The 57,671-nt window shown below is 36.8% G+C and carries 53 protein-coding genes and 1 other annotated feature (2 of these 54 running past the window's edge); of the genes, 11 read left to right on the forward strand and 42 right to left on the reverse strand.

The features are described from left to right. From RK01_RS04920 to fabT, 11 genes are all read right to left on the reverse strand, one after another. Nucleotides 1-642 carry the 5' portion of an acetyl-CoA carboxylase carboxyl transferase subunit alpha gene (locus RK01_RS04920; protein ID WP_016172177.1) on the reverse strand. 141 nt of this gene lie to the left of the window's left edge, so only the first 642 of its 783 coding nucleotides appear in the window; its start codon is at nt 640-642; its stop codon lies off the left edge, out of view. Beyond that, on the reverse strand, nt 639-1,505 hold the full coding sequence (gene accD, locus RK01_RS04925; RefSeq protein WP_016172178.1) for an acetyl-CoA carboxylase, carboxyltransferase subunit beta: 867 nt from the start codon (nt 1,503-1,505) through the stop codon (nt 639-641). The genes RK01_RS04920 and accD overlap by 4 nt, the downstream gene beginning before the upstream one ends. Before the next feature lie 11 nt (nt 1,506-1,516). Further along, nucleotides 1,517-2,881, reverse strand: a complete 1,365-nt coding sequence (locus tag RK01_RS04930) for an acetyl-CoA carboxylase biotin carboxylase subunit (RefSeq protein ID WP_016172179.1) — start codon at nt 2,879-2,881, stop codon at nt 1,517-1,519. Between the two features lie 8 nt (nt 2,882-2,889). Next, nucleotides 2,890-3,309: a 3-hydroxyacyl-ACP dehydratase FabZ gene (gene fabZ / locus RK01_RS04935; RefSeq protein WP_195517032.1), complete on the reverse strand. Its 420-nt coding sequence runs from the start codon at nt 3,307-3,309 to the stop codon at nt 2,890-2,892. Between the two features lie 12 nt (nt 3,310-3,321). Then, a complete protein-coding gene (accB, locus tag RK01_RS04940; RefSeq protein ID WP_016172181.1) occupies nt 3,322-3,810 on the reverse strand; it encodes an acetyl-CoA carboxylase biotin carboxyl carrier protein in 489 nt (162 codons plus the stop codon). A 4-nt stretch (nt 3,811-3,814) separates the two neighbouring features. Further along, on the reverse strand, nt 3,815-5,050 hold the full coding sequence (gene fabF, locus RK01_RS04945; protein WP_016172182.1) for a beta-ketoacyl-ACP synthase II: 1,236 nt from the start codon (nt 5,048-5,050) through the stop codon (nt 3,815-3,817). A gap of 34 nt (nt 5,051-5,084) precedes the next feature. Then, the gene (fabG, locus tag RK01_RS04950; RefSeq protein WP_016172183.1) at nt 5,085-5,822 is read right to left on the reverse strand and encodes a 3-oxoacyl-[acyl-carrier-protein] reductase; all 738 of its coding nucleotides are present in this window, start codon (nt 5,820-5,822) and stop codon (nt 5,085-5,087) included. Nucleotides 5,823-5,842: 20 nt separating this feature from the next. After that, the gene (gene fabD / locus RK01_RS04955; protein WP_016172184.1) at nt 5,843-6,778 is read right to left on the reverse strand and encodes an ACP S-malonyltransferase; all 936 of its coding nucleotides are present in this window, start codon (nt 6,776-6,778) and stop codon (nt 5,843-5,845) included. 153 nt (nt 6,779-6,931) lie between these two features. After that, nucleotides 6,932-7,159 (reverse strand): acyl carrier protein, encoded by a 228-nt coding sequence (locus RK01_RS04960; RefSeq protein WP_016172185.1) that lies wholly within the window; start codon nt 7,157-7,159, stop codon nt 6,932-6,934. A gap of 54 nt (nt 7,160-7,213) precedes the next feature. After that, nucleotides 7,214-8,182, reverse strand: coding sequence for a beta-ketoacyl-ACP synthase III (locus RK01_RS04965; protein ID WP_016172186.1), 969 nt, complete (start codon nt 8,180-8,182; stop codon nt 7,214-7,216). Between the two features lie 8 nt (nt 8,183-8,190). Then, nucleotides 8,191-8,631, reverse strand: coding sequence for a fatty acid biosynthesis transcriptional regulator FabT (fabT, locus tag RK01_RS04970; protein WP_016172187.1), 441 nt, complete (start codon nt 8,629-8,631; stop codon nt 8,191-8,193). 229 nt (nt 8,632-8,860) lie between these two features. Between fabT and RK01_RS04975 the strand changes: the two genes are divergently transcribed. Beyond that, the gene (locus RK01_RS04975) at nt 8,861-9,919 is read left to right on the forward strand and encodes an NAD(P)H-dependent flavin oxidoreductase (RefSeq protein WP_016172188.1); all 1,059 of its coding nucleotides are present in this window, start codon (nt 8,861-8,863) and stop codon (nt 9,917-9,919) included. 40 nt (nt 9,920-9,959) lie between these two features. Here the strand turns inward: RK01_RS04975 and RK01_RS04980 are convergent, their stop codons facing one another. The 5 genes from RK01_RS04980 to RK01_RS05000 all read right to left on the reverse strand — a co-directional run bounded on the left by RK01_RS04980 (nt 9,960) and on the right by RK01_RS05000 (nt 14,977). Then, nucleotides 9,960-10,190 (reverse strand): YkuJ family protein, encoded by a 231-nt coding sequence (locus tag RK01_RS04980; RefSeq protein ID WP_016172189.1) that lies wholly within the window; start codon nt 10,188-10,190, stop codon nt 9,960-9,962. A gap of 100 nt (nt 10,191-10,290) precedes the next feature. Next, nucleotides 10,291-11,154, reverse strand: coding sequence for an NAD(P)-dependent oxidoreductase (locus tag RK01_RS04985; protein WP_016172190.1), 864 nt, complete (start codon nt 11,152-11,154; stop codon nt 10,291-10,293). A gap of 88 nt (nt 11,155-11,242) precedes the next feature. Further along, nucleotides 11,243-12,475, reverse strand: a complete 1,233-nt coding sequence (locus RK01_RS04990; RefSeq protein ID WP_016172191.1) for a glycosyltransferase family 4 protein — start codon at nt 12,473-12,475, stop codon at nt 11,243-11,245. A gap of 508 nt (nt 12,476-12,983) precedes the next feature. After that, the gene (ptsP, locus tag RK01_RS04995) at nt 12,984-14,711 is read right to left on the reverse strand and encodes a phosphoenolpyruvate--protein phosphotransferase (RefSeq protein ID WP_016172192.1); all 1,728 of its coding nucleotides are present in this window, start codon (nt 14,709-14,711) and stop codon (nt 12,984-12,986) included. Beyond that, nucleotides 14,711-14,977: a phosphocarrier protein HPr gene (locus RK01_RS05000; RefSeq protein ID WP_016172193.1), complete on the reverse strand. Its 267-nt coding sequence runs from the start codon at nt 14,975-14,977 to the stop codon at nt 14,711-14,713. Before RK01_RS05000 ends, ptsP begins: the two co-directional genes overlap by 1 nt. Nucleotides 14,978-15,461: 484 nt before the next feature. Here RK01_RS05000 and RK01_RS05005 point away from each other — a divergent pair, with 484 nt between their 5' ends. Beyond that, nucleotides 15,462-17,708, forward strand: coding sequence for an ATP-dependent Clp protease ATP-binding subunit (locus tag RK01_RS05005; RefSeq protein ID WP_034864832.1), 2,247 nt, complete (start codon nt 15,462-15,464; stop codon nt 17,706-17,708). 201 nt (nt 17,709-17,909) lie between these two features. Further along, nucleotides 17,910-18,227 carry a DUF1827 family protein gene (locus RK01_RS05010; RefSeq protein ID WP_016172195.1) on the forward strand — a complete coding sequence of 106 codons (318 nt, stop codon included), beginning with the start codon at nt 17,910-17,912 and terminating at the stop codon, nt 18,225-18,227. A gap of 39 nt (nt 18,228-18,266) precedes the next feature. Here the strand turns inward: RK01_RS05010 and RK01_RS05015 are convergent, their stop codons facing one another. Next, the gene (locus RK01_RS05015) at nt 18,267-19,718 is read right to left on the reverse strand and encodes a helix-turn-helix domain-containing protein (RefSeq protein ID WP_016172196.1); all 1,452 of its coding nucleotides are present in this window, start codon (nt 19,716-19,718) and stop codon (nt 18,267-18,269) included. A gap of 839 nt (nt 19,719-20,557) precedes the next feature. Here RK01_RS05015 and RK01_RS05020 point away from each other — a divergent pair. From RK01_RS05020 to RK01_RS05030, 3 genes are read left to right on the forward strand one after another with little or no spacing between them, the layout of a single operon-like run. Next, nucleotides 20,558-21,310, forward strand: coding sequence for a polyphosphate polymerase domain-containing protein (locus RK01_RS05020; RefSeq protein WP_016172197.1), 753 nt, complete (start codon nt 20,558-20,560; stop codon nt 21,308-21,310). Then, the gene (locus tag RK01_RS05025) at nt 21,300-21,980 is read left to right on the forward strand and encodes a DUF4956 domain-containing protein (RefSeq protein WP_016172198.1); all 681 of its coding nucleotides are present in this window, start codon (nt 21,300-21,302) and stop codon (nt 21,978-21,980) included. The genes RK01_RS05020 and RK01_RS05025 overlap by 11 nt, the downstream gene beginning before the upstream one ends. Nucleotides 21,981-21,991: 11 nt before the next feature. Continuing rightward, nucleotides 21,992-23,863 (forward strand): carbohydrate-binding domain-containing protein, encoded by a 1,872-nt coding sequence (locus RK01_RS05030; RefSeq protein ID WP_016172199.1) that lies wholly within the window; start codon nt 21,992-21,994, stop codon nt 23,861-23,863. Nucleotide 23,864: 1 nt separating this feature from the next. Here RK01_RS05030 and RK01_RS13905 read toward each other — a convergent pair whose 3' ends face one another. The 4 genes from RK01_RS13905 to RK01_RS05050 form a co-directional block, all read right to left on the reverse strand. Then, nucleotides 23,865-24,053, reverse strand: coding sequence for a hypothetical protein (locus tag RK01_RS13905; RefSeq protein ID WP_034864496.1), 189 nt, complete (start codon nt 24,051-24,053; stop codon nt 23,865-23,867). A gap of 122 nt (nt 24,054-24,175) precedes the next feature. Then, a complete protein-coding gene (locus tag RK01_RS05040; protein ID WP_016172200.1) occupies nt 24,176-25,756 on the reverse strand; it encodes a peptide chain release factor 3 in 1,581 nt (526 codons plus the stop codon). A gap of 163 nt (nt 25,757-25,919) precedes the next feature. Further along, a complete protein-coding gene (locus RK01_RS05045; RefSeq protein ID WP_016172201.1) occupies nt 25,920-27,293 on the reverse strand; it encodes a hemolysin family protein in 1,374 nt (457 codons plus the stop codon). Between the two features lie 106 nt (nt 27,294-27,399). After that, nucleotides 27,400-28,533 (reverse strand): AI-2E family transporter, encoded by a 1,134-nt coding sequence (locus RK01_RS05050; protein WP_016172202.1) that lies wholly within the window; start codon nt 28,531-28,533, stop codon nt 27,400-27,402. A gap of 166 nt (nt 28,534-28,699) precedes the next feature. On the opposite strand from RK01_RS05050, the gene RK01_RS05055 reads away from it, so the two are divergent. Next, on the forward strand, nt 28,700-29,140 hold the full coding sequence (locus RK01_RS05055) for a GNAT family N-acetyltransferase (RefSeq protein ID WP_016172203.1): 441 nt from the start codon (nt 28,700-28,702) through the stop codon (nt 29,138-29,140). A 70-nt stretch (nt 29,141-29,210) separates the two neighbouring features. Here the strand turns inward: RK01_RS05055 and RK01_RS05060 are convergent, their stop codons facing one another. From RK01_RS05060 to recX, 4 genes are all read right to left on the reverse strand, one after another. Next, nucleotides 29,211-30,188, reverse strand: coding sequence for an N-acetylmuramoyl-L-alanine amidase (locus RK01_RS05060; RefSeq protein ID WP_016172204.1), 978 nt, complete (start codon nt 30,186-30,188; stop codon nt 29,211-29,213). 100 nt (nt 30,189-30,288) lie between these two features. Continuing rightward, complete coding sequence (gene ntdP / locus RK01_RS05065; RefSeq protein WP_016172205.1) at nt 30,289-30,822, reverse strand: nucleoside tri-diphosphate phosphatase; 534 nt, start codon at nt 30,820-30,822, stop codon at nt 30,289-30,291. A 104-nt stretch (nt 30,823-30,926) separates the two neighbouring features. Then, entirely contained in the window at nt 30,927-32,072 is a 1,146-nt protein-coding gene (gene mutY / locus RK01_RS05070; protein ID WP_016172206.1) for an A/G-specific adenine glycosylase, read from the reverse strand. Further along, nucleotides 32,056-32,844: a recombination regulator RecX gene (recX, locus tag RK01_RS05075; RefSeq protein ID WP_016172207.1), complete on the reverse strand. Its 789-nt coding sequence runs from the start codon at nt 32,842-32,844 to the stop codon at nt 32,056-32,058. The genes mutY and recX overlap by 17 nt, the downstream gene beginning before the upstream one ends. A 202-nt stretch (nt 32,845-33,046) precedes the next feature. Here recX and rlmD point away from each other — a divergent pair, with 202 nt between their 5' ends. Continuing rightward, on the forward strand, nt 33,047-34,420 hold the full coding sequence (gene rlmD, locus RK01_RS05080) for a 23S rRNA (uracil(1939)-C(5))-methyltransferase RlmD (RefSeq protein WP_016172208.1): 1,374 nt from the start codon (nt 33,047-33,049) through the stop codon (nt 34,418-34,420). Between the two features lie 206 nt (nt 34,421-34,626). On the opposite strand, the gene lacD is transcribed toward rlmD, so the two are convergent. From lacD to rpsB, 14 genes are all read right to left on the reverse strand, one after another. Further along, entirely contained in the window at nt 34,627-35,598 is a 972-nt protein-coding gene (gene lacD, locus RK01_RS05085; protein WP_016172209.1) for a tagatose-bisphosphate aldolase, read from the reverse strand. A gap of 24 nt (nt 35,599-35,622) precedes the next feature. Further along, nucleotides 35,623-36,555, reverse strand: a complete 933-nt coding sequence (gene lacC, locus RK01_RS05090; RefSeq protein ID WP_016172210.1) for a tagatose-6-phosphate kinase — start codon at nt 36,553-36,555, stop codon at nt 35,623-35,625. A gap of 39 nt (nt 36,556-36,594) precedes the next feature. Further along, nucleotides 36,595-37,110, reverse strand: coding sequence for a galactose-6-phosphate isomerase subunit LacB (lacB, locus tag RK01_RS05095; protein WP_016172211.1), 516 nt, complete (start codon nt 37,108-37,110; stop codon nt 36,595-36,597). A gap of 18 nt (nt 37,111-37,128) precedes the next feature. Further along, entirely contained in the window at nt 37,129-37,554 is a 426-nt protein-coding gene (gene lacA / locus RK01_RS05100; RefSeq protein ID WP_016172212.1) for a galactose-6-phosphate isomerase subunit LacA, read from the reverse strand. A gap of 11 nt (nt 37,555-37,565) precedes the next feature. Next, nucleotides 37,566-38,324: a DeoR/GlpR family DNA-binding transcription regulator gene (locus tag RK01_RS05105; protein WP_016172213.1), complete on the reverse strand. Its 759-nt coding sequence runs from the start codon at nt 38,322-38,324 to the stop codon at nt 37,566-37,568. Between the two features lie 172 nt (nt 38,325-38,496). Continuing rightward, complete coding sequence (locus RK01_RS05110; RefSeq protein WP_016172214.1) at nt 38,497-39,249, reverse strand: DeoR/GlpR family DNA-binding transcription regulator; 753 nt, start codon at nt 39,247-39,249, stop codon at nt 38,497-38,499. Between the two features lie 108 nt (nt 39,250-39,357). Further along, entirely contained in the window at nt 39,358-43,707 is a 4,350-nt protein-coding gene (locus tag RK01_RS05115; RefSeq protein WP_016172215.1) for a PolC-type DNA polymerase III, read from the reverse strand. Nucleotides 43,708-43,947: 240 nt separating this feature from the next. Continuing rightward, nucleotides 43,948-45,216, reverse strand: coding sequence for an RIP metalloprotease RseP (rseP, locus tag RK01_RS05120; RefSeq protein WP_016172216.1), 1,269 nt, complete (start codon nt 45,214-45,216; stop codon nt 43,948-43,950). Nucleotides 45,217-45,449: 233 nt separating this feature from the next. After that, entirely contained in the window at nt 45,450-46,250 is an 801-nt protein-coding gene (locus tag RK01_RS05125) for a phosphatidate cytidylyltransferase (protein ID WP_016172217.1), read from the reverse strand. 30 nt (nt 46,251-46,280) lie between these two features. Further along, on the reverse strand, nt 46,281-47,066 hold the full coding sequence (locus tag RK01_RS05130) for an isoprenyl transferase (protein ID WP_016172218.1): 786 nt from the start codon (nt 47,064-47,066) through the stop codon (nt 46,281-46,283). A 282-nt stretch (nt 47,067-47,348) separates the two neighbouring features. Beyond that, nucleotides 47,349-47,906, reverse strand: a complete 558-nt coding sequence (frr, locus tag RK01_RS05135; protein ID WP_016172219.1) for a ribosome recycling factor — start codon at nt 47,904-47,906, stop codon at nt 47,349-47,351. Between the two features lies 1 nt (nt 47,907). Continuing rightward, on the reverse strand, nt 47,908-48,630 hold the full coding sequence (pyrH, locus tag RK01_RS05140) for a UMP kinase (RefSeq protein WP_016172220.1): 723 nt from the start codon (nt 48,628-48,630) through the stop codon (nt 47,908-47,910). 148 nt (nt 48,631-48,778) lie between these two features. Further along, nucleotides 48,779-49,660 (reverse strand): translation elongation factor Ts, encoded by an 882-nt coding sequence (gene tsf, locus RK01_RS05145; protein ID WP_016172221.1) that lies wholly within the window; start codon nt 49,658-49,660, stop codon nt 48,779-48,781. 127 nt (nt 49,661-49,787) lie between these two features. Beyond that, nucleotides 49,788-50,573 carry a 30S ribosomal protein S2 gene (gene rpsB, locus RK01_RS05150; protein ID WP_016172222.1) on the reverse strand — a complete coding sequence of 262 codons (786 nt, stop codon included), beginning with the start codon at nt 50,571-50,573 and terminating at the stop codon, nt 49,788-49,790. A gap of 451 nt (nt 50,574-51,024) precedes the next feature. Here rpsB and RK01_RS05155 point away from each other — a divergent pair, with 451 nt between their 5' ends. The 3 genes from RK01_RS05155 to RK01_RS13620 all read left to right on the forward strand — a co-directional run bounded on the left by RK01_RS05155 (nt 51,025) and on the right by RK01_RS13620 (nt 53,213). Beyond that, nucleotides 51,025-51,495: an arginine repressor gene (locus tag RK01_RS05155; RefSeq protein ID WP_016172223.1), complete on the forward strand. Its 471-nt coding sequence runs from the start codon at nt 51,025-51,027 to the stop codon at nt 51,493-51,495. 150 nt (nt 51,496-51,645) lie between these two features. Beyond that, entirely contained in the window at nt 51,646-52,953 is a 1,308-nt protein-coding gene (gene lysS / locus RK01_RS05160) for a lysine--tRNA ligase (protein WP_016172224.1), read from the forward strand. Then, nucleotides 52,932-53,213 (forward strand): hypothetical protein, encoded by a 282-nt coding sequence (locus RK01_RS13620; protein ID WP_143139805.1) that lies wholly within the window; start codon nt 52,932-52,934, stop codon nt 53,211-53,213. The genes lysS and RK01_RS13620 overlap by 22 nt, the downstream gene beginning before the upstream one ends. A gap of 442 nt (nt 53,214-53,655) precedes the next feature. On the opposite strand, the gene argS is transcribed toward RK01_RS13620, so the two are convergent. The 3 genes from argS to argF form a co-directional block, all read right to left on the reverse strand. After that, complete coding sequence (gene argS / locus RK01_RS05175) at nt 53,656-55,347, reverse strand: arginine--tRNA ligase (RefSeq protein ID WP_016172226.1); 1,692 nt, start codon at nt 55,345-55,347, stop codon at nt 53,656-53,658. Between the two features lie 137 nt (nt 55,348-55,484). Next, nucleotides 55,485-55,684: a binding site (T-box leader), on the reverse strand. 195 nt (nt 55,685-55,879) lie between these two features. After that, the gene (gene arcC / locus RK01_RS05180) at nt 55,880-56,824 is read right to left on the reverse strand and encodes a carbamate kinase (RefSeq protein WP_016172227.1); all 945 of its coding nucleotides are present in this window, start codon (nt 56,822-56,824) and stop codon (nt 55,880-55,882) included. A 128-nt stretch (nt 56,825-56,952) separates the two neighbouring features. Beyond that, nucleotides 56,953-57,671: the 3' portion of an ornithine carbamoyltransferase gene (gene argF, locus RK01_RS05185; protein WP_016172228.1), read on the reverse strand. 301 nt of this gene lie beyond the right edge of the window; the window shows 719 of its 1,020 coding nt (coding positions 302-1,020); the start codon falls outside the window, past its right edge; the stop codon is at nt 56,953-56,955.

Consider the following 57,671-nt stretch of genomic DNA (forward strand, 5'->3'; position numbering starts at 1 on the left):
TTCGGCAATTACTTTTTCAATGATATTCAAATCATACAATTCTTGGGCTGTAATTTTCATTAATTCTGCTGCTTCATGGGCACGGCTACCGTCTTTCCATAAAATAGAAGCAAAACCCTCTGGCGATAAAATGGCATAAATGGAATGTTCCATCATCCACACTTCATCCCCTACTGCTAACGCTAATGCACCACCGCTACCACCTTCACCAATAATTATCGCAATAATCGGTACTTTTAAATCAGACATTTCCAACAAGTTTTTAGCAATCGCTTCTCCTTCGCCGCGTTCTTCTGCGCCAATACCACAATAAGCACCTGCTGTATTGATAAAAGTAATCACAGGCCGCTTAAACTTTTCAGCTTGTTTCATTAAACGCAGAGCTTTTCTATAGCCTTCGGGATGAGGAGAACCAAAATTTGTTTTTAAATTTTCTTTTAGATCGCGCCCTTTTTGAATCCCAATTACAGTGACAGGTTTATTATCTAAAGTTGCAACCCCACCGACTATTGCCTCATCATCGGCAAATAAACGATCCCCGTGTAGATTTTCATAGTCTTCAAAAATTAACGCAAAAAAATCTAAAGCACTTAACCGTTCTTTACTACGAGCTAACTGAACTATCTCATGAGCCGCGGTCATGTAGTCAACCACCCTTCTACTGTGTGTAAACGCAATAAATGTTCAATTCGTTTTTTTAATTCAGTTCGGGGCACAATTTGATCGACAAAACCGTGTTCTAATAAAAACTCTGCTTTTTGAAAATCTTCTGGTAATTCTTGTTTAATTGTTTGTTCGATTACTCGTCGGCCCGCAAAGCCAATTAAACTTTGTGGTTCAGCTAAAATAATATCGCCTTCCATGGCAAAACTTGCAGTAACACCACCGGTTGTCGGATCTGTTAATACCGTCAAGTAAAATAATCCAGCATTGCTGTGCTGCTTTACTGCAGCCGAAATTTTTGCCATTTGCATCAAAGAAAAAATTCCTTCTTGCATTCTGGCACCACCAGAAGCAGTGAAAATGACAACTGGCAAACCTTTTTGAGTTGCTTTTTCAAATAATCGGGTAATTTTTTCCCCAACTACTGTCCCCATGCTTCCCATGATAAAATGCGAATCCATAATTCCCAGTGCAAATGACAACCCATTAATGGTGGCCTCACCAGTCAACACGGCTTCATGCAGCCCTGTTTTAGCTTGTGTTTGTTTTACTTTTTCTATATAGTCCGGAAAATTCAAAGGATCTTTGCTAAAAACGTCAACGTCCCATTCGTCAAAGCTTTTTTCATCAATTGTAATTGCGATCCGTTCCCATGCACTAATTCGAAAATTATACCCACAATAAGGACAAATTTTTTCTATGCCGATATCTTTAGTATAAAGCATATGTTTACAATTAGGGCATTTTGCCCATAAATTATCCGGAACCTGCGGCTTTTGAATTGCTGTCTGAGTGCGGTTGGGATTAATCCGGATATATTTTTTCTTTTTAAATAAAGCCAAATAAATCCCTCCTAAGCTTCAGGTGTCCAATTTGGTAAAAAGATACTTTGTAAAAAGGCGGTATCATAATCACCAGCAATTACATTAGGATGCGAAATCAAATCCATTTGAAATTCTGCATTGGTCGTGACCCCATCTGTAACCAACTCGCCTAACGCTCGTTGCATCTTCATTAATGCTTCAAAACGCGTCTCACCATGAACAATAACTTTCGCGATCATGGAATCATAATAAGGCGGAATAGTGTACCCAGAATACATGCCGCTTTCCACCCGCAAACCTAGTCCTCCACTTGGTAAAAACAAATTATTAATTTTGCCAGGAGCCGGAGCAAAATTGAAGGCTGGATTTTCTGCATTAATTCGGCATTCAATCGCATGACCGCTGATTTTAATATCGCTTTGTTTGAGGGTCAATGCTTCACCTGCAGCAATTTCAAGCTGTTTTTTAACTAAATCTACGCCAGTAATCATTTCGGTAATAGGATGCTCGACTTGAATCCGAGTATTCATTTCCATAAAATAAAAAGATCCCGTTTCATCCATTAGAAATTCAATTGTACCGGCATTGCAATAATTCACTGCTTTTGCTGCACGAACGGCCGCAGACCCTAACTCTTCTCGTTTTTGTTCTGAAATTATCACAGAGGGTGCTTCTTCTAACACTTTTTGATTATTACGTTGCAATGAGCAATCCCGTTCACCTAAATGAATGACATTACCATACTCATCCCCTAAGATTTGAACTTCAATATGTCGTGCAGGATAAACTATTTTTTCGAGATACATAGCATCATTCCCAAAGGCTGCTTTGGCTTCTTGTTGCGCTGATTTAAAATGTTGTGGTAATTCTTCTTTGGTCATGACCTTGCGAATACCTTTACCACCTCCGCCAGCTGCAGCTTTTAGCATCACCGGATAACCAATTTCATTAGCTAAGCGCAATGCTTCTTCTACGTCTTCTAAAGCATCTTCACTACCGGGAATAACAGGAACATTCGCTTTTATCATCAACTGACGTGCGTTAATTTTATTTCCCATTGCATCAATCGTTTCGCTTTTTGGCCCGATGAACGTAATATTACATTCTTCACACATAGCAGCAAAACGGCTATTTTCAGATAAGAAACCAAATCCCGGGTGAATCGCTTCTGCTTTGGTAACAATTGCTGCACTTAGTATCTGTTGCACATTCAAATAGGAATCGCTCGCTTTAGCAGGGCCAATGCAGATTGCCTCATCCGCCATTTCAGCATGAAGAGCATTTTTATCTGCTTCAGAATAAACCGCAACTGTTTGAATACCTAATTCGCGACAAGCACGAATAACACGTACTGCGATTTCACCACGATTTGCAATTAAAACTTTTGAAAACATACATTCACCTATCCAATCATAAAGGTTAATTCTGCTTCAGCAGCTTTTTTACCATCAACATAGGCAATTCCTTTGCCAATTCCAGCTGAAGCTTTAACTTTTAAGATTTCGACTTCCAATATTAATGTGTCCCCAGGAACAACTTTACGACGAAATTTGGCTTTGTCAATTCCGCCAAAATAGGCTGTTTTCCCCTTAAAATCGGGTAATGAAAGTAACGCAACTGCACCAGCTTGAGCCAACGCTTCGATAATTAATACACCTGGCATCACAGGTTCTTGTGGGAAATGCCCTTGAAAAAAAGGCTCATTTACAGTCACGTTCTTTTTGGCAACGACCTTTTTACCTTCTTCTAATTCTTCTATACGATCAATTAACAAAAAGGGATACCGATGAGGAATAATCTTTTTAATTTCTTCAATTGTCATAACTGCCATAATTTATCCTTCTTTCACAACAAAAAGCGGCTGATTAAATTCCACCACTTGTTCATTTTCCACTAAAATTTGAATAAGTTCACCTGCTACATCACTAACGATTTCATTCATAACTTTCATCGCTTCAATAATACAAAGAGCTTCGCCTTTTTCAATGCGATCGCCAACTTTTTTAAATACAGGCTGATCTGGACCACTCTTCAAGTAACACACACCAACTAAAGGAGAAACAATTTCCGTACCTTCCATTTTAAGGTCTTCCTCTTCTGCCAGTGCAGGAGGAGTAACAGAGGAAACATCTAAAGATTTGTCTAAACAAAAACTTGGCGTTTCTGGCTGTTGGGATACTGTTTCAGTCATAGTACCGTTTTGACCACGGACTTGCTGATTTTTGTTAAAATACAATTCAAATTGATTGTCTTTTAAATCAAATTCAGTCAAAGTCGACTGATCAAATTGTGCTAATAAATCTTTAATTTCATTAATGTTCACTAGCTTAGGCCTCCCAACGTTTTAGACAGATCACAGCATTATGACCGCCAAAACCTAAAGAGTTGCTCATGACGTATTCTAAATCTGCCTCTTTTGCTTTGTTTGTTACAACATTTAAATCAATTTCTGGATCTTGTTTTGTGACATTAATAGTCGGTGGGACAAATTGATATTGTAAAGCCAATAAGGAGGCAATTGCTTCCACTCCTCCGGCCGCGCCTAATAAGTGTCCAGTCATAGATTTTGTACTGCTGACATAAGTTTCTTTATAGGTTTGTCCTAAACCATATTGAATCGCCTTTGCTTCAGCCACATCATTTGCAGGTGTACTTGTTCCGTGAGCATTAATATAACCCACTTCACTAGGTGTAATACCGGCTTCTTGCATCGCTAACTTCATCGCTTTACCTGCACCCGAACCATCAGGATTGGGCGCTGTCATATGATATGCATCACAGTTTGCACCGTAACCGACGATTTCAGCCAAAATATTCGACCCGCGAGCGTTTGCATGTTCTAAAGATTCCACCACAACGACACCGCCGCCTTCGCCCATGACAAACCCACTACGATTTTCATCAAAAGGAACAGAAGCTTTATTTGGATCCGTTTCATTTGTTAAAGCAGTTAAAGCAGCAAAACCAGAAATTCCAATTTCATTAATTGAAGCTTCGGCTCCCCCAGCTAAAATAACATCAGCATAACCATGTTTAATATTACGAAAGGCTTCTCCGATAGAATGCGTTCCAGAAGCACACGCTGTAACTGTACTCGTACAAATCCCTTTAGCTCCCACTTTCAATGCAATGTTCCCAGCTACCATGTTTACAATAGACATTGGTACAAACATAGGTGAAACCCGTTTTGGTCCTTTATCATGCATGCGAATAACTTGATCTTGAATGGTTTGTAAACCACCAATTCCTGAACTTACCATCACACCAAACCGATCAACATCCATTTTTGTGGTATCTAAACCTGACATTGCCATCGCTTCTAAAGCAGCATAAATACCAAACAATGAAAATTTATCCATTCTTTTTGCATCTTTTTTTATGAAATATTTATCAAAGGGAAATTCCTTCACTTCTGCTGCAACCGTAATGCCTGTTTCGCTTGCATCAAACTGAGTAATTTCACCAATGCCATTTGTTCCTTCTTTTAAACTATTTAAAAATGTTTCAGCATCATTTCCAATGGGTGATGCTACACCATAACCTGTAATTACTACGCGATTCATATTATCCTCCTTGTTAAAAGCAGATTTTTAATAGTTAACCATGCATTACTAAACCGCCATCAACATTAATCACTTGCCCTGTAATATATGGACTTTTAGCAAGAAATACTGCCGTTTGCGCAATATCAGCAACTGTACCAAACTTTTGTAACGGAATATTTTTACTTACTTGTTCTTTCACTTTATCAGAGAGAACTTCTGTCATATCAGTTGCAATGAAGCCGGGTGCAATAGCATTACACGTAATGCCACGTGGGGCTACTTCTCGGGCAACAGATTTTGTGAACCCTACCATACCAGCTTTACTAGCAGCATAATTTGCTTGTCCAGCATTCCCGACTAAACCTGAGACAGAAGACATGTTAATAATTGTACCGCAGCGGTTTTTCAACATTTTTTTCATAACTAATTGTGTCATATTAAAAGTGCCGCTTAAGTTAATTTTCATGACGCTCTCGAAATCTTCGGCAGTCATACGTAACAATAGCTTATCGTTGGTAATACCAGCATTATTAACTAAAATATCGATATTCCCTATTTTTTCTTCAACTTCTGCTAATATTTTTTTTGCTGTTTCGTAATCACTGATATCACCAGTTACGCCGATACAGGACACGCCATAACTTTCAATTGCCTCAATTTGCTCTGGGGACACTGGGCGCCTTCCATTTAAAATGATATTGGCACCTTCTTTGGCAAAAGCTTCTGCAATGCCTTTACCAATCCCTCTTGTACTACCAGTAATTAAGGCATTTTTTCCTTTAAGTTCCATCTTTTCCTCCCAAAACACGACTAATTGTTAGCTAAAAATGTAATTGTTTCATTAAATGTTTTGCTGTCTTCTATTCTTGTAGTCGTAATTGTTTTGTCTATTTTTTTTACGAATCCAGTTAAGACTTTACCTGGTCCAATTTCGACCACTTGACTAATTCCCATTTCTTTTAAAGTGGCGATACTTTCATAAAAATGAACAGAAGACATTACTTGTCGCTCTAGCAATGATTTTATTTCATCTTGAGGCATTACTTTAGCTATTGTATTACTAATAACCGGTATCGTCATAGGTTTAAAATCAATTTTTCCCAGCTCTGCTTGCAATTGCTCAGCTGCTGGTTGCAATAAAGCAGTATGGAAAGGACCACTAACATTTAATGGAATCAGCCGTTTTACACCTGCTTTGGTTAATATTTCGCAAGCTTTGTCAACAGCAGCTACCTCACCGCCAATAACAATTTGCTGTGGAGTATTGTAGTTTGCTGGTGAAACAATGCCGATAGCACTTGCTTCTTGGCAACATTTTTCAATAGTTTCACTAGGTGTATTCATAACTGCAACCATCTTGCCACTGCCAGCGGGGGCTGCATTGGCCATAAAATTACCACGTTTAGAAACTAAAGCTACCGCTGTTTTAAAATCAAGTGCCCCACTTGCCACCAATGCAGAGTACTCACCTAAACTTAATCCACAGACTGCATCTGCCGAATAGCCCTTTTCTGATAGTAACCGCCAAAAAGCAATACTGACTGTCAAAATAGCAGGTTGCGTATATTCCGTTTGATTTAATTTATCATTTTGATTTTCCTCAAAACATAAAGCGGCCATGTCATAACCCAACACTTCACTCGCTTCAGCAAAAGTTTGCTTTACGATTTTTTCATTATCGTATAACTCTTTTCCCATACCAGTGTATTGTGCCCCTTGACCACTAAATAAAAAAGCTGTTTTCATTCATTGTCCTCCGTCTTTTCATCTCAAGCCGTCATCTTAAAACAGTTTATTTTGATTTTTTAAGCTTTCAAATTAATTGATTAGCTTTTCTTATAATGAAAGAGATTTCTTTCATTATAAGAAAAGCCAGACTACCGCCCAGCTTAAAAGAAATTATTCAGCTTTTTGTGCTTCAACATATTTTACAAGATCAGCAACTGTTGTGATGCCTTCTTCAGTTTCAATTTTCACATCAAACTCATCTTCTATTTCATTGATGATTTGGAATAAATCCAAACTATCTGCTTCTAAATCTTCTTGAATATTAGTTGTTAATTGAATTTCATCTTTTTCTTTCCCTAATTCTTCTGCTACGATTTCTTGAATTTTTTCAAATACCATGTTTATTTCCTCCAATTAAATGAATTATTTTATGTTTTATATTGTAAACAGGCCTTAAAGCGTTACTTGGATAACTCCCCAAGTCAAACCACCGCCAAATCCTGAAAACACTAAGTTTTGTGTCCCGTCCAAACGAATTATACCTGCTGATACAGCTTCATCTAATAAAAGTGGAATACTTGCAGCAGACGTATTGCCATATTTATCCATATTCTGTAAAAACCGTTCACGTGGAACTTTCAATTTTCTTGCCACTTTATCCAAAATGCGTGAGTTGGCTTGATGTAAGAGATAAAAATCAATTTTATCCTTATCTTCTGCCACTAATTGGTCAATTGCAGCTACAACATCCCGTGTCGCAAAATCAAAAATTTCACGACCTTCCATCTTAAGATAAGGTGATGCAGTGGGACTTTCGCCTTTAAAAGGACTATCGTTTTTCACATAGCCTGCTGTTAACGACGTACTTCTAGTACCGTCAGCTTGTAAATTTTCCTTTTTGATCATTGGAACATCACTTGCTTCTAGTAATACTCCAGCAGCTCCATCACCAAACAAAACTGCCGTCGTGCGATCTTGCCAATCCAGACATTTAGAAAGAACCTCGCCACCAATTACTAACCCCTTTTGCGCTATTGTTTGAATTAACTTCTCCGCTACGGATAAGGCGTATACAAATCCTGAACATGCTGCAGATAAATCAAAGGCAAAAGCGTTGTTAGCTCCAATCGCTCCTTGTACAAGACAAGCTACAGAAGGTGTGGCGTAATCCGGTGTCATTGTCGCTACGATAATAAAATCTAAATCATTAGCAGTAATTTGACTTTTTAAAAGTAATTTTTCTGCAACGCCAATACATAGGTCAGAAGTATTCTCAGTTGTGGCAATGCGGCGTTCCAAAATGCCGGTCCGGCTTTTAATCCACTCATCTGATGTCGCCATAATTTGTGCTAAATCATCATTTTTAATAATTTGGGTTGGAACAAAACTTGCCGTAGCTGTAATTTTTCCGTATTTTCTCATCTTCACACTCACTTATACTCTTGTAAAAAATCATGGAGATTTTTTAAAGCCTTTAATAAAGTTGCTTCCTCATCACTATCCATCCCTGTTAAGACCCGCTTGATCATTTGACGATGGAAATACTGATGTACGCGAAATAGTAGCTTACCCTTTTTAGTCAAACCGAGCTTGACAACTCGTCGATCATCTTCACTACGAATACGTTCGACATAACCTTTTTTAACTAACCGATTGATGGCGGTAGTTAATGTCCCCACCGTGATGGAAAGTTCTTTTGCCACTTCGGAAGTGGTCTTTTTTTTATACATGCCAATAGCTTCAATCGTGTGCATTTCCGTAATACTCAAATCATTAAACTGCGATTTTTGCAGCTCAGATTCTTCAATAGTTAAAATATCATTGAAGACACTCACGAGATAGTCATTGACTGTTTCCAGATCTTTATCCACACATTCACCATCCAAATTAGTTTGATTATCAAATCATTTGACTATCAAAATATATTATAACTTTTTTTAAAATGCAATACTTTTTTGTAATTTTTTTATTTTTCTAAAGCTATCTTCACCTATTTATGATTTTAGCGCGGATATTTTAAAAATTTATTGACAAGTGTTCAGACGAAAGCTAGTATTTAATTTAGTTTGAAAATCAAAGTATTTTACTAAGGAGATTATTATGAAATTAACACCAGTTGCAATTGGTGACTTAAATTTAAAAATTCCAATTATCCAAGGCGGAATGGGTATTGGCGTAAGCCTCTCCCGTTTGGCCGGTAGCGTGGCAAAAGAAGGCGGAATGGGCATTATCTCTTGCGCCCAGATTGGCTTTAGTGATTCACTTTTTGAACGCGCGCCCTTTAAAGCCAACATGAAAGCTATTGAAGAACAATACCATGCTGCTAAAACAATCGCAGGTACAGGTATTGTTGGTTTCAATATTATGTGCGCTACATTCAAATATGAGAAATACGTGCAGCGTTGTGTTGAAGTCGGCGCCGATGTAATTATTTCCGGAGCTGGTTTACCTATTCATTTACCTGAATTAGTGGCAAATTCCAAAACGAAGATTGCACCTATCGTCTCTTCTGAAAAGGCAGCTAAAGTCTTGTTGCGAACTTGGGCTAAACGCTACAATCGGACAGCAGATTTTTTAGTAATTGAAGGACCTGAAGCCGGAGGGCATTTGGGATTTAAGTACGACGGCATTCAAAAAGCCATTGATGAAATGGATGAAGAAGTAAAAAAAATCGTCGCAGTTGCAAAAGAATACGGTGAAAAATTCAATTGTAAAATTCCAGTATTTTTTGCCGGAGGTGTGTATGATCGTAATGATATCGACCATTATTTAAGTCTTGGTTGTGCAGGTGTGCAAATGGCAACTCGGTTTGTAGTAACAGAGGAATGCGACGCTCCTATTGCATATAAAGAAAGCTATTTAAACGCAACCCAAGCCGATATCAAAATCATTAAAAGTCCAGTTGGGATGCCAGGCCGCGCAATTGAAAACGAATTTACCCGGACAATTAAAACAAAACAAATCCCAATTACAAAATGCCGCAGCTGTCTTTCCCGTGATCATTGCGATCGTAAAACTATCCCTTATTGCATTACGGAAATGTTGTTAAACAGCGTAACGAAAAATCCTAATCAAGGCTTAGTTTTTGCTGGCAGCAATGTTTTTAAAGTAAACGAAATAACTACTGTGCCCCTTTTGATGAAAGAATTGAGTAAATAAAAAGCACGAGAGGATAATCCTCTCGTGCTTTTTATTACGATTATTGAATTAAATCATAGATTTCCATTGCCACGATATCAATATTATCGAATTGATAGTGCTGTTGGGTATCTGTTTCTGTCAATTCAAATGTTTCAGTTGATTTATCGTAAGTCACAGTACATTTTTCAACGCCCTCTTTTTCAAAACGGCGGACTTGGATTTCATTATCGGTTGCTTCAGTCATCGCTTCAAGACGTTTGATAATGGCAACTAATTGTGAACTTGTCATGGGGAAAGCCTCCTTTTTCTCAACTTCTGTTATATTGTATCAAAAGCGTTAGCAGCTTGCATTGATTTTTACAAAAAAATCATACTTTTTTGTAAAAACCTTAGTTTCCCCACCATAATTTAATCAAAGCCTGTGTTCCATCATTTTCATAACCCATTTTAGCCAACAACTCGTATAAACGTGTCGCTTCTTTTGTCGCCGGTAAATCAATTTCCATTTTTTCGGCTTCAGCTAAAGCAATTTTTAGATCTTTTATAAAATGCTTAACAAAAAAACCAGGAGTATAGTCTTCTTTCAAAATACGCGGTGCATAATTTGCTAATGACCAATTTGCGGCACTGCCACCACCGACGGTTTCAATAACTTTTGTCAAATCCAAATTTGCAGATTTCGCATAAACAAGCATTTCTGTCATACCGGTCATAGTTCCCGCAATCATAATTTGATTCGCCATTTTAGTATGCTGTCCTTTACCAGGGCCACCATGTAGTGCATAACTTTTACCAATTATTTTAAAAAGCGGTAAAACTTTTTCATAAGCAGATTGTGTGCCCCCTACCATAATCGTTAAAGTAGCATTTTTTGCGCCCAAGTCACCTCCGGAAACCGGTGCATCCAGTGCTGATGCTCCTTTTTGCATCGCGGTGTGAGCAATTTTTTCTGCTAATGAAGGCGTACTTGTTGTCATATCCACTAAAATTTTTCCTTTTACTTCCGCAGTAAAAATTCCGTTTTCTCCATAATAAATTTCTTCCACATCTTGCGGATAGCCGACAATCGAAAATATCACATCTGCACTTTCAGCGACTGCTTTTGGTGTATCACGCCAAATCGCACCTTTTTCCACGATTTGATCAGCCTTGCTTTTCGTACGATTATAAACATACACTTCATTACCGGCCGCTAATAAATGAGATGCCATAGAATGTCCCATAACACCGATACCAATAAAACCAATCTTCATTTTCTATCATCCTCTCAACGTAACAAACAAAAAATCACAACTTTAGTATAAGCTAAAGCAGTGATTTTTTCTTGTAATATGGCTGTAATTAATTGGAAGTTCGTTTAAAAGAATATAATTTAACTTTAATTTTTTGCATTGTGGGTTCTGTTTCTTTTTCTAATGATAAATTCGCATAATACGCAATCATATCATGGTAAAAATCTAGCATGGATTCACCAAAGTGGGTGGCAGAAATTTCATATAATTTATTTGATAGCTTTTGCGGATCAGATCCGAGACCACTTGCAATGTAATTCAAAACAGCGTCTGCAAAATCATCATCAGAAGCAAAAGTCACCCCAAAAGAAGAATCATCTATTAGATTATTCAAATAATCATTTCCCTCCACCACCAAGGGTGTACCTGCAGCCATCGCTTCAGTATAGGTCAAACCTTGTGTCTCTGACGTTGAGGCACTGACAAAGTAATCCGCAGCATGGTAATAAAGGGCAACTTCGTCATTAGGAACTTCTCCGACAAAACAAACATAATCTCCTAAATTCAAACTTTGAACAAGTTCTTTTAATTCTTCAGTATAAGGTCCTTTACCCACAATAACTAAACGCGTCTGAGGCAATTGTGCAATAACTTTTGGCAAACCGTGAATAATAGCTTGAATATTTTTTTCATAAGAAATACGGCTCAATGATAATAACATGATTTGGTTATCTGTAATTCCCAATTCTCGCCTTAACGCTTCTTTCATTTCACTTGTAATGTCTGGCCGCTCGAATTTTTCTAACTCAATTCCAGTGGGAATGACGCGCATGGGGGAAGTGACGCCATAACCTCTTAAAGTATCAATCACTCGCTCACTTGGGCACACTACACCAGTGGTATGGTTTGCAAACAAACGCGAGAAATATTTAACATGGGATTGCCGTACTACTTTACCTTTCGCAATATAATGTAAATAATCTTCATACATTGTATGATACGTGTGAATGACTGGTACCTTCAATTTTTTCCCTACCATTTTACCTAAAAGACCAGCGCCAAATTCTGTATGGGTATGAATTAAATCCAACTCCAATTCTTTTGCAATCAGATAAGCATACCACATTCCTCTCACCACAATTCGACGATCTTTAAAAGAAACAAAAGGAACACTCGGCATACGAATTATATCTTCTTCAATACCAGTTGCATTGGGATCTGTCGTGGTGAAAATATAGACTTCATGCCCCTTTTTTTCCAACTCGGTCTTTAATGTTTTAATTGATGTTGCTACACCGCTAACTTGCGGAAAATAGGTATCTGTAAAAAACCCGATTTTCACAGTCTTTCCTCCAAACTATCTCGCTGTAACTTATACAGTTAACCAACAACTTTTCTATAGTGTATCACAGCTTTATCATACTTTAATCAAACTATAGTCCTATTTCAAATTACATTTTAGCGTTAAATCGCCTAAAATAACAATGAAAAAAGGACAAGTGACAAACTCGTTAGATGGCTCTCTTAGTACTAGCTGTTTAAATCATCAATTTCTTCAAAAACACCTCGAAATTCCCATCACAACTCTATCAGCAGAGACCGCCATTTTAATGCTTCTTCTTATTTATTCATTTCTTAGCACAAGTACCTGCCTTTTATTTCTAATTATCTAAGCTTGTTTTGATTTCCTCTTTTTATCAAACTTTGATTCTTTACTTTAGCATAACATATAAGAAAATACTTTTCTTTTATTAAGCTATTAAAAAGGGAAGTTTGAAGATTTGTCCTTTTATTAAAAATTTAAAAACAAAAAAACCCCAGAGAAAAATCTCCGAGGTAAAAAATAATTTTTATTTTACAGCTTCTTCTACTAATTCAATGACTTCTTCCATTGTATCGCAGTCATTTAATGCTTTATCAGCAAGAACTTTCATATCTTCAGTAGATAAACGTTTCATTAAGCTGCGTGTTTTAAGAACTGATGTTGCGCTCATTGAGAATTCATCTAAGCCCATGCCCATCAAAATTGGCACAGCAGTTTGATCGCCGGCCATTTCACCACACATACCAGCCCATTTACCTTCAGCATGAGCCGAATCAATTACGTTTTTAATTAAACGTAAGATAGATGGGTTATATGGTTGGTAAAGATAAGACACACGTTCGTTCATACGGTCTGCAGCCATAGTATATTGGATTAAATCATTTGTACCAATACTGAAGAAGTCTACTTCTTTGGCAAATTTGTCTGCTAAGACAGCTGCCGCAGGAATTTCAATCATAATACCAACTTGGATTGTATCAGAAACTGTTACACCTTCGTTGATTAATTTTTGACGTTCTTCATCATACATTTTTTTAGCTGCTCTGAATTCTTTCAACGTTGCGACCATCGGGAACATAATGCGTAAGTTACCAAAAGCAGAGGCACGTAACAAAGCACGTAACTGTGTTCGGAACATGTCGTCGCCTAATTCAGATAAACTGATACGCAATGCACGATAACCTAAGAAAGGATTCATTTCATGCGGTAAAGTTAAGTATGGTAATTCCTTATCCCCGCCGATATCCATTGTCCGAACAACGACTGGTTTATCACCCATACCTTCTAGAACTGCTTTGTAGGCTTCAAATTGATCTTCTTCAGTTGGAAAATCAGGTGAATCCATATAAAGAAATTCTGTTCTATATAGACCGATTGCTTCAGCGCCATTGTTGTGTACACCTTCTAAATCTTTTGGTGTACCAATATTAGCAGCTAATTCAAAGTGTTTACCATCAGCAGTGACAGTATCCGCTTCTTTTAGCTTTTCCCATTCGGCTTTTTGGGCAGCGAAATCTGCACCAGCTTTTTGGAATTCGGCTTTTTGTTCTTCAGTTGGATCAATGATAACATCGCCAATAATACCGTTAACAGCTAGAATATCGCCTGCTTTAACTTTAGCCGTAATTTCTTTTGTTCCAACAATCGCAGGAATTTCAAGAGAACGCGCCATAATTGCAGAGTGAGAAGTTCGTCCGCCAATGTCAGTAACAAAAGCTTTAACGAATTTCCGATCTAATTGTGCAGTATCACTTGGTGTTAAGTCATGGGCAACCACGACAACTTCTTCATTAATCATTGAAGGGTTTGGTAAAGTAACCCCTAATAAGTGTGCTAAGACACGTTTGGCAACGTCACGGATATCAGCTGCGCGTTCTTGCATGTAAGCATTATCATCCATTGCTTCAAACATGCCAATGTACATGTCAGTAACTTCTTTCAATGCAGATTCTGCATTGACTTTGTTATCTTTCACGTTTTGTTTAATTTGACCAATCATTTCAGGGTCAGATAAGACCATCAAATGAGCGTCAAATACTTGAGCTTCTGCTTCGCCCAAACTTTGCGCTGCTTTTTCCCGAATTTGTTGTAATTCTTCAGTAGATTTTGCTAAAGCATCGTCTAATCTTTTTGCCTCTGCTTCCGTATCATCTACAGAAATTTTGTTAAAGGATAAATCCGGTTGAACTAGCAGGTAAGCTTTCGCAACGGCAACTCCGTCACTTGCGGCGATCCCTTTTAGCATTTCAACCATTATTCAGATAATCCTTCTTTCTTCATTGTTTCAACGATTGCAGCCATTGCGTCTGCTTCGTCAGCACCTTCAGCTGTGATTGTTACGTCAGAACCTTGGCCAACACCAAGAGACATAACGCCCATGATAGATTTAAGATTTACAGATTTACCTTTGTACTCTAAGTTAATGTCAGAGTTAAATTTGCTAGCAGTTTGTACTAATAATGTAGCGGGACGTGCGTGAATCCCTGTTTCTGCAACTACGTGAAAATCTTTTTTTTCCATATTAATCGGTCTCCTTTGTGAAACAAGTTTTTTGTGAGGGTTTTCTTTTTTAATAGTCAAAACAAATCATCAAAAAAGGCCCTTTCAACTGTTAAGATTACCATTTTTTTTACAATCGTACAACCGTTTTCTCTCATAATCACTAAAAGATATCTAGTCCAATTGCATTTAAAATTATTCTGCCATTATTTAGAGCCACAAGGATACTGAGTTAATACTGAGTTAATACTGACAATTCTATAAATGACACATAGTACGCAAAATGAAATGATAAAATCATGTTCTCTCTACCTGTAACTCTCTTTTTTTCAGCAGACAAATTACTTGCGCCATTCAAGAATTTTAGTATAATATAGCTATGGTCAATAAAGGTCAAAGATAACTTTGACTTGACCTCGCTTTTTAGGTGTATCTTTTTACTCAATAAAAAAAGCGCGTTACAATAATAATTGAAAGTAAATCCATGAAAGGTCGTGAATTATTTATGCTTTGTCAAAACTGTGGCAAAAATGAAGCAACCATTCATTTATACGCAAATGTAAATGGCCAAAGAAAACAATTGGACTACTGCCAAAGTTGTTACCAAAAATTGAAGAATCAAACTGGTAATCAAACAAATATGATGGCACAAGATCCATTTGGCTTTGGAAGTCTTGATGATTTATTCCGCCAAATGTCTCAACAAATGCAACCAAGAAATGCTGGCGAACAAACTCCGCCTACACAATTTGGCGGCGGCAACAACTTTAATGGCGGTCAACCTCCTCGTCAAAACCCAGGTGCCAATGGTCTTTTAGGAGACTATGGTATTAATATTACCGAGCAAGCTCGCAATGGTGACATCGATCCTGTTGTCGGACGTGACGACGAAATTAAACGTGTTATTGAAATTTTGAATCGTCGGACAAAAAATAATCCTGTTTTAATTGGTGAACCTGGTGTTGGTAAAACAGCCGTTGTCGAAGGTTTAGCACAAAAAATTGTGGACGGTGACGTACCTCAAAAATTAATGGACAAAGAAGTAATTCGTTTAGACGTTGCTTCATTAGTTCAAGGAACAGGCATTCGGGGACAATTTGAAGAACGAATGCAAAAATTAATCGATGAAATTAAACAAGCTGAAAATGTTATCCTATTCATTGATGAAGTCCATGAAATTGTTGGCGCTGGTTCTGCCGGCGATGGCAATATGGATGCTGGCAATATTTTGAAACCAGCTTTAGCTCGTGGCGAACTGCAAATGGTTGGTGCTACAACCTTAAATGAATACCGCATTATTGAAAAAGATGCCGCGCTAGAACGTCGAATGCAACCTGTACGCGTGGATGAACCTTCTGTTGAAGAAACCATTGCGATTTTAAAAGGTTTGCAACCTCGTTATGAAGATTATCATCATGTAAAATATACAGATGAAGCGATAAAAGCAGCAGCTATTCTCTCCAATCGTTATATTCAAGACCGATTCTTACCAGATAAAGCGATTGATTTATTGGATGAAACAGGTTCTAAGAAAAACTTAACCATTCAATTAGTGGATCCAAAAGCAATTGAAAAGAAACTGCAAGATGCGCAAGCACAAAAACAACAAGCATCCCAAGAAGAAGATTTTGAAAAAGCTGCTTACTATCGCGATCAAATTAACAAATTAGAAGAAATGAAAAACAAACAAATCAGTGACGAAGAAACCCCAACAATCACTGAAAAAGATATGGAACAAATTGTTGAAGAACGGACCGGTATTCCAGTTGGAGAATTAAAAGAAAAAGAACAAACCCAATTGAAAAATCTTAGCCATGACTTAAAAGAACATGTTATTGGTCAAGATGAAGCCATTGATAAAGTAGCCAAAGCGATTCGTCGTAATCGCGTGGGATTAAGCAAAAAGAATCGTCCCATTGGTTCATTTTTATTTGTCGGACCTACTGGTGTTGGTAAAACAGAATTAGCAAAACAACTTGCTTATGAAATGTTCGGTTCAGAAGATTCAATGATTCGCTTTGATATGTCTGAATACATGGAAAAACATAGTGTGGCAAAACTAATTGGTTCTCCTCCAGGCTATGTTGGTTATGAAGAAGCCGGTCAATTGACTGAAAAAGTTCGTCGTAATCCATACAGTTTGATTTTATTAGACGAAATTGAAAAAGCGCATCCAGATGTTTTGCATATGTTCTTGCAAATTTTAGATGATGGTCGCTTGACAGATGCCCAAGGTCGAACTGTTAGCTTCAAAGATACTTTGATTATCATGACAAGTAATGCTGGCACTGGCAATGTTGAAGCAAGTGTTGGTTTTGGAGCAGCCAGAGAAGGTATTACTCGCTCTGTTTTAAACCAATTGAATAATTACTTCTCACCTGAATTTCTAAACCGTTTTGACGGCATTATTGAATTCAAAGCTTTAAGTAAAGAAAACTTGCTGCACATCGTAGAATTAATGTTAAAAGAAGTAAACGATATGTTAGCATCTCAACACCTTCACATTACTGTACCAAAAGATGTGGAAGAAAAATTAGTCGATTTAGGCTACAATCCCGCTATGGGTGCACGTCCATTACGCCGTACTATTCAAGATCAAATTGAAGATGGTATTGCAGAGTACTATTTGGATCATCCTAAAGCAAAAGAACTTGAAGCACGTTTAACCGAAGATGGTAAAATCGAAGTTACGCAGACACAAAACAAAGCAAATGATGAAGCAAAAGAACAAACAGAAACCCCCGAAGAATAATAGTACTAAACTCATAATCTAGTCGAATTATACTAGATTATGAGTTTTTTTGTTTACCTTTGAAAGAAATTGCTACCATAAATAAACACGTAATCTGACAAACTTTGTTATCTTTTCAAGTGTAATCACTTTTCTTATCGCCTTTTGAACCGTATAATAATAGATGAGTTAGTTCAAACTTGCCTTGAAGGAGTGAACCAGATGAAATTAATCAACGTAACCAATAGTCACTCGCGTTTGGTGCGCAATCAATTGGAGAATACAGATGCCGAATTGGTGAAAGTTTATACGGCTGGTAATTCTACTGTAGTATATACGGTAGCACCCAACCATAATGAAATTTTATTGATTAATAAAAAGCGCAACCTGAATGAACGTGAAATTAATGAAGTAAAAGAATATTTTTTAAAAAAATTGCCCTCAGGTAGCTATGAGCCAGATACTATTACCCAGATTGAGTTACCAGGTCTCGTTGAAATTTCCATTAAAACAAATCAACTCAGTAATAATGCCTCATAAAAAAGAAGGTACGGGCTAGCCCGTACCTTCTTTTTTATCTTAAGAAATCTGTAAACGAATCTTTTGCTCTTTTTGTTTTTCTTTAAAAATGTGAAATAAGAAGTCATCGGTAGCATCAAATGATCCTTCCCCTTCCACAATCCAATATTGATAATTATTTGCAGGCACTAAAGAAGCTGAGCACGTAATAATTGCATCGTATTTTTCATTGGAAGCTGTATTCATCAAAGAATACTCCACAAAAGGTAAATCTTCAATTCGTTTTATCAAAGAATACAAAAGGAAATGGTTGGGAAAACCAATAATACCCACTTTAATTTTTTCCGTTTTTTCACTTCGTTCCACCTGTGGTAAGCTTACCAAAGTCAAAAGATTAATTAAGTCATCACTTTCTTCAGTATCCAAGACATTAGCGATATAACCTTGTAAAATTTCATAGTTTGGATGTTGAATTTTTAAACTGTCCAAAATAAAATCCAAATTTTTCGGCGCTTTTCCTTGAAATAACTGTTGTCGCAAGAAGATAGTTTGATAATTTATTAAGAGTAATTCTTGTTTACTGCGAGAAAAATCTTGAAAATAAGGCGCCATTTTTGTCAAAAAGATCTTGGCTTTTTCTTTTGTTACAGTCAAATTTTTATAATTTTTTCTAACATAAGGTAAACGCGGATCATTGTCTGAAAAATATTGGGGCCAATAAAAAATCATATAAGCTACAAAATTAGCCTCTCTTTCGCGATATGTTTCCGCTACACCACTTTGACTCAATTTTTGTTTAAAACGTGCGTTTAGTGCTGTCGGATATAAGAAATGGTTAATTTCAGGTTCATCTACATAATAACCCATACTAGTACGCAATAAACTAATTGCCTGGTAAAAAATAAATTCTCTTTGCTCAAAATATTTCAAATACATTAAATCATTTTCATCAAGGAGCGTATTTAAATCCATATTTTGTTTCTCAAAATATTGAAACAACTCCGTACCAAAATCAACCATCCAAAAAAAGTTAAAATACATAATTCTAACTAATGCTTCACGTCCAGTAACATCCATTTGTAAACAATTTAAACGAATTCCTTTATCTTTCAAATAAGCGACTAAAGGCTTCAAGCGGCGCATCAAAGAGGACTGACTGAGTTCAGTTAATCGTCCAAACTCTTTTAGATCCATTTGCGGTTGTAACAATGTCGCCAACAAAACACGATAAGGAACACTATTTTGTAGAAGAAATTGACGATAACTATGAAGTTTTGGCAGATTCCCATCAATTTGAATTTTTTCTTTTTCAGTGAATAGAACATAACCTGTCTCTAAATCTATTAAATCCTGATTCATTTGCGTCAATAAATTAGCCGTTTTGATATGAGAAAAACCGGTATATTTTTCAAAATAATGAATTGGATACAATCCTCGATCTAAGTCCAACATATGTTTAAATAACATAATCTTATTCTGTGCTGGATCATCTAATAAAATATCTTCTAACATTTTATGTCCCCTTTTAAGTTTATATCCTATGATAGCACAAATGTGATTTATTTTGCTAGATGATTATGTTTCACTAAAAAAAATTCTCAATTTCTATTGGTTATAAAAGCTTTTTTGCATTTTATCTACCTTTTAAATTACAAAAATGGTTTGAGGCAAATTGAAAAGACACTGGGTAGATAAACAACACGACATCTTTATCTCTTACATCAAACTCTGCAAATTCACTCTTTTGGGTAGTCGTCGTATTGAAGATGGAGTGTCCTCTTTTGCATCAATTTCTCTGTTTTTACCTTACTTGATTATGCAAAAAAGGGAGAACCAGTCTGAAGTAAAATTCTATTTTTATATAATTTTTTAATACGAAATTTACACCCTAATTCACTCATCCAAACATCTATTAACTATTAGATATCCGCGGTAATCTCTTACCGAGCATCTCCATCACTATTCTTTGAAAAGTAGAAAATCAATCAACATCTTGCTACTTTAAAAATCATAACTTACTTTATAACCCGCGGAGCTCTCCTCTTCTTTGAGAATTATTCCTTCTTCAGATCCAATTTCGCCCGTCGTCTTACCATTTCGTTATTCTATCGACAACTTGTCTTATCACTACTTTTTAGACATTGGTCAATTATACTTTCTCCATCCAATTTTCTTAATAATAAAATTAGCAACATGCCTCAGAATGAAGGATTTTGTCTACTCTTCATCTTCTCCAAAAAAAAGATTCGACCAGTGGTATAAAAACAAGTTGCTAAATTTCAGCTTTTAATTTTTAACTTTCATTTATGCTAACTTTGCTAATCTGTTGTTGAGATGAAGGAGGTTATAGTATGAAATTGAAAAATACATTTCAAAGACGAGAAATAAAATATTTATTAACGTATCAACAGTATGAAGAATTACGAGATAAAATGACACCTTTTATGGCAGAAGACCAGTATGGATTACATACGATTCAATCATTATATTGCGATACTCGTGATTTTTCGTTAATTCGGCAATCGATTGAAAAACCTATCTATAAGGAAAAATTTCGCTTGAGGAGTTATGGTACGCCTACTGCGGATAGTCTGGCATTTTTAGAAATCAAAAAGAAAGTAAAGAAAGTGGTCTATAAGAGACGGCTAGCAATTCCCTATCAGATGGCCAAACATTATCTTGAATATCCACAAAAAATTCCATGCAAGACGATTCAAGAGCAACAATTAATGAACGAAATTCAGTATCTTTATGCCGGAAAAAATTTGGAACCAAAAGTGCTGATTGCCTATGATCGTCGTGCTTTTTTTAGTCAAAAACCTGAACTTGAAGATTTTCGTATCACTTTTGATTTTAATATTCGCTATCGCGATAAGGACTTGGATTTAGCTTTAGGCGATTTAGGAGAACGTATAGCGCCTGAGATTGACGTATTGATGGAGGTAAAAGCTTTAGGAGCATATCCGTTATGGTTCAGTCATCTCTTAGCAAATTTGAAGATTTATAAAGGATCATTTTCGAAATACGCACAGATTTACCAGCGCGTGCTGTGGCCTAAACAAGCAATGAATGTAAAATTAGGAGGAAAAAAATATGTTGTCTAGTTTATTAGTGGAACAAACAAGTGAAACAGTCACGTTAATTGATTTATTACTTTGTACGAGTGCTTCGGTATTATTGGGGCTCTTGGTGGCGTTGATTCATATGTATCGCAACGTTTACACCAAAAATTTTGTGATTACTTTAGCGGTGTTACCTGTTCTCGTACAATTGGTTATTATATTGGTCAACGGTAATCTCGGAACCGGTATGGCGGTATTAGGAGCCTTTAGTTTAATTCGTTTTCGCTCTGTTGCAGGAGGAGCTCGTGAAATTACAAGTATCTTTTGGTCAATGGGCATCGGTTTAGCTACTGGTATGGGTTATATAGGCTATATTGTCATTTTCTCTATTATCACAAGTATCTTGGTTATCATTCTACAAGGAACCCGCTTCGGTGAAAATAACAAAGTAGCAGAACGTGAAATTAAAATCACGATTCCTGAAGATTTGGATTATCCAGAACTATTTGATGATATTTTTGAAAAATTTACTTATCAATACTCAATGGAATCTGTTCGTACAACTAATATGGGCTCTTTGTACGAACTACGTTATCGGCTGAAATTGCGAGATGTAGCATTGGAAAAAAATCTATTGGATGAATTACGTGTACGTAATGGTAATTTACCAATTGTTTCTGGTAAAGTCGCAACAGCTAAAGATGAATTATAGGAGGAATAACTATGAAAAAAATATTATCTACGCTTTTAATTTCAAGCGCTATATTAGTAGTGACTGGTTGTGCTACTGAGAATACGGCTACGAAGGCTACCTCTTCAGTGAACGCTAGTACCACTTCCAATACCGCTACCTCTTCAACAGGAATGACACAATTAAGTACGGATGAAACAACCAAATATGGTACCTACGATGAGGAAGATTTTGATACTGGCTATGATGAAGCTACGAGCACCAAAATCCAATTGGATGGCACAAGTGCAACCATTGAGGGAGATGGAGCGAATGTGAATAAAGAAACGGTCACAATCTCTTCGGCCGGAACGTACGTTTTAAGTGGAAATTTTAGCGGACAAATCCTAGTGAGTGCGACAAACCAAGATAAAATTCATCTTATACTAAATGGTGTCAAGATTAAGAACGAAGGCTCAGCACTCTATATCGAACAAGCGGATAAAACCATTGTCACTTTAGCAGATGGCACAACCAATACCTTAACAGATAGTACCAATTATACGTTTGCTACAGGTGAAAATGAACCAGATGCCACACTTTTCAGTAAAGACGATCTAACGTTAAACGGAACAGGAACGTTAGGTGTCACGGGGAATTATAAAAACGGTATCCGTGGTAAAGATGATGTGATAATTACTGGCGGAACCTATAATATCACTGCTAAGAATACAGCGATTAAAGCTAAAGATGGTCTATCAATTGCTGCAGGAAATTTCGATTTGACTACTTCTGAAGGTGATGGTCTGCAAACCAATAATTCGACCGATACGGATAAAGGCTGGATTGCTATTGACGGCGGAATTTTTAAAATTGACGCAGGACGTGACGGCATCCAAGCTGAAACAAATTTGAGCATTCGGACTGCCACGATGACAATCAAAACAGCAGATGGTGCTACTAGTACGGATTTGGATACCGAAGAAAGCTACAAAGGACTTAAAGCTGGTAAGGCGATGCACGTAGATGATGGGAATTTCACTATCAATAGTGCAGATGATGCCATGCATAGTAACGATACAATCACGATTGACGGTGGTACGTGGACATTGGCAACAGGAGATGACGGCATTCACGCCGATAATGAATTGACTCTAAATGACGGAAATATCACGGTTAGTCACTCGTATGAAGGCTATGAAAGTGCTGTAATTACATTCAACGGTGGTACGCATGTCATCCATTCAGATGATGATGGTGTCAACGCGGGTGGTGGTAGTGATACAGCTGAAGAAACAGGTATGTTCGGTTCAGATAGTTTTGGTGGCTCTGAGAGCGGACCTGGCGGAGGCGACCAGGCAGACGATAGTAAGAAAATCATTATAAACGACGGAGCCATTACCGTCCATGGGGAAGGAGATGGTTTGGATAGTAATGGAAATATTACTATGACAGGGGGCACAGTTTATGTAGATGGGCCAAGCGGCGGCGGAAATGGCTCCTTAGACTACAACGGAGATTTTCTTCAAAACGGCGGTGTCTTAATTGCTACAGGTACAGCCGACATGGCGCAAACGACCAGTACAGATTCTAAACAAAAGGGTTTAGCCCTTTACCTTGACAATACGCAACAGGAAACTGTTGCGTTTCAAATTGGCGATACCATTTATGGTGTGTCCCCAGAAAAATCATTTGCCTTTTTATTTATTTCAACGCCTGAAATGAATGATACAAATAGTGTGACAATCACATTAGGTGGTGAAATTTCTGATACAAAAAATATCGCAACAGATGCTTCGGCTGGCGATACAAAACTTGGTACTTACGACTTAGCCGATACAATTACTTCAGTAGACCAATCTGGGAATGCTGTCAGTGGAAATCAAATGGGAATGAGTATGACGCCTGGCAATGGTGGACGTTAATTTAAAAGAGGCTGTGACAAAAATTTGTCACAGCCTCTTTTAGTTTTTTTCTGATGACAACATTTTGATGCGCTAGTAAAGTAGCCTGCCATATTATCAATTTACTCCGATAATTTTTAATCGTTATTTTGGAGAAGCCACGCATGGCGATGTCCAAACAAAACTCTTCTATTCCTTCATTCCAGTCCATTAAAATAACCCCTTTTCCATCAACTTCTGATAGAAAAGAGGTTATAAACCAGCCAATAGTCAGCGTTTATTTGAAGTAATTCTCAATTTGACATTCCAGAAACATTGTTAAATCAACATTTCTTACATCAAACTCTTCAACTTCACATCGGGATACTTGTCGGCAAACCAGCGTTCGGCAAATTGGTTTTCAAATAAGAATAATGGTTGGTCAAAACGATCCCGCGCCAAAATATTTCGTGATGAACCCATTTTTTCATCCAATTGTTCAGGGTCAATCCAACGGGCGATTTTGTGCCCCATCGGTGTCATCACCACTTCAGCGTTGTATTCGTTTTTCATTCGGTATTGGAATACTTCAAACTGCAATTGACCGACAGCACCGATTACATATTCATCGGTTAAATAAGTCCGATACATCTGAATTGCACCTTCTTGAACCAGTTGTTGAATTCCCTTATGGAAAGATTTTTGCTTCATGACATTTTTTGCTTGAACCTTCATGAATAATTCCGGTGTAAATGACGGTAATTCTTCATAAGCCACTTTTAATTTACCTTCATAAAGGGTATCGCCAATTTGATAATTGCCGGTATCATAGACCCCGATAATATCGCCTGCTACTGCTTCTTGGATATTTTCTCTGGCATCCGCCATAAATTGAGTCACATTACTCAATTTCATTTTTTTCCCGGTTCGTTCCAAAGTAATATCCATTCCTCGTTCAAAAGTGCCTGAACAAATTCGAACAAAGGCAATACGGTCACGATGAGCCGGATTCATATTAGCTTGAATTTTAAAGACAAAACCAGAAAATTCAGGTTCATATGGACTGACTTCATCTCCTGCTTCTGTTTTATGCCCATAAGGTGATGGTGCAAACTCTAAAAATGTTTCCAAGAAGGTTTGGACACCAAAATTCGTCAATGCTGAACCAAAGAAGACAGGAGTCTGTTCTCCACGAGCAATTTTTTTAGGATCAAAACTATCGCCAGCTTCTTTGACTAATTCTACTTCTTCTAAGACCTGATCATATAAGCCACTGCCCCGGAAAGGATGATCTGCAGGAATTTCTCCTTCTTCATTTAATGGAATTAAACGTTCACCACCGTAATTTTCTGGGCGATATAATTCAACGCGTTCATTATATATATCATATAGTCCTTCTAAACCTTTACCCATCCCAATTGGCCAGTTCATCGGATACGATTCGATTTGCAACAAATCTTCTAATTCCTCTAATAATTCTAAAGGTTCACGACCGTCACGGTCCAATTTATTGATGAAAGTAAAAATTGGAATTCCCCGTCTTTTAACAACTTGGAATAACTTTTTCGTTTGGGCTTCAATCCCCTTGGCACTATCGATGACCATCACAGCACTATCGACTGCCATTAACGTGCGATAAGTATCTTCAGAAAAATCTTCGTGTCCGGGAGTATCCAAAATGTTTACCCGCTTATCATCGTAATCAAACTGCATCACCGAACTCGTAACAGAAATTCCCCGTTGTTTTTCAATTTCCATCCAGTCTGATTTGGCAAAATTACCGGTTTTTTTCCCTTTAACGGTTCCAGCTTGGCGAATAGCACCACCAAAAAGTAATAATTGTTCAGTAATTGTCGTTTTCCCAGCATCCGGGTGGGAAATAATCGCAAAAGTACGACGACTATCGACTTCTTTTCTTAAGTTTGGATTATCCATTGCGTTCTCCTTTATTTCGTAAAATTAAAAATGGTCATAACCATTAACATGTATTTGGTAATTGAAGTATTCATAAACAACTCTGCTAGTATAGCATGGATTGAAAGTTTCATAAACGATAAAAAAAGGATGTGCTAAAATTTCAGCACATCACTTTCTCGAATTAGCGTCGGGGCTCGTCATCTTCAAATTCTTTACGAAAATGACGTCGTTCTTCTTCTGGTTCCACTTCAATTTCGGGATCACGGAAAATAACACGAATTTTTAAGACACGAGAACCTTCCATCTCCTCTGATATCAGCGTTAGATTATCAACTTCAAAGGAAAGTTTTTCACCTTGATCAGGAATGGTACCTAATGCTGTAATTAAGTAGCCCGCCATTGTATCGACATCACTCATATGCAAGTCTGTGTCAAAAGCTTCATTAAATTCTTCAATCAACATTCGACCTTGAATAATATATTCGTGATCATTTATTTTTTCATAGAGTTTTTCAACTTCATCAGTTTCATCGTCAATTTCGCCTACGATTTCTTCTAAGAGATCTTCTAAGGTTACAACCCCTACCATTCCGCCATATTCATCTAACAGAATAGCCATTTGATTGCGGGTCTTTTTCAATTCATATAGTAAATCATCAATGAAAACTGTTTCTGGTACAAATAACGGTTCTTGTAAAATTTGATGCATATCAATGTTTTCAAACCCAAATTGATAAGCAGCCTTTAACAGGTTTTTCGTATGCAAGACACCAATTACTTTATCTTTATCTTCATTATAAACTGGAATACGAGAATAATTTTCGGACAAAACTTCATTAACGATATCACCAATTGGATCATTAATATCCACCATAAATGCATCTGTACGCGGCACCATCACCTCACGGGCCACTTTTGTATCTAAAGAAAAAACGCCCTGTAACATTTCCAACTCGTCTTCTTCTAAGACACCTTCTGTTTCTAGCATATAGCGCATTTCATCGCGAGTCATTTTAGAATCTTCATCGTCAAAATCCATTGGTGTAATCTTAGCCAACAAGCTGGTAGAAGCGGATAATAGCCAAACAAATGGTTTTGCGATGGTTCCAATGACACGTATAACACCAGAAGTAAAGGTCGCCACTTCTTCTGATTTATTTAAGGCAATTCGTTTTGGGTAAAGTTCACCAAAAACAATAGAGACATAAGTCAAAATCGCTAAAACAATGATATTGGCAAGACTTTTAGCGGCAGATCCTCCACCTAAAACCGGGGCCAAGCGAGTGGATAATGCATCTGCTAAAGATGCCCCAGATAAAATATTAACTAACGTAATTCCAACTTGAATCGTGGATAAAAAGTTAGTTGGGTTTTCCAATATTTTGAGTAATTTTTGCGACTTCACGTTGCCTTCTTCAGCTTTTTGTTCCACCCGGTTTTTGTTAATTGAAACAACAGCAATTTCCGATGCTGCCAAAAAGGCATTGATCAATGTTAAAACAATTAATAATAAAAACTGGGCGATCAGCGACTGACTCTCGGGGTCAGAATTCATAATTTCTTTCTCTCCTTATATTTTCATGTTTAAATAGAAAAAAAGCGTGGCACCTGCCACGCTAAAATCGTATCACAAAGGCAAATTCTTTGCAATAAAAACCCTACTACTCTATTTTTGATGTCTCATTTTCTACTAATGTATCCTCATCTCGCTCTTTATCTTCTTTTATCAACTTCACAATAAAAGTAACTAAAACACGACACACGGCATAAAAAGGTACGCCTAAGAAAATTCCTAACAAGCCAGCAATATTTCCTGCAACTAATAAGACTAAAATAATTGTCAAAGGATGGATAGCTAAAGTTTTACCAATTACATTTGGATAAATAATATTACCATCCAACTGTTGAACAATTAAAACAACTACACAACATAGTAAAGCTTTTAAGGGCGAATCAAATACTGTTACTAACACTGCGGGCATTAACCCTAAATATGGCCCTAAATAAGGAATCAAATTTGTCACCCCAGCAATCACACCAAATAAAAAGGCGTAATCTACTCCAATAATCAAATAGCCGATAAAAGTAAATGTAGCAACGAAAACACATTCAATGGCTTGTCCACTAATATATTTAGACAATGTATAATTTAATTTACCTAATAAATCAACGATTTGTGCCCGTCGCTTAACAGGAAAGAAGCGCTCCACATTGGGGACGAGACGATTGCCGTCTTTTAGCATATAAAACAAAATAAAAGGTGCAGTCACAATTATCATGGTAGCATTTGCTACTTGTCCTACGATTGAGCCGATGCTATTTGACAGACTGCTTAAGAAGCGTTGGATAATTGTCCCGTAAGAAATGTCCAGCTTATCAAATTGCGCTTGCAAGTCAATTTGTTTAAAAAATGGGCTTCTTGCCATTTCTCTAATCCATTCTTCTACACTTGCGATAAAAGAAGGAATACTTTCTGCTAACGAAGTAATTTGACTTACAAGACTAGGAATGACACTGCCGATAATCAAGACCAAGGCGCCAATCAAAAGAATGAAAACAAGTACAATACCATAAATCCGTTTTAATTTGACTCTTTTTTCCAATAAGTTCACAATTGGGTTTAATAAATAATATAAAAATCCAGCAATTAAAACGGGGGCAAAAAGGGTAGAAAAAAAAGTACCTATGGGTTTAAAAATGAAATCAATTTTTGTGGAAACAAAAATCAAAGTAGCTAAAATTAGTAGTTCTAGCGACCAAAACATGATTTTTGAATTCTTTAATTTTTCTAACAAGCTATCACTCCTTTGACTAAACAAAACAGTTTACAATTTTGTGATTCTGTTTTAATTTTAGTTGTTACTAATCTTATCAAAAAATAACTCTATTGCAAACTTAAAAGAGTATCATTTTCTGATTATTTTGCACAAATCAAAAAAATAATGAAAGAAGGCGATTTTTTTGCGCATCCTCCAAACGCGAGACACAATGAGTGAGATTTATTTAGCAGCAGTAAAAATTCGTAATCAAGTTTTTGTAAAAGAGCAAAACGTTCCCCTATCGATTGAAATCGATGGCAATGAAGCTTATGCCATTCATTTTGTGTTATATGATGACAATAAAACACCCCTTGCAACAGTTCGGTTATTGCCTATTAATGATGAAATCGTAAAAGTACAACGAATGGCTGTATTAAAAGACTATCGGGGTAAAGGCTTAGGAAAAATATTGCTAAAAGGTGCAGAAGATTTCGCCAAAGAGCATGATTTTAAAGAAATTACTTTAGGAGCACAGTGGCAAGTTCGTAATTTTTATCAAGAAATGGGTTTTAAAGAGCAAGGAGACCCTTTTTATGAAGCTGGAATGAAACATATCACCATGACAAAATTGCTCACAAAATAAACTCCCCAAAATAAATACCCAAAGAAATAGTGTCCTGCTACGAGGATAGCGCATTATTTCTTTGGGTAAATTATTTAGTTAGACTCGCTACATATGCACGCACACCCTCAGCGATTCCTGATGCTACTTTATCTTGAAAATCAGTTTGTTTCATGATAACTAAGTCTTTATCACTATTTAAATAGCCTAACTCTAACAAAATACTAGGCCGATTGGACTGACGCAAGACAAAGTAGTTGCCAACACGAATCCCATTATTATTTAAAGTGAGATTTTTAGCTAATGTACTGTTAAGAATTGTCGCTACAGTTCTGTCATCTTGATAGTAGTAGTAAGTTGTTTGACCGTCCATCCCATTATCGTAATCATATTTATCGTAATGAATACTAATAAATAAATCTGCATTTTCTGCCATTGCTTTATCTGCAATGGTACTTAAGTCAAGATATTTATCTTGCGTGCGCGTATAAGCAACACTAACCCCTAGTTTTTCTAATGCTGATCCAACTTTTTTTACCGTTTGAAGCGTCAATTCTTTTTCAATTAATGTACCATCATCACTTTCGGCACCAGTATCCATCCCGCCGTGTCCCGCATCCAATACTACTTTGAATTGTGCTAATGTAGGGTTTACTTTACGTGAGCTTGTGACGATCTTGGTATTTTCTTTTTTCAGCCAACCAATTTGGCCTTCGTTTGTATTAATCTGTATCCAATCATCCTGACTTGCTAAATAGAGTCCCCACTCGCCACGATATAGTTTTACAACAGTTTCACTCTTTTCAGCCGGGGATTTTTTTAGGGAAACATAGTCATTAGCTGTTTGTGCTTCAGTACTGTATAGTGCCGGATCAACATAAACTTGAACTTTTTTTGAAGCGACGGTTAAAGGGTCTGGCTGCTCAATTTTCAAAAACGAAGATTGCGCCGTTTTTTCTACTGGTTGTTTGATTGCATCACTTTTCGGCTCACTATGCCAAACCAACATGCCTATACCCGCTATACTGATTACTAAAATCATGAAACCTAACTTGGTTTTTGTCTTCATCGAATGTCCAACCTGTATTTTAATTTGATATCTCTATTGTACCTTAAAATCCTTAAATGAACCTAAAAAGACTATCCCACAAAAATGCGGGATAGTCTTTTTATTTTCGTGACAACTGCTTGTAGCGGTCATACCAAATATCGATATAGCCTTCAGAAAAAGGACCTTTACCATTATTAATCCAATCCACTAATATTTTGACGTTTTCTTTTAAGATATAATCAACGTCTTGGGGATAATGCATGAGTTTACTGTGCTGCTCATATTCATCCACGTCTAGTAGCCGCTTTTCACCGTCAGGAAAAACCTTGATATCAAGATCATAATCAATGTACTTCAAGGCCTCCTCATCTAATAAATAAGGTGAAGCTAGATTACAATAATAGGAGACACCTTTTTCACGAATCATGGCAATGACGTTAAACCAACACTTTTTATGAAAATAGACGATTGCGGGTTCTCTGGTTACCCATCGTCTACCATCTGACTCCGTTACGAGTGTGTGGTCGTTTACGCCAATCATCGAATATTCACTGGTTTTTAAAACCATTGTATCTCGCCACGTACGGTGCAAATTGCCATCGTGTTTATAACTTTGAATCGTTACAAACTCGCCTTCTTTTGGAATTTGCATGCTATAACCCTTCCCTTTTAACCATGATGGTATGTTGGGTATGTTTTACACCGACATCGTAATTATTATAGCAATAAAAGTAAGCCTTGACTAGAAATGTTTATTCACTGTTTCCTTTTTTCCAATAGTTCGACTAACTTTTGTTGCGGCTTGGGAAAAACATAGTGGTCAAATTCTTTAATCGCGACAAATTGACTTTTTGAGGGAAGTAAAAAATCGGCTTGCTTGACGCCATAAAAAAGTAAAACGTGCCATTTTAGATGACTAAAAATGTGTTTTATTTCACCCAAGTGGCGCTTTTGCCAGACAACATCTTTCGACAATAACTCTGGTAGCGGAACATCTTCAGCTACAGAAAAAAGATCTAAAACATCAGCTTGTTTACCAAAATTTTTTTGAGCAAATTCAAAAGATTCACGACTAACCTCAATTAATGGAAATGTCCACATTTTTGCCAACAATCCTTCATCTGCTCTTTGAGTTAAGAGGTATTCGCCATTGGCATTTGTAATGGCTGTTGCAAAGTAATAGACATCTTTGGGTTTAGCCGCTTTTGTTTTAACAGGATATTTTTCTTGTTGGCCAGTTTGATAGGCAAAACAAAAGTTTTTTAAAGGACAGCTTTCACAGTCTGGGTTTTTAGGTGTACAAATTCCTGAACCTAAATCCATCAACGCTTGATTAAAATCTCCTGGTGCCGATAACGGTATTAGTCGGCGCAGTACTTGATCAAAAATCTTACGACTAGCTGGTTTTGCAATGTCAGCGTCAATCCCATATAAACGACTCACTACGCGCATGGCATTCCCATCAATAGCAGGCTCCGCTTTTTGAAAAGCAATACTGGCAATTGCTCCGGCAGTGTAAGGGCCAATTCCTTTCAGTGAACCAATCGCTGCAATATCTGTAGGAAAGACACCGTCAAATTCTGTCATGATTTGCTGGGCTGCTTTTTTTAAGTTGCGAGCACGGGAATAATACCCTAACCCTTCCCAGACTTTTAAAAGTTCTTGCTCATCACTTTGTGCAAGCGACGCAATGGTAGGATATTTTGCGGTAAAGCGATAAAAATAATCAATAACTGTGTCCACTCGAGTTTGTTGCAACATAATTTCAGAAATCCAGATAAAATAGGGATCTTGGGTTTGTCGCCAAGGCAGGTTGCGCCGATTTTTTTGGTACCAATCGATAAAAATGGCTTGCAACTTTTTTATTTGTGCTTCATTTAAATACTCATTCTGTCTGTTCATCGATAAATTGCTGAATCTCCTCTAATGAAAAGCCCTTTTGATAAAGACTTTGTTTAATTTTTTGATTACGAATCTGCGGTGCTTTATTTTGATGACGTCGCCACAGTCTTTCGCCAGCTTTTTTTAAAGCTTCTTTTTCTGTTTCTTCATCTACTTCCAGTGACAGACTCTCTAGTACTGCACTTACAATATCGCCATTAAATCCTTTTTGACGCAAAGCTAATTGCAATTTTTGCTTTGTTTCTTTAAAACTTTTATTATGAATTTTTTTGAGCACTTTTTGGGCAGTATGCGTTGCGACTTCAAACTGGGTCTTCTCATCATATAACCAAAGAGCATTTTCAATCACATCTGGGCTGAGTCCTTTTTGACGCAGTTGCTGTTTAATTACTCCCGGTCCTTTATCACTTAAGCGCATTTGCGTTCTGACATAACTTTCACCATAGATTTTATCATCTAAAACTGTTAAGTCTTTTAAGTGTGCGATAATTTTTTCACGATCCAAACTGGGAATTTCACGTTCTCTTAAATAACTTCGTACTTCTTTTTCTGACCGAAGCTGATAACTAATATAATTTAGTGCCAATTGAACGCCCACATCATAATGTGCGTTTTTATTGATTTCATTAATTGTTTTTTCGTCTAATTCCATTCCTTTTAGCAAGCGGAACTTAATCAATAGATCTTCAGAAACTCGTAACGTTTCACCATTAGATAAATCAACCTCATAAAAACCATGTTTTCCTTTTGCCACTCGTGCAACGGTAATCATTTAGAACCCTCCTTTAGCAATTTATTTTAAAATAAATAAATGTAATACTACGCGAATATACGTTTGTAGTGTACCATAAAATCCCCTTTCTCCAAAGCTTTCGGGATTGTTTTGTTTCCTGAAATAGTATGTTAAGATAGCTACAGTAAAATAGAAAAAAGCGGAGATTTAATTTTTAATCACCGAAAACAAGGAGCCATTTATGGAACAAGTTGTAAAACTGGGACAAAAAATTAACGTTACCATCAAACGTTTGGGTATTAATGGAGAAGGAATTGCTTATTTCAAACGCTTAATCATTTTTATTCCCAAAGCTTTACCAGGAGAAAAAGTTACTGCAAAAATTACCAACGTGACTGCAAAATTCGCCGAAGCCGAGATTCAGCAAATTATGAAAAAAAGTCCAGATCGAATTACTGCCCCTTGTGTTTTTTATGATCGTTGCGGAGGTTGTCAGTTACAACACCTGGCTTATCCCAAACAACTGGATTTTAAGCGCGATTTATTGCAACAAGCTTTAACAAAGTTCAAACCGGCCGGGTATAAAAATTATAAACTAAAAGAAACAATCGGGATGGATAATCCTTGGCGTTATCGGAATAAAGCCCAATTTCAACTGCGTTATAATTCACAAAAACGAAAAGCTGAAGCTGGGCTTTATGAAACAGGCTCCCATAATTTAGTCGCAATTGATAATTGTATTGTCCAAGAGCCTGATACCCAAACTGTTATTAATACTGCTTTACAATTAGTTAATAAATATCAAATTCCAATTTACGACGAAAAGAAAAATAGTGGAATTTTAAAAACGTTAATGGTGCGAAAAGGTGTTCAAACAGGTGAAGTCCAGTTGGTATTTATTACCCATACGAATAAATTACCACAAAAAAATAGTTTGATTCGTGAATTAACCCAACGGCTCCCTTTTCTTGTTTCCATTATGCAAAATGTGCAAAGTAAAAAAACTTCGCTAGTTATGGGTGATAGTACGGAACTTTTATGGGGCAAAGAAAGTATTGCCGAATCTTTAGATGAGTTGAAATTTGATCTATCTGCCCGTGCATTTTTTCAATTAAATCCTTATCAAACCAAAATTTTGTATGATGAAGCCCGTAAAGCTTTAGCACTCTCCACACAAGAAACACTCGTAGATGCCTATTGCGGGGTCGGAACAATTGGTCTTTCCATGGCCAAAACTGCTAAAGAAGTACGGGGTATGGATACAATTAGTCAGGCAATTGCAGATGCTCAGCACAATGCTAAACGCCTGGGCGTTACAAATACCCATTACCAAACTGGAACTGCTGAAGAATTATTACCACAGTGGTTAAAAGACGGTTTTCGACCAGATGCGATTGTAGTAGACCCGCCGCGAACCGGTTTAGATCAAAAATTATTACGAGCTTTGACGCAGCAGCCAGTCAAAAAGTTCGTTTATATTTCTTGTAATGTCTCCACACTTGCAAGAGATTTAGTTACTTTAGCTGACGTTTATAATATTCATTATTTACAATCTGTGGATATGTTTCCTCAAACTGCCCGCTGTGAAGTAGTTGTAAAAATGACTAAAAAATAAAAACTTTTTATCCAATAGGCAAATCCGCTTCATTTGCAATCCAGATTAATAACTTCAAGTTATTTTAGTCGCAAAATTTTGATACCACAAAAATTGTATGCTTTTTAAGCTATAGAATATTGCTATGATTTTTTTGTTAAAAACTCTCTTAAACAGCAAAACAAAAAGGCTACTGGAATGTTTTCCAGTAGCCTGAGTTTTTCACATTAGAATTTAACGGGTGTAGCTGTAGCTTGTAGTACTTCGTTTAGTTCTTCGATATTTTTGCGTCCTTGTGTACGCATCCATTCTTTAGCAGCTTCTTCTCCTCCTGTAATGAACGATTCCACCCCATTGGCCCAAGTTGCCCGACCACATAAGACACCATTGAAAGTTGAACCTGCCTCTTTGGCAAATTTCAATGTTTCTTGGAATAATTCTGCCGAAACACCGGCTGATAAGAAGATAAATGGTAGATTCGTTGCTTCTGATTGTTCTTTGAAGTAAGCCATCGCTTCTTCTTTGGTATACGCCACTTCGCCTTTAGCGTAACCTTCCACATAGTTCATATTAACTGGTACTTCCATTTTCAATACATCGACGCCATAACGTGGTTTAGAAAATTCTTTCATCATTTCAATAACTTTGTGCGGTTTTTTCACAGCATATTCTTTAGTGCTGGCGTCAGAATCATTGGCATCATAAGAAACGAGCTCTAAAAAGAATGGTAAATCTTCCGCCGCACATTCTGAACCGATCCGTTCCATGAAAGCTTTCTTTTGGTCGTTAATTTCATCACTTTCATCCACATCGTAGTAAAGCAAGAATTTACAAGCGTCAGCCCCTGCTTCTTTAAGACGTTTAACCGACCAGATAGACAAGATGTCAGGTAAGCGACCAGGTGTTGAAGCGTCATATCCTGTTTTTTCATAAGCTAATAATAACCCAGCATTTTCAGCTCTTACTTTAGCTGCCGGTAAACCATATTCTGGGTCAAGTAAGATAGAAGAAGCATATTGGGTTAATTCAGAGGAGACAATTTTTTTGAAATCTTCAATTTGAACACCTTGCGCTTCTGTATCTTGGTACTTATTAATCATTTTCTTTAAAGCGCCCCGTTGATCGATGGCGAGTGCGGAAATCACACCATTTTTGTCACTTAATTGTTTGATAAAGGCTTTTTTTGCTTCTGTTGTCATTTGTATATTCCTCCTAATATTTTTCTAAACTAAAGACACGTTTAATTGATTAAATAACTTTTGATAATTATCTAAATTAATGTGTCCGGTTACAGCTTCTTGCGCATTAAGCATACCCAAAACATTGGCTTTTTTCAAGACATCGTTATCTGAATCACCATTATTAATTGCAGAAGTTAGACCTGCTACAGTTGAATCACCAGAACCAACCGGATTGACAACTTCAATTTTGGGAATTTCTACACGGTAAAATTTATCATTATGTTTAGCAAAAGCACCCTTTGCGCCCATTGAAACAACGATCCATTCCACGCCGTCAAACAGGCTATCTTGTAATGCTTCTTTTAGTACTTCAATATTGTCACTGACATCGCGGCCTAATAAGTCTGCTAGTTCTTCGGTATTGGGTTTAATAAGAAGTGGTTTAGCCTCCCCTTGTAAAGCCAATTTCAAAGATTCACCTGAACAATCTAAAATGACCGGTTTATGATACATGTGACAAATTGTAATCATTTGGGCATAGAAATCTTTCGGTAAACCTGTTGGTAGACTTCCAGAAAAGGAGAGGATACTGGCATCTTTAACTAAATCGGTAAAATGATTTAAGAAAACCTCAGCTTCTGCATCTGAAATTACCGGCCCACTTTCCAAAATTTCGGTTTGTTTGCCTTCATGTAAGATTGCAATACAGTTTCTAGTTTCGCCATTAATTGGACTAAAAGAATGTGTAATTCCCGCTTCATCCAAATCCTTTTTGATACTTTCTCCTAAAAAGCCACCTAAAAGACCACTAGCTGTTACTTCATCTTCTAACTGTTTTAAGACCCGCGTGACATTTAACCCTTTACCACCAGCAGTTTTTTTTACATCAATTACACGATTGACTGTATCAAGCTTAAACGTTTCAAGGGGATAAGAAATATCAATCGAAGGATTCATCGTAATGGTTACAATCATAATCATGCCTCCATTTAATCAATTATTTTTATAATTTTATTAATCGTGGTATTCGCCCCGATCCCATTTTTCTAAGAATTCATCAAAATAATGAGGATCTGTTTGGGCTGGTTTAGCACCTTCCACTCCATTAATTTTTTTTATTAATGCTTCATTTTCCGGTGTTTTTTTATACTCAGCTTTAATGAAAGCTTCAATAATATCATTAATCAAAAATTCACCTGTAATTTTTCCACCAAAACCAATCACGTTGGCATTTAGCTGTTGTTTGGCATAAATAGCCGTTGTCATATCTCGTACCAAAGCTGCTCGCACTCCTGGAACTTTATTAACCGCATTTGTAATCCCAACACCAGTACCACAAATCGTCACACCGAGATCAGCAGTCCCACTAGTCACAGCTTCTCCAACACGTTTTCCATATATTGGATAATGCGTGCGAGTAAAATCGTAAGTTCCACAATCGATTACTTCATACCCTTTACTTTTCAAAAAATCCGCAACAGCAATTTTTGTGTCTGTAACAATGTGGTCACAACCAATAGCAATTTTCATGAGTATTCCTCCATTTTATTACGCCATTTTATTTAACATATCTACACGAATCTGATGACGTCCACCATCATAATGGGCAGCTAAGAATTCTTTGACAATATTTTTAGCCAATTCTTCTCCCACAATTTCAGCACCAATGGTAATCATCCGCGCATTATTGTGTTCTCTTGTCATATAAGCAGAACGTTCATCTGAAACCTCGGCGGCTACCATTCCTTTTACCTTTGTCGCCACCATAAAACTCCCTGCTCCATAACCGTCAAAAGCAATTCCCATTGATCCTTCATTTTCTTTCACATCATTGGCGATGGCTAAAGTTGAATCAACAAAATCTGATCCGTCAATGGATTTATCAATAACTTCATAACCTTCGCTAGTTAAATAGTCTTTGACAACATCTTTCAATTTTTTACCTTGTTCATCTGAACCAATTACAACCCGCATCACAGTTCCTCCTATTGCATGATATTTGTATATTGTTTATAGTAATTTTTTACCGCTTCATTGATGGTATCATCAGTGTACAGTCCATCAATTTTATTTAAGTTATAAAAATTATAAAAAGCATTCTGATTAAACTTATTTGCATCTGCGACCAAAAACTTTTGTTGCGCTTTATCTAATACTAGCTGTTGAAACTTTCCTTCTTCAATACTAAAAGTGGAAACAAATTCTTCCATAATACCGTTTACACCGACAAAAGCTTTTTGAATACTTAATTTTTGAATTGTTTCAATGGCAATTGACCCCACAAAAGCACCAGTAATTTTTCGATATGCACCACCAATAAGATATAAATCGTGTTGCTCGTTGGTCGTAAGTAAATTGAAAACAGGTAAGCTATTGGTAATAATTCGTAACCTTTTTGGGGGTAAATATTTCGTCATCAATTCAATTGTTGTCCCTGTACCAAGAAAAATGGTATCCCCTTCTTGGATGGCCGCGGCGGCATTTTTAGCAATAAATTCTTTTTCACGACTATGCAATTGTTTTTTTTCACCATGAGATAATTCAATCGGTTTTTCACTTTCAAAGCTTAGACTTTTAGCTCCACCATGTACACGAATCAAGCGATTTTGAGAAGCCAATTCGTCGAGGTCACGTCGAATTGTCATGTCCGAAACATGGAGCTGTTCTTGAATAAATTTTACCGTGACCACTCCATGCAATTCACATAAAGTCATAATGGCCTGTTGACGTTTTGTTTTCAGCATCTCATCACCTTCCTTTGTTATAATAAAACACTTATAAACAAAATTCAACATTTTTCTAAGATATATGTTTATTTTTTTGCGTTTTTTTGTTTTAAAAGTAATTAACAGAATAATAAAACAAAAAAACAAACACTTTCATGAACAAAAGTGTTTGCTTTCCTTGCGCAATATTTCATTTAATAATTTCAACTTTATCTTCAAAGATCTGAGAACTATTATATTCATCTGGATTGGTCACAACAGCAGTCACATCTTTTAAGTGATAAAAAGTATAGAAATCTTCTTTATCAATTTTTGAAGTATCCATGAGTAAATAGCGCGCAACAGAATTTTGTAAAGCAATGGACTGCGTTTGCCCTTCTTCAATCGTCGCGGTCATAATTTTATCTTCTTTCAATGCATTGCAACTAAAAAAACTTTTATGAAAATGCATATTGGTTAATGACATATTAGCGATATCACCAAAAAAAGAACGCGTTCGCATACGCATTTCCCCGCCAATTAGATACACTTTCAAATTTCCTCGTTTATGACTTAATATTTCAAAAACTGGTAAACAATTTGTAACAACACGCAATGAATCGTGTTGTATTAGTTGCGCTAAAACTTCAATTGTCGTTCCCGGTCCTAAAAAAATTGTTTCCTCTTCATTAATAAGTTCCAAAGCTTTTTGTGCGATAAATCGCTTTTCTGGCATATTCATAATTTGTTTATCTGAATGAGATAATTCTTCTTGTCGATAAGTATGAATCGTTTTGGCACCGCCATGTACACGCTTTAAGCGGCCTTGATCTTCTAATTCAGTCAAATCACGCCGCACCGTCATATCAGAAACATTTAAGCGTTCCACAATATCTGCGACACGAATCGTTCCTTTTTCATCCACCAAAGAGACAATTGCGTTAAAACGCTCCTCTTTTAACATTCAAAATCCTCCTTGCAGTATATATTTTTAACTATTACGCTATTTAAAATACTAGCGTTTTACTTTTACTATTCAAAAGGAGCCATACACGTGTATGACTCCTTTTTTCTAATCAAACATAGAATCAAATAAAGATAGTTGATTTTCATCTGGTAAATCTTTTAAGACACCATTTTCTGACATATATTCAATCAATGTTTTCGAAACTTTCCCACGATTAGCCAAGTCTTCTTTTGAAAGAAACGGCCCGTCTTTTCTAGCTTCAACGATTTGTTTCGCAACGTTTATACCCAAACTTGGAACCGCACGAAATGGTGCAATTAGTTTATTGTCTTCAATTACAAAATTCACCGCATCTGATTTATACAAATCAATCATGCCAAATTCCATTCCACGTTCTAACATTTCATTGGTTAACTCTAAAACAGTTAACAGATTCTTTTCTTTGGTGGAAGCTTCCATCCCTTTGTCCGTGATTTCTTTCATCCGATCTTTGACCGCATCTTTTCCTCTTGTCATAGAAACTAAATCAAAGTCATCCGCACGAACTGAAAAATAAGCACAATAATATAAAATTGGATAATAAACTTTAAAATAAGCCACCCGTAACGCCATTAAGACATAGGCGGCCGCATGGGCCTTAGGAAACATATACTTAATCTTTGAACAAGAGTCAATGTACCAATCCGGCACATCATTTTCCCGCATCGCAGCTAAATAGGTTTCTCTTAACTCATCTGGAATTTTATTCCATTGTCCTTTCCGAACGGTTTCCATAATTTTAAAAGCCATACCACTTTCCAGACCTGCGTGCATTAGATATACCATGATATCATCACGACAACCAATTACTTCTGCCAAAGTTGCTTTGCCTTGCCGAATTAATTCTTCTGCATTACCTAACCAAACGTCGGTTCCATGAGAAAGACCAGAAATTTGTAATAATTCTGCAAAAGTCGCAGGATGCGTTTCTTCTAACATGCCGCGTACAAATCGTGTTCCAAATTCGGGAATACCTAATGTACCGGTACGTGAATAAATTTGATCTTCTGTCACATCTAAAACTTCTGGGCCATCAAATATTCGCATGACGTTAGGATCATCTGTCGGAATTGTTTTTGGATCAATGCCCGATAAGTCTTGTAACATCCGAATTACAGTGGGATCATCATGACCTAAGATATCCAGTTTTAAAATATTATCGTGAATAGAATGAAAGTCAAAGTGTGTGGTTTTCCATTCTGCACTTAAATCATCAGCTGGATATTGAATCGGGGTAAAGTCATAAACATCCATATAATCTGGAATAACAATAATCCCCCCTGGGTGCTGACCTGTCGTTCGTTTTACCCCGGTAGCCCCTTGTGCTAACCGATCGATTTCCGCTGCACGTAATTGCATATTATGATCTCTTTCATAGCCTTTCACAAAACCATAAGCGGTTTTATCGGCAACTGTACCAATTGTTCCAGCACGATAAACATAATCTTCTCCAAACAATACTTTGGTATAGTTGTGAGCTTCGGGTTGATATTCTCCCGAGAAATTCAAATCAATATCGGGAACCTTATCGCCTTTAAAGCCTAAGAAAGTTTCAAAAGGAATATCGTGACCATCTTTATTCAGACGGGTACCACATTTCGGACAAGCTTTTTCCGGCATATCAAAACCTGAACCATAAGAACCATCTTCATAAAATTCTGAGTACTGGCAATTTGGACAGTAATAATGGGGCGCTAAAGGATTTACCTCTGTAATCCCTGTCATTGTAGCCACAAAACTAGAGCCCACTGATCCTCTGGAACCAACTAAATAGCCATCTTCATTACTTTTATGCACTAATTTTTGAGAAATCAAATAAATAACGGAAAAGCCATTTCCTATAATTGATTTTAATTCTTTTTCCAATCGTTTTTCAACAATATCTGGTAGCGGATCGCCGTATAATTCTTTGGCCCGGTTATAACTTAAATTGGTGATTTCTTCTTCTGAACCCGGAATTTTAGGTGTATATAATTTATCTTTAACCGGGATAACTTTTTCACAAGAATCTAAAAGTTTATTGGGATTTTCCACGACGATTTCTTTGGCCGTTTCTGCACCTAAAAATTGAAAGGCAGTTAACATTTCATCTGTGGTACGAAAATGAACAGCCGGTAAACTATGACGATTTAGTGGATTTGCGCCACCTTGTGAATTAATTAAAATTTTACGATAAATAGCATCTTCTTCATTTAAGTAATGCACGTTCCCAGTAGCCACTACAGGTTTATTAAGCTCATGTCCAATTTCTACCAAATTGCGGATAATATCCTCCAAATCAGCTTCATTTTTGACCAATTCTTGTTCAATCAATGGTGCATATACTGCTTTAGGCATGACTTCAATATAATCATAAAACTTTGCTCTTTCTTTAGCTTCGTCAACACCTTTTTGCATCATGGCAACAAAAACTTCACCCTTATCACAAGCTGTACCTAACAAAAGTCCATCTCTTAATTTTAAAATTTCTGAGCGGGGAATTCTGGGAACACCACCGTGAAAATATTTAACATTGCCCATTGAAATTAATTTAAATAAATTTTTTAGGCCAACCTGGGTCTGGGCTAAAATAGTAGCATGAAACGGTCTTGCCGCTTTAAAAGAGTTCTCTCCTCCGACATGTCGATTTAAATCTTCATGATAGTGCATATCGTGATTTTCTATTGCTTCTTTGACAAAAATCCAAGCTAGATGGCCGGTAGCTTCAGAGTCATAAATGGCCCGGTGGTGTTGTTCCAAACCAACACCAAATTTTTTCGTTAAAACACCCAGGCCGAAACGTTTAAATTCTGGATACAAATAGCGCGCCAATTCCAACGTATCGATTACAGGATTTTTGGCTTCCGGCATTTCCAAACGTTTATACGTAGTATTAATAAATCCCATATCAAAAGAAGCATTATGAGCAACTAATACGCTGTCTTTAGCAAATTCAGTGAATAACGCCATCACTTCTTTTTCTGGCTTTGAACCTCGAACCATTTCATCGGTAATCCCGGTCAAATCTACTGTCGTTTTTGATAAAGGATGACCTGGATCAATAAATTCATCAAATGTGGCAATAACATTTCCCTTATGCATTTTAACAGCTGCTAATTCAATAATCGTATCATAGACAGCAGACAAGCCTGTAGTTTCCACGTCAAAAACGACATAAGTTGCATCTGTTAACGATACATGTGCTGGATTATAAGCAACCGGAACACCATCATCAACAACGAAAGCTTCGACACCGTATAAAACTTTGACCCCAGCTTTTTCTCCAGCATGATAAGCATCAGGAAACCCTTGCGCGCCCCCGTGATCTGTGACCGCAATCCCACGATGCCCCCACTTTCCAGCCTGGGCAACTAGGTCTGAAATACTATTTGTTGCATCCATAGTACTCATGTTGGAATGCAGATGAAGTTCCACTCTTTTTTCATTTTCAGGTGCATAATCTTTGCGAGGCTCATGTTTTACCTCTGCAATATCTTGGGCAATCATGACTAAATCGCGTTGGAAAGTATCTTCTTGAATACTTCCGCGAATCTTCAACCATTTTCCCTTTGTTAAGGCATCAAAAATTTGTTCATCTTTTTCCCCATTGGAAAACTTTTTAACGATAAAAGATGAAGTATAGTCGGTTACTTTTAACGTCAATAATTTACGTTTAGTTCGAAGTTCTCGTACCTCAGCGTCAAAAACAAATCCTTCAAAAGTAACACGTCGTTCTTCTTCGACAATATTTACCATTGGCATAATTGGTTCATCACTAGGGATATTACGCCCTAAGACAAGCGGACCGAGCACTGGATTTTTTTCTTGTTTTTTCTTTTGTTCATGAAGCGCCATATTTTCTTGGGCCTGTCGCATTAATTGTGCGTGTTGTTCTTCTTGTCTTTGTGCCATTTCTTGCATGGCTTGGGCACCTTTTGCTTCGTCAAAACGGGGTTCAATCCGAAATTTGGTAAAACCAAAATCTTGATAGCTCATTTCCATCTTCGGTAAATACTCACTTGTTAAATACGAAATAACAGCTTCATTTACGACTGGAAGAATAATTTTATTATTTTCTTTAAATGGGACTTGTCCTTTTACAGCTTGCTCCACTGCTTTAGTACTACAATTCTGTTGCATTGCCAAAAACCAATAGTCTTGTAAAATTGCTTCGTCAAAATCAGCTTGAACTACATTTATGTGCAACTTCACATTGGCTATTTCGCTGAAAGCTAATTGTAGCTTTTGCCAAATTTTTTGATATAAAGCAGCAGGTAAAATTTCGGCTAAAGACAAGGTGAATTCCCAAACGCGCGATTTCCGATGGACAACTACCTCGGTAATTTCGCCGTCTTTTAACAAGGGATGCTGTCTTTCTTCTGGCGCCAAATCGATTTGCTCTAATAAAATCGCAAACCGTTCTTTTTCATTTGCCAAAAAATCTTCCCCTTTCTTATAAAACCACTATTACTTATTATTAAAACTATAATCTTTTGCAAATAAAATTAAGTCTCTTCATTTAAAAGGTACCTGAAATAGTATAAGCCATATTTGCAATTATTGCACTCATAAAAAAATGCCAAACATTGAAATTTGTTTGACATTTTTATTGTGAAATATTTTATCCATTTGTCTATTGTTCACGAAAATTCAAGTGTTTTTCTTTTCCGACAAGTTTTAAAAGAACCAACGTTGAATATCATTCCACGTTACTAAAACCATCAGTAGGAGTAAAAAGCCAAAGCCAATTAAAGTTAAAATTCCTTCTTTTTCCTGACTAAGGGGTTTGCCACGAACACCTTCGATGATATTGAGCACAATTTTCCCACCATCTAACGCTGGAATTGGCAATAAATTCATTACTCCTAAGTTCATGGAAATCACCGCCATTAATACCATTACCGTCAAAGGACCTTGTTTAGCCGCTTCGGATGACATTTGAAACATCGCAACAGGGCCGCCTAATTTATTGATATCGGGTTTAGCAATTAGATTTCCTAGAGCTCGCAACAATTGTACTGAGCTATTTGCTGCTTGTTTAATTCCTCCAGTTAACTTCCCTATTACGCTAGTATCCATCGGGGCTTGAACACCAATCCGAACAACTTCTTGACCATCAATTTTTTCTTTTTTAGGAGTAACTTCTGCAGTAATTGTTTTATTATTTCTTTTAATGGTAAAATGTAAAACTTCATTTTTGCTGCTCGTAATCGCCGCTGTTAGATCCTCCCAAGAAGAAATCTTTTGTCCGTCAACACTTTCAATAGCATCGCCTGCTTTTAAGTTTGCTATTTGTGCTGGCGAATTGTCACTAATAGTACCGATTTTATTAGTATCGGTTATTGGCACACCACCTTGCAAGAAGGTAATAATGATAAACAAAACAATTGCTAATAAAAAATTATTCATGGGACCTGCAAAATTAGTCAACATTCGTTGCCATAGCTTGGCTGATTGAAATTGTACATCCCGTGGTGCAATTCGTACCTCAACGCCATCAGATTCAATAATCGTTGTATCATGTAAAACAGCATATGACACAAGCTGACTTTCATCGCCATTTTGATAACCAGAGACAAAGAGTTTATCTTCTAAATCAAATTCAGCCAATTCAAAAGGAAAGGCGGTTGCCAATTGAATTTTACTACTAGTATTAATCTGTTTTACTTTACCTTCATCATTTAAAACAAGGCCAATTGGCATCCCAGGGGTTAACTCTACTTCGTCTTCACCATTACCGGCCATTCGGACATAACCACCAATTGGTAGTGCGCGTAAAGTAAATGTGGTGCCATCTTTCCCTTGATGTCCCCAAATTTTTGGTCCCATTCCAATCGCAAATTCCCGTACTAAAATACCAGCTCTTTTGGCAAAAAAGTAGTGACCAAATTCGTGTATAATTACAATTACACTAAATACGAGAATAAATGTAATAAGTGTCTTCATATTTTGTCTTCCTTTCATTAATAGCTTTTGTCATACAAAAACTATTTTCCCCACACAAAAGCTGTGCTTTTACATTTTAGCATAGAAATAGCTTGGACAAAACTTTCCCATGTCTTTTTGTCATTTTATCCTTGCAGTTTTTTAGAATCAACCATTCATCCAAATTTTTTAACAAAAAAACAGCCTCCAAAAGTAAGACAAAGGTCAAACTTTTAAAGACTGCCTCTATTTGTTTAAAAAATTCCAAATAAATGCATAATAGGAAAAACAAACAGCATACTATCAAAACGATCCAAAATACCCCCGTGGCCTGGTAAAATATTTCCTGAATCTTTTACGTCAAAATGACGTTTAATCGCCGATTCCACCAAATCACCAAACTGGCCAACAATAGAAAAAATAATCGTGAAAACGAGAACGAGTGGTAATGAATGACCAAAATCTTGTTTACTTTGGAAAATTACAACATAAATCGCTGCGACAACTACAGCAGATATAATTCCTCCAAGTGCGCCTTCAACTGTTTTATTCGGTGAAATTTCAGGCCATAATTTATTTTTGCCATATTGACGACCAATCATATACGCCCCAATATCTGTAGCCCAAACAATTAGTAGACCAAAGAATAAAATGATTAAACTCTCGCTGCGAGCGCTCACGAATTCACGAAAACCCATCCCTACATATAAACTGACCAAAACCGGAAAACCGGCTTCATCGATGGTATACATATTTTTGGAAACAACGGCAGCACCTAATAATAACAATACCGTTAAATAGAATAACGAAAAATTATCGACATTGGCTGGTAAAAAGAAAAACCAGCGCTCTTTAGGCAATACAAGTAAAACAGCTCCGATTGCACTAATGATACCTTCAAAACTAATAATGTTTAGTTCTTTCATTCTAAATAATTCATAAACAGCCACTACAGCTAAAACCGCTGCAGTCACTTCAATTGCTACACCACCGACATAAATAATGGGAATAAATAATGCCAGTGCGACAACTGCTGTGATAACTCTTTGTCTCACAACTATTCCTCCTTTGTTTTACAATTTCAGCTATTTTTTTAAACCACCAAAACGACGATCACGATTTTGAAAAGTAGCAATTGCCATTTCCAATAATTCGCCGTTAAAATCTGGCCATAATGCGTCGGTAAAGAAAAATTCACTATAGGCAATTTGCCATAATAAAAAGTTACTGATTCGTTCTTCTCCACTAGTACGAATCAACAATTCAGGATTTTGTAATTCAGCTGGTAAAAAACCCGTCATTAAATGATTACTAATAACTTCTTCTGTAATATCTTCTTTACTTGCGTCATTTTCTTTGAATTCTGCATAAATATCTTTAAATGCTGTGACAATTTCTGCTCGACTGCCATAATTCAAAGCAAAATTCAAAACCATCCCCGTATTATCTTTTGTTTGCTCAATTGCTCGTTTTACAGCATCTTGGGTATGAGCAGGCAAAAATTCGGTATAGCCCATCACATGCACTTTGACATTTTCTTTGATTAATTCTGGAACAAATTTATCAAAAAAGTCCACTGGTAACTGCATCAAAAAACTCACTTCTTCTTCCGGCCGTTTCCAGTTTTCAGTTGAAAAAGCATATAAAGTTAAAACCTTTACCCCTAATCGCGAAGCGTGTTTGGTAATCGTTTTTACCGTTTCCATTCCCTCTTTGTGTCCAGCTACTCGTGGTAAACGACGGTTTTGAGCCCAACGCCCGTTACCATCCATAATAATCGCAATATGCTTAGGAACCGCTTTGTTACGATCGAAAGTAAACTCCGCCTCTTCTTGGACATATTTATTTTTCTGTGGAAAAAAACGCCACATAAAAAAGCCTCCTAACTTTTTTTACTTCACATAAATCATCTTACCTATTATAGCAATAATCAGAATGCTTGCCTATGAAAAGCAAGTAGGCTTTGCAAAATTATTAAAGGCTGTTATCCACATACTATGTCTTAAAAGCGCTTTTTTAGGAGAAGGAATGTTTCACAGAAATAATTTTTTTCCCCTTTATTGTCCTATTTTATAGTCACAAGGAGTTTTTGAAGCATAATTGTTCCACAAAAAAAGAGTTGCGCTTGAGTGCACAACTCTAAAAAATTTTTATTAGACTTCTAAAAGTTCTTTTTCTTTATCAGCCGCAATTTGATCCAATTGCTTAATGCTATCATCTGTTAATTGTTGCACATCTTTTTCTAAATTGCGCAAGTCATCTTCTGTGATATCACTATTTTTTTCTTGTTTTTTGTAGGCATCCATTGCGTCACGACGCACGTTGCGGACTGCAATTTTAGCATTTTCAGCTTCTTTTTTCACTTCTTTAGCTAATTCTTTTCGGCGTTCTTCGGTTAACTGTGGAAATACCAAACGAATTACTGTGCCATCGCTTTGTGGCGTAATGCCAATATCACTTGTTAGTAAAGCTTTTTCTACTTCTTTAATCATTGATTTATCAAAAGGTGTAATTAAAAGTACACGCGCTTCTGGTGTTTGAATAGAAGCCATTTGATTAAGTGGAGTAGGCACACCGTAATAAGGTACTAAAACCCGATCCAATAAGCCAGCGTTGGCACGCCCCGCCCGAATTTGTCCTAATGTGCGTTGTAAATTTTCAGCGACTTTTTGCATTTTTTCTTTTGCTTCTGTCATTGTTGCATCTGCCATTTTATTTCCCCCTCACTGTAGTTCCAATATGTTCGCCTAAAATGACACGACGAATATTTCCTGGTTCATTTAAATTGAAGACAACTAAAGGAATATCATTGTCCATACTTAGCGAGCTTGCAGTCGAATCCATTACTTGAAGACCTTTTGCAATAACGTCTAAATGAGTCAATTCTTCAAATTTCACGGCTGTATCATCTAATTTCGGATCAGCAGAGTAAACACCATCAACGTTGTTTTTTGCCATTAAAATGACATCAGCATTAACTTCTGCCGCACGTAATGCTGCAGTAGTATCTGTTGAAAAATATGGGTTCCCTGTACCGCCAGCAAAAATGACAATCCGACCTTTTTCTAAATGACGTTCTGCCCGACGACGAATATAAGGTTCTGCAATTTGACGCATTTCAATGGATGTTTGGACTCTTGTCGGTACGCCTTCATTTTCCAAGGTATCTTGCAATGCCAATGCGTTCATGACCGTTGCCAACATCCCCATGTAATCAGCTTGCGCACGTTCCATTCCCATTTGAGCCCCAATTTGACCACGCCAGATATTGCCACCACCGACAACAATTGCCATTTCAACGCCAAGTGCATGAACGTCTTTAATTTCTTTGACAATTTCTTTAATAGTAGGCGGTTTAATGCCGAAGCCCTCATCACCTGCTAATGCTTCCCCACTTAATTTTAGGACTACTCGTTGATATTTTGGTTTAACCATTTTGCTTCCTCCGTATCTTCTACTGACTATTGTAGCATAAATCACGAAAAGCTTTATGCCATTGTCAGTCATACCCGTTATTTTTTATAACTGGCTTTAAAAAAAGGGAGCGCATAAAATGCGTTCCCTACTATTCAATTGAATAGAATTATTTTTTAACTTGGCTCATAACTTCTTCAACAAAGTTATCTTCACGTTTTTCGATACCTTCGCCAACTTCAAAACGTACAAATGATTTCACTGTAGCGCCTTTTGAAGCAACGTATTGAGAAACAGTCATATCCGGGTCTTTAACAAATGGTTGGTCAACTAAAGAAATTTCAGCTTTGAACTTCTTCAAGCGGCCTTCTACCATTTTTTCAACGATATTAGCTGGTTTGCCTTCGTTTAAAGCTTGTTCGGTTAAAACAGTTTTTTCATGTTCTAATTCTTCAGCTGGAATTTGTGATTCGTCAACATAGCGTGGGTTGATAGCAGCTACGTGCATTGCAACGTCTTTTGCGACTGTTTCATCTGTTGTGCCATCTAAAACAGTTAATACTGCAATCCGTCCACCCATGTGTAAGTAGCCACCAAAAGCTGCATTGTCATCTTTTTCTACAACTTCAAAACGACGGAAACTAATTTTTTCACCGATAACTTGTGTTGCTTCAATTAATGCTGCTTCAACAGTACCTTTAGCAGTTTCTAATTTCATTGCAGCTTCCATATCAACTGGTTTGTTAGCAGCAACTAATTCAGCGATTTCTTTAACTAAATCTTGGAACATTTCATTTTTAGAAACAAAGTCAGTTTCTGAGTTAACTTCAACAACAGCTGCAACGTTACCATTTACTGCAACAGAAGCTAAACCTTCTGCGGCGATACGGTCATTTTTCTTAGCTGCTTTTGCCATACCTTTTTCTCTTAATAAGTCTACGGCTTTTTCAATATCGCCTTCAACTTCTACTAATGCTCGTTTTGCATCCATCATACCGACACCTGTCATGTCGCGTAATTCTTTAACCATTTTAGCTGTAACGTCTGCCATTTTTTGGTTCCTCCTCGAAGTTTGTTGCAGGTAAACTGCATTTCTTTAAAAAAAGCTGTTTCAAAGGAGAGTGAGGCTTGCCGCCTAGCCTTTGAAACAGCTCCGTGTCAAAAATTATTTAACTGAATTATTCAGCTTGGTTGTCGCCTTCAACAACGTCAACGATTTCTTCGATTGAAGTTGTGCCTTCAGCATCTTCTGATACGAAAGTTTCTTCAACAACTTGGTCTTCACCTTGGTTGCCTTCGATTAAAGCGTCAGCCATTTTAGCTGTGATTAGTTTAACGGCGCGAATCGCATCATCATTTGATGGGATTACAACATCGATTTCATCTGGATCACAGTTTGTATCAACCATCGCTACGATTGGGATATTCAATTTACGAGCTTCTTGAACAGCAATACGTTCTTTACGAGGGTCAACGATGTACATTACATCTGGAATACGAGGCATATCAGCGATACCACCTAAGAATTTTTCAAGACGTTCGCGTTCTTTGTTTAAGCCCACAACTTCTTTTTTAGGTAGTACTTCAAAAGTACCATCTTCTTCCATTTTGTTGATTTGTTTCAAACGAGTAACACGTTTTTGAATTGTTTCCCAGTTAGTCAAAGTACCACCTAACCAACGATGGTTAACGTAGAATTGACCAGCGCGAGTTGCTTCTTCTTTGATTGCTTCTTGTGCTTGTTTCTTAGTACCGACAAACAATGCAACGCCGCCTTCTTCTGCAACGTTTTTCATGTAGTCGTATGCTGCATCTACTAATTTAACTGTTTTTTGCAAGTCGATAATGTAGATACCATTACGTTCTGTGAAGATATATTTCTTCATTTTTGGGTTCCAGCGACGAGTTTGGTGACCAAAGTGTACGCCGGCTTCTAGCAATTGTTTCATTGAGATTACTGCCATGATTTTGTTTCCTCCAATTTGGTTTTTCCCTTTCAAAAACGTCAAGCTCTTTGGCAGACTTTACTATTGTAAAGCACCCTGTCTCAGATCCGTTTTTGATGTGGATTTTTTTGTCTGTAGGTTTTCCCCACATCCTTTGCTATTATACCGATAATGAAGTTGAGTTTCAAGTCTGAAAGCATCTTTTTTTAAGATTTCTTTTTTTTATCAAAAAACGGCTTTTTCTACACTTAAAATAGGAGATTTTTCTCATTTTACTTGTTATTAATTAGACTAAATCTGCTGCCGAAAAAGACAGATAATTCAAACATTGTCGTAAAAAATGTGATAATACGCATAAATTTAAGCTGATAAATATTCTACTGTATAAAAAATCATTAATAGCACTATCTTAAAACGAAGTATTTTGTTATGATGAGATTGCAAATTTTTTTGATAAAGGAGCATACCGATGCGTAAAGCAGACCGTCATTTATTAATTAAACAAATTATCAGCAACCAAACTGTTCGAACCCAAGAGGAATTACTGAATATTTTGGAAAGTCATGGTGTTAGCGCCACTCAAGCAACAATTTCTCGTGATATTCGCGATTTAAAAATCATTAAAGTCCCTGACGAAAACGGCGTTGCCCGTTTTGAAATTTTTCAAGGTGATCGCTTTGATGGCGATGGACGTGAAGAAGAACGTCGTTTGATCCACATGATAGAAGACGTTGTAATCAAAGTGGAGCGTGTGCAGTTTTTAACCATTATCGTGACGATTCCAGATAACGCTCAAGTTTTATGTGCCTTAATTGATGACATTGAAGTGCCAGAAAAAGTGACCACAATTGCTGGCTTTGATACGGTTATTGTCATCTCTCGCACTGAAGAAGATGCAGTTAAAATTGAAGAATATTTCAATTCTCATATTATTGCTTAATACATTTCCTTTTAAAACACTTTAAACAGTTAACTGTTTAAAGTGTTTTTTCTTTTCCACATCATTTAGGAGACCCCAAAAGGAATTTTTCTTAATTCAATGCTACAATTAAGAAAAGATAAACAAGATATCAAAAAGGAGGAATTCTTTATGCATTGGGCTTTTGAAATTGCTGAGACACTAATCAAACAACAGACAGACCCGAAAAGTAAAATTACTTGTGCGTCTGGTGTAAGTCCATCGGGTTATATTCATGTGGGAAATTTTCGCGAAATTGCTACCACCTATTTTGTCACTAAGGCATTAACACTTTTAGGCGCTAATCCTCGTTATATTTTGTCGTGGGATGATTATGACCGCCTACGAAAAATCCCCCAAAATGTTACAGGTGTTTCAAAAGAAAATATTGGCATGCCCTACACAAAAGTAGCCCCTCCAACAAAAGACACTTCAGCAAGCTCTTATGGAAATTACTTTGAGCAACTCTTTATTAATGACTTAGAGAAAATGGCGGTTAAACCTGAATTTATCTATGAAACAAAAGCTTACGAAAATGGGAATTATGATCAAGAAATCGCCTTAGTTCTCACAAAGCGCCAAGAAATCTATGATATTTTAAGTCGTTTCCGCTCAGAAAAAGCAGATGAAGAGGAACGAGAAAATTATTATCCAATATCTTTATATTGTGATAACTGCTATCACGACACAACTACGATTACCTGCTATGACGAAACAACGCGAACTATTTTTTATACATGCCAGCATTGTCAGCACGTCGGCCAACAAACAATTGGACAAAAACAAAGAATCAAACTTCATTGGAAAATTGACTGGCCTATGCGTTGGCAGTATGAAAAAGTAGCTTTTGAGCCTGGGGGCAAAGATCACTCTTCGAAAAATGGCAGTTTTGATGTTGCTAAGACAATTGCAAAGGAAATTTTCAACTGGCATGCTCCAATGTATCAACCCTATGATTTTGTTAACATCAAAGGACAAACAAAAAAAATGTCCAGCTCGACTGGTAATATTTTGACTTTACCCGATTTATTATCTATTTACACGCCAGAATTAGTATTCTATTTATACGGTAAATATCAGCCAAAAGCTCAATTTGATTTGGGATTAGATGACGATGTTTTGCGCAACTACGCAGAATTCGAACGCTTAGTATCAAAAGCCAAAGCAGGAAATTTGGATGAAACCAATCTCCAATTACTGCAACTGAGCGGAGCGAATCTTACAGAAAAGTATCCTGAATTCGGTCATGTTGTAAGCATCTTAGCGCTTACTGCCAATAATATTACCTTGGCACAAGAGATTTTAGAAAAAGAAGCAAGTTATACGAAAGAAGCCATCGCTTATATTTTACCGCGAGCCCAATATTGGATTGAAAATGACGCAAAAATCGACTCATCACAATTTGCGATACCAAAAACGTGCCATTCTATCAAACACTAAGCCCCAACCTAAAACAACAAATAAAAAAATTCCGCCAACTTTTACCAAATGCAGCGAAGTTAACCGACGAAGAATTCATGCAGCAAATTTATGATTTAAGTAGTACCACCGATAAAAAAGAAAAGCGCGAGGCACAAAAAGCACTTTTTGCAGCACTTTATCAACTGACTTTAAACCAAGATCATGGTCCCCGAATTCCACTTCTAATCAAAGCAATTGGGATAAATAAACTGGACCAATTACTGTCCTTTGAGGGATAATGATGGTTTATTCACTTTCGGGTCTCGATAACTGCACCGCTTTTTTATTTGTTGGTTTTTCATTTACTGCCTTCTTACTTTTTTTAGGATTTATATTAAAAATCACAAAAGGTTTACTTTGGGCACGCACTTTTAAACAGTTCAAAAAAGACCAATACAATTGGTCCTACCAAAAAGAAAGAGAAGTTGGTCTAAAAATAAGTCGATTCATTTTAATGACAGTTCCACCATTTTTTCTGGTTTTTTTACTACTAATTATTTGGTTTCATTTTAAATAATTAGTCTTCAACGGTGACGAGCCAAAAATGATTTAATTGTCCTCTATGATTAAACATTCAAGCATTAAATAAATTATTCTTTAAAAGACAGCTATTAAAATCTGTGGTCGTTAAAAGTTAAAATAAAAAGGTAGCCTCTGATAAAACAGAGACTACCTTTTTATTTACATTTTATCTGGCGCGTGTAATCCCAATAGACGTAAGTCTTCTTTTAGTAAAACTGTCACAGCGTATACCAATGCAAGCCGTGCATCTTTTTGATTATCATCAGCCAAAATTTTCACATTCGCATAATACTTATTAAAAGCTTGTGCCAATTTGATTGCATGCTTCGCAATCACAGATGGTTCATAGTTAGTTGCTGCTTTCAAGATTGTATCTGGGTATTGTTGAATTAATTTTACAACTTCCCAAGACGCTTCATCATTTAAGGTGTAGTCAGCCTTTTCATCTGGTGTAAAACCAGCTTTTTCTAAAATACTCATTGCCCGAGCATGCGTGTATTGTACGTAAGGACCAGTCTCGCCTTCAAAACGCACGACTTCTTCTAAAGTGAAGTCAAATGTATTTAGGCGATCGTTTTTAAGGTCGTGGAAAATAACAGCCCCCACACCCACTTGTTTGGCTACTTCATTTTTATTTTCCAAGTCAGGGTTCTTTTCAGAAATTTGTTCTTTAGCAGAATCAATTGCTTGATTTAATACTTCTTCAAGTAAGACGATTTTACCTTTACGCGTTGATAATTTTTTGCCACCTTGCGTAATTAAGCCAAATGCAATGTGATGCATATCATCAGACCAGTCAAAGCCCATTTCTTTTAAGACTGCTTTTAATTGTTTAAAGTGATAACTTTGTTCGTTGCCCACCACATAAATTGATTGGGCAAAGTCATAGGTGCGTTTGCGATATAAAGCCGCCGCTAGGTCACGGGTGATATAAAGCGTAGCACCGTCAGACTTACGAATCAAAGCTGGATTTAAATCATAAGCAGATAAATCGACGATTTCTGCACCACGATCTTCTTTTAATAAATGTTTTTCTTCTAATAATTCAATAACTTCATCCATTTTATCGTTGTAGAAAGCTTCACCGTTTAATGAATCAAATTTCACTTCTAACATGTCATAAATCTTATTGAATTCCTTCATTGATTCATCACGGAACCATTGCCATAATGAAACAGCTTCTTTATCGCCGTCTTCTAATTTTTTGAACCAAGCACGTGCTTCATCATCTAGTTCAGGCTGCGTTTCAACTTCTTCATGGAATTGTACGTATAAACGTAATAATTCGTTGATTGGCTGTTCCTTAACAGCCTCTTCTGAACCCCATTTTTTATAGGCAACAATTAATTTACCAAACTGCGTACCCCAGTCACCCAAGTGGTTGATCCGAATCGGATTATAGCCAATCTTTTCCATGATAAAACCAATGGAATTACCGATAACAGTAGAACGCAAATGACCCATTGAAATAGGTTTGGCAATATTTGGAGAAGACAAGTCAATTGGTACATTACGATTTTCGCCGATATTAGCATCACCATAGTGTTCTTTTTCTTTTACAACAGTTGCTAAAACTTTTTCTGAGATCGCTCCTTTGTTCATAAAGAAGTTTAAGTATGGTCCTACTACTTCAATTTTTTCGAAATTGGCGCCATCGATTTTTTCCGCTAATTCTGGCGCGATTTGTTGGGGTGCTTTTTTGTATGCTTTAGCTAATGCAAAAGCTGGAAATGCTACGTCACCATGATCGGCCGCTTTAGGATTTTCCAATAGTTTTTCAATTTGTTCCATTGATAAATCATCTTTTAATACAGCATAAAGCGCTTTTGCTACGACATCTTTATTGTTCATCTGATATCCTCCTTAGATTAAAATGAGCGTAAAACTCATCAGTTACCATTATTTTACAGTTTAATTGCCACCAAAAACCAGTTAGACCCTTTATCACAGTAGAATTTTGCCAATAAAAAAAGCCCCTAACGATAATCGTTAGAGACGAGACTTCCCGCGGTACCACTCTTGTTGTCTGAAGTTCAGACCAGCTTCTTCTATAACGGTAGATCGCCGTCTGCTTTTAATAAGCAAATTTTCCCAAGTGCGCTTCATATCTGTCTTTCCATTTGGCTTACACCGTCCCAAATTCGCTAAGCTTTCTAACAAATACTACTCTCTTGTTCACAAAATCAATTATTAAACTGACACTGATTATAACAAATACTTTTTTTTCTGGCTAGTCTTTTTGTCATTATTTTAAAACAACAAGTATTTTATTTGATTTTTTAACAAAAAGTGTACATTTATAACCGGTATTTCAAAAAATACCTCCACTGTACCCTAAAGGAGAAAAATGTACAGCAGAGATATTTTTTAACAAAATTATGGATTAATCAGCAACCACAATTGTACCAGCTTCATTAGCTAATAGATTTTCAATATTTTCCAATGAAGTAATGATTGCTTTGCCTTCAGGGCGAGCTTCAACAAATTCAATACATGCTTGCACTTTTGGTAGCATGCTGCCTGGTGCAAACTGATCTTCTTTAATATATTGTTTCATTTCAGAAACAGTTACTTGTTCTAATTTCTTTTGATCTGGTTTTTGATAATTTACATAAACATTATCTACGCCAGTCAAGACAATTAAAAGATCTGCGTTGATGATTTCAGCTAATTTTTCAGAAGCAAAATCTTTATCAATTACCGCTTCACGGCCTTCTAAACCTGTTTTAGTTTCAACAACAGGAATTCCGCCACCACCAACAGAGATAGTTACGACACCTTGTTCTACCAAACTTTCAATTACGCGTGCTTCTTTAATAGAAAGTGGTTTTGGTGAAGCAACAACTTTACGCCAGCCACGGCCTGCATCTTCTTTGAATGTAACGTTGCCAGCCGCCATTTGTTGGTTGGCTTCTTCTTCAGTAAAGAATGGACCCACGGGTTTACTTGGATTATTAAAAGATGGATCATCTTCTGCAACAATCACTTGTGTCACTAAAGAAACAACATCTTTATCAATGCCTTTTTCTTTTAAGATTGAACCCATTTCATTTTGTAACCAGTAGCCGATTGAACCTTCAGTCATTGCTACACAAGTGTCTAAAGGCATAGCTGGTGTTTTTTCAGAGTCAGCAGCTGCTTGTTGAATCAATAAGTTACCAACTTGCGGACCATTACCATGAGAGATGATTAATTCATCCCCTTGTTCAATAAATTGTACCAAATATTTTGCTGTTTCTTTTAATGCATGTTGTTGTGCTTGTGCGCTTGCATCGTCAGATAAGATTGCATTGCCGCCCAAAGCTACAACGACTTTCCGTTTTGCCATAATTATCGCTCCTCGTAAGAATTTTCGACAGTTTTTAGAAACACCAAAACAAGCCAGCTCTTTTGACAGGCAAAAGGCTCAAAGAACTGACTCGTCTTAGTTAAAGTAGGTTTTTAATTTAGTAGCGATTAAGCGCGTGGAATGAACAGATTACCTAATGTTGCAGCCATGATAGCTTTGATTGAATGCATACGGTTTTCTGCTTGATCAAATTGACGAGCATATTTAGAACGGAATACTTCATCAGTAACTTCCATTTCAGTGATGCCAAATCTTTCTTTCATTTGTTCGCCATAGACAGTGTTAGTGTCATGGAATGCTGGTAAGCAGTGCAAGAAGATTAAGCGATCTGTATTATGTGTTTTTTCAATCATTTCCATGTTGATTTGGTAAGGACGCAATAATTTGATACGTTCTTCAAATTTGTCTTCTTCACCCATTGATACCCAAACATCTGAGTACAATACATCAGCGCCATCAACGCCTTTATCAACATCGTCTGTAACCATTAATTTAGCACCAGATTTTTCAGCAAATTCTTGTGCCATTTTTTGAATTTCTTCTTCAGGTTGTAAATCTTTTGGTGCTACGATACGTACGTTTGTACCTAAAATTGCACCTGTTACCAATAATGAGTTTGCCATGTTGTTACGGCCATCACCACAGTAAGCTAATGTAATATCTTCAACAGTTCCGAAGTTTTCTTGAATTGTTAAGAAATCGGCAATCATTTGTGTTGGATGCCATTCATCTGTCAAACCATTCCATACTGGAACGCCTGAAAACTCAGCCAACTCTTCAACCATTTTTTGGCTGAATCCGCGGAATTCAATCCCGTCAAACATAC

The sequence above is a fragment of the Enterococcus dispar ATCC 51266 genome (genome assembly GCF_000406945.1).
Taxonomy (GTDB): Bacteria; Bacillota; Bacilli; order Lactobacillales; family Enterococcaceae; genus Enterococcus_C; species Enterococcus_C dispar.

Excerpts from the sequence above, each read along its gene's own strand:
- frr (WP_016172219.1), bottom strand. The coding sequence starts at position 47,906 with ATGGCAGATGCAACAATGACAGAAGCAAAAGAAAAAATGCAAAAAGTC.
- RK01_RS04960 (WP_016172185.1), bottom strand. The coding sequence starts at position 7,159 with ATGGTATTTGAAAAAATTCAAGAAATCGTAGCAGAAGAATTAGGGAAA.
- recX (WP_016172207.1), bottom strand. The coding sequence starts at position 32,844 with ATGATTACCGTTGCACGAGTGGCAAAAGGAAAACATGGTTTTTATGAG.
- fabZ (WP_195517032.1), bottom strand. The coding sequence starts at position 3,309 with ATGACAATTGAAGAAATTAAAAAGATTATTCCTCATCGGTATCCCTTT.
- RK01_RS05155 (WP_016172223.1), top strand. The coding sequence starts at position 51,025 with ATGCGTAAAGCAGACCGTCATTTATTAATTAAACAAATTATCAGCAAC.
- RK01_RS05040 (WP_016172200.1), bottom strand. The coding sequence starts at position 25,756 with ATGGATAATCCAAACTTAAGAAAAGAAGTCGATAGTCGTCGTACTTTT.
- lysS (WP_016172224.1), top strand. The coding sequence starts at position 51,646 with ATGCATTGGGCTTTTGAAATTGCTGAGACACTAATCAAACAACAGACA.
- rpsB (WP_016172222.1), bottom strand. The coding sequence starts at position 50,573 with ATGGCAGTAATCTCAATGAAACAATTGCTAGAAGCCGGCGTACACTTT.
- fabG (WP_016172183.1), bottom strand. The coding sequence starts at position 5,822 with ATGGAACTTAAAGGAAAAAATGCCTTAATTACTGGTAGTACAAGAGGG.
- RK01_RS05110 (WP_016172214.1), bottom strand. The coding sequence starts at position 39,249 with ATGTTAAAAGAGGAGCGTTTTAACGCAATTGTCTCTTTGGTGGATGAA.
- mutY (WP_016172206.1), bottom strand. The coding sequence starts at position 32,072 with ATGAACAGACAGAATGAGTATTTAAATGAAGCACAAATAAAAAAGTTG.
- rseP (WP_016172216.1), bottom strand. The coding sequence starts at position 45,216 with ATGAAGACACTTATTACATTTATTCTCGTATTTAGTGTAATTGTAATT.
- RK01_RS04980 (WP_016172189.1), bottom strand. The coding sequence starts at position 10,190 with ATGACAAGTTCACAATTAGTTGCCATTATCAAACGTCTTGAAGCGATG.
- RK01_RS04975 (WP_016172188.1), top strand. The coding sequence starts at position 8,861 with ATGAAATTAACACCAGTTGCAATTGGTGACTTAAATTTAAAAATTCCA.
- RK01_RS05025 (WP_016172198.1), top strand. The coding sequence starts at position 21,300 with ATGTTGTCTAGTTTATTAGTGGAACAAACAAGTGAAACAGTCACGTTA.
- RK01_RS05060 (WP_016172204.1), bottom strand. The coding sequence starts at position 30,188 with ATGAAGACAAAAACCAAGTTAGGTTTCATGATTTTAGTAATCAGTATA.
- rlmD (WP_016172208.1), top strand. The coding sequence starts at position 33,047 with ATGGAACAAGTTGTAAAACTGGGACAAAAAATTAACGTTACCATCAAA.
- RK01_RS05030 (WP_016172199.1), top strand. The coding sequence starts at position 21,992 with ATGAAAAAAATATTATCTACGCTTTTAATTTCAAGCGCTATATTAGTA.
- RK01_RS05000 (WP_016172193.1), bottom strand. The coding sequence starts at position 14,977 with ATGGAAAAAAAAGATTTTCACGTAGTTGCAGAAACAGGGATTCACGCA.
- fabF (WP_016172182.1), bottom strand. The coding sequence starts at position 5,050 with ATGAATCGCGTAGTAATTACAGGTTATGGTGTAGCATCACCCATTGGA.
- RK01_RS04965 (WP_016172186.1), bottom strand. The coding sequence starts at position 8,182 with ATGAGAAAATACGGAAAAATTACAGCTACGGCAAGTTTTGTTCCAACC.
- lacD (WP_016172209.1), bottom strand. The coding sequence starts at position 35,598 with ATGACAACAGAAGCAAAAAAAGCCTTTATCAAACAATTAAGTGACAAA.
- ntdP (WP_016172205.1), bottom strand. The coding sequence starts at position 30,822 with ATGCAAATTCCAAAAGAAGGCGAGTTTGTAACGATTCAAAGTTATAAA.
- lacB (WP_016172211.1), bottom strand. The coding sequence starts at position 37,110 with ATGAAAATTGCTATTGGTTGTGACCACATTGTTACAGACACAAAAATT.
- lacA (WP_016172212.1), bottom strand. The coding sequence starts at position 37,554 with ATGCGGGTTGTAATTGGTTCAGATGAACAAGGTAAAAAATTGAAAGAT.
- RK01_RS05045 (WP_016172201.1), bottom strand. The coding sequence starts at position 27,293 with ATGAATTCTGACCCCGAGAGTCAGTCGCTGATCGCCCAGTTTTTATTA.
- RK01_RS05020 (WP_016172197.1), top strand. The coding sequence starts at position 20,558 with ATGAAATTGAAAAATACATTTCAAAGACGAGAAATAAAATATTTATTA.
- RK01_RS04985 (WP_016172190.1), bottom strand. The coding sequence starts at position 11,154 with ATGAAGATTGGTTTTATTGGTATCGGTGTTATGGGACATTCTATGGCA.
- RK01_RS05005 (WP_034864832.1), top strand. The coding sequence starts at position 15,462 with ATGCTTTGTCAAAACTGTGGCAAAAATGAAGCAACCATTCATTTATAC.
- pyrH (WP_016172220.1), bottom strand. The coding sequence starts at position 48,630 with ATGGTTAAACCAAAATATCAACGAGTAGTCCTAAAATTAAGTGGGGAA.
- RK01_RS13905 (WP_034864496.1), bottom strand. The coding sequence starts at position 24,053 with ATGGACTGGAATGAAGGAATAGAAGAGTTTTGTTTGGACATCGCCATG.
- RK01_RS04930 (WP_016172179.1), bottom strand. The coding sequence starts at position 2,881 with ATGTTTTCAAAAGTTTTAATTGCAAATCGTGGTGAAATCGCAGTACGT.
- RK01_RS05015 (WP_016172196.1), bottom strand. The coding sequence starts at position 19,718 with ATGTTAGAAGATATTTTATTAGATGATCCAGCACAGAATAAGATTATG.
- RK01_RS05105 (WP_016172213.1), bottom strand. The coding sequence starts at position 38,324 with ATGCTGAAAACAAAACGTCAACAGGCCATTATGACTTTATGTGAATTG.
- argS (WP_016172226.1), bottom strand. The coding sequence starts at position 55,347 with ATGAACAATAAAGATGTCGTAGCAAAAGCGCTTTATGCTGTATTAAAA.
- RK01_RS05010 (WP_016172195.1), top strand. The coding sequence starts at position 17,910 with ATGAAATTAATCAACGTAACCAATAGTCACTCGCGTTTGGTGCGCAAT.
- lacC (WP_016172210.1), bottom strand. The coding sequence starts at position 36,555 with ATGATTGTAACCATTACGATGAATCCTTCGATTGATATTTCTTATCCC.
- fabD (WP_016172184.1), bottom strand. The coding sequence starts at position 6,778 with ATGAAAACAGCTTTTTTATTTAGTGGTCAAGGGGCACAATACACTGGT.
- arcC (WP_016172227.1), bottom strand. The coding sequence starts at position 56,824 with ATGGCAAAACGGAAAGTCGTTGTAGCTTTGGGCGGCAATGCAATCTTA.
- tsf (WP_016172221.1), bottom strand. The coding sequence starts at position 49,660 with ATGGCAGACGTTACAGCTAAAATGGTTAAAGAATTACGCGACATGACA.
- RK01_RS05130 (WP_016172218.1), bottom strand. The coding sequence starts at position 47,066 with ATGTGGCGTTTTTTTCCACAGAAAAATAAATATGTCCAAGAAGAGGCG.
- ptsP (WP_016172192.1), bottom strand. The coding sequence starts at position 14,711 with ATGGTTGAAATGCTAAAAGGGATCGCCGCAAGTGACGGAGTTGCCGTT.